The sequence below is a fragment of the Kribbella pratensis genome (genome assembly GCF_004365355.1).
In the GTDB taxonomy this organism is placed as follows: domain Bacteria; phylum Actinomycetota; class Actinomycetes; order Propionibacteriales; family Kribbellaceae; genus Kribbella.
Map to the genome: position 1 here is coordinate 114765 of NZ_SODP01000005.1, position 56794 is coordinate 171558.

At 68.4% G+C, this 56794-nt stretch carries 59 protein-coding genes (2 of these 59 only partly in view); 37 read left to right on the plus strand and 22 right to left on the minus strand.

Annotated features, from left to right (window positions below; genetic code table 11):
• Positions 1–326 carry the 3' end of a peptide chain release factor 1 gene (prfA, locus tag EV653_RS38665; RefSeq protein WP_134111281.1) on the plus strand. 751 nt of this gene lie to the left of the window's left edge, so 326 of the gene's 1077 nt are visible here — the last part of the coding sequence; the start codon falls outside the window, past its left edge; it ends in the stop codon at positions 324–326.
• A 377-nt stretch (positions 327–703) separates the two neighbouring features.
• Positions 704–1525, plus strand: coding sequence for a peptide chain release factor N(5)-glutamine methyltransferase (gene prmC / locus EV653_RS38670; RefSeq protein WP_134111697.1), 822 nt, complete (start codon positions 704–706; stop codon positions 1523–1525).
• A gap of 102 nt (positions 1526–1627) precedes the next feature.
• Here the strand turns inward: prmC and EV653_RS38675 are convergent, their stop codons facing one another.
• The 3 genes from EV653_RS38675 to EV653_RS38685 all read right to left on the minus strand — a co-directional run bounded on the left by EV653_RS38675 (position 1628) and on the right by EV653_RS38685 (position 4543).
• Entirely contained in the window at positions 1628–2509 is an 882-nt protein-coding gene (locus EV653_RS38675; RefSeq protein WP_134111283.1) for an endonuclease/exonuclease/phosphatase family protein, read from the minus strand.
• On the minus strand, positions 2506–3438 hold the full coding sequence (locus EV653_RS38680) for a hypothetical protein (RefSeq protein WP_134111285.1): 933 nt from the start codon (positions 3436–3438) through the stop codon (positions 2506–2508). The genes EV653_RS38675 and EV653_RS38680 overlap by 4 nt, the downstream gene beginning before the upstream one ends.
• Before the next feature lie 79 nt (positions 3439–3517).
• On the minus strand, positions 3518–4543 hold the full coding sequence (locus tag EV653_RS38685; RefSeq protein WP_134111287.1) for an adenosine deaminase: 1026 nt from the start codon (positions 4541–4543) through the stop codon (positions 3518–3520).
• Between the two features lie 109 nt (positions 4544–4652).
• Between EV653_RS38685 and EV653_RS38690 the strand changes: the two genes are divergently transcribed.
• The 23 genes from EV653_RS38690 (at position 4653) to EV653_RS38800 (ending at position 27977) form a co-directional block, all read left to right on the plus strand.
• On the plus strand, positions 4653–5438 hold the full coding sequence (locus EV653_RS38690) for an L-threonylcarbamoyladenylate synthase (RefSeq protein WP_238160740.1): 786 nt from the start codon (positions 4653–4655) through the stop codon (positions 5436–5438).
• Complete coding sequence (locus EV653_RS38695; protein ID WP_134111291.1) at positions 5438–6556, plus strand: glycosyltransferase family 4 protein; 1119 nt, start codon at positions 5438–5440, stop codon at positions 6554–6556. Before EV653_RS38690 ends, EV653_RS38695 begins: the two co-directional genes overlap by 1 nt.
• 204 nt (positions 6557–6760) lie before the next feature.
• The gene (locus EV653_RS38700) at positions 6761–7225 is read left to right on the plus strand and encodes a hypothetical protein (protein WP_134111293.1); all 465 of its coding nucleotides are present in this window, start codon (positions 6761–6763) and stop codon (positions 7223–7225) included.
• Positions 7226–7315: 90 nt separating this feature from the next.
• Positions 7316–7528, plus strand: a complete 213-nt coding sequence (locus EV653_RS38705) for an AtpZ/AtpI family protein (protein WP_134111295.1) — start codon at positions 7316–7318, stop codon at positions 7526–7528.
• Between the two features lie 118 nt (positions 7529–7646).
• On the plus strand, positions 7647–8429 hold the full coding sequence (atpB, locus tag EV653_RS38710) for a F0F1 ATP synthase subunit A (protein ID WP_134111297.1): 783 nt from the start codon (positions 7647–7649) through the stop codon (positions 8427–8429).
• Positions 8430–8507: 78 nt separating this feature from the next.
• The gene (gene atpE, locus EV653_RS38715; RefSeq protein WP_130448646.1) at positions 8508–8732 is read left to right on the plus strand and encodes an ATP synthase F0 subunit C; all 225 of its coding nucleotides are present in this window, start codon (positions 8508–8510) and stop codon (positions 8730–8732) included.
• 34 nt (positions 8733–8766) lie between these two features.
• Positions 8767–9339: a F0F1 ATP synthase subunit B gene (locus EV653_RS38720; RefSeq protein WP_134111299.1), complete on the plus strand. Its 573-nt coding sequence runs from the start codon at positions 8767–8769 to the stop codon at positions 9337–9339.
• Entirely contained in the window at positions 9339–10136 is a 798-nt protein-coding gene (locus EV653_RS38725) for a F0F1 ATP synthase subunit delta (RefSeq protein WP_134111301.1), read from the plus strand. Before EV653_RS38720 ends, EV653_RS38725 begins: the two co-directional genes overlap by 1 nt.
• Positions 10137–10184: 48 nt before the next feature.
• Complete coding sequence (atpA, locus tag EV653_RS38730) at positions 10185–11822, plus strand: F0F1 ATP synthase subunit alpha (RefSeq protein WP_134111303.1); 1638 nt, start codon at positions 10185–10187, stop codon at positions 11820–11822.
• 3 nt (positions 11823–11825) lie between these two features.
• Complete coding sequence (locus EV653_RS38735) at positions 11826–12737, plus strand: F0F1 ATP synthase subunit gamma (RefSeq protein WP_134111305.1); 912 nt, start codon at positions 11826–11828, stop codon at positions 12735–12737.
• Between the two features lie 5 nt (positions 12738–12742).
• Positions 12743–14197 (plus strand): F0F1 ATP synthase subunit beta, encoded by a 1455-nt coding sequence (gene atpD, locus EV653_RS38740; protein WP_134111307.1) that lies wholly within the window; start codon positions 12743–12745, stop codon positions 14195–14197.
• 1 nt (position 14198) lies between these two features.
• Entirely contained in the window at positions 14199–14588 is a 390-nt protein-coding gene (locus EV653_RS38745) for a F0F1 ATP synthase subunit epsilon (protein WP_134111309.1), read from the plus strand.
• Positions 14589–14686: 98 nt separating this feature from the next.
• Entirely contained in the window at positions 14687–15118 is a 432-nt protein-coding gene (locus tag EV653_RS38750) for a DUF2550 domain-containing protein (RefSeq protein ID WP_134111311.1), read from the plus strand.
• A gap of 62 nt (positions 15119–15180) precedes the next feature.
• Positions 15181–16026: a helix-turn-helix transcriptional regulator gene (locus EV653_RS38755; RefSeq protein WP_134111313.1), complete on the plus strand. Its 846-nt coding sequence runs from the start codon at positions 15181–15183 to the stop codon at positions 16024–16026.
• 77 nt (positions 16027–16103) lie between these two features.
• Positions 16104–17015 (plus strand): SDR family NAD(P)-dependent oxidoreductase, encoded by a 912-nt coding sequence (locus EV653_RS38760; RefSeq protein ID WP_134111315.1) that lies wholly within the window; start codon positions 16104–16106, stop codon positions 17013–17015.
• Positions 17016–17429: 414 nt separating this feature from the next.
• A complete protein-coding gene (locus tag EV653_RS38765) occupies positions 17430–18299 on the plus strand; it encodes a TRM11 family SAM-dependent methyltransferase (protein ID WP_166679696.1) in 870 nt (289 codons plus the stop codon).
• Positions 18300–18414: 115 nt separating this feature from the next.
• Positions 18415–19440 (plus strand): LacI family DNA-binding transcriptional regulator, encoded by a 1026-nt coding sequence (locus EV653_RS38770; RefSeq protein ID WP_134111319.1) that lies wholly within the window; start codon positions 18415–18417, stop codon positions 19438–19440.
• Between the two features lie 3 nt (positions 19441–19443).
• A complete protein-coding gene (locus tag EV653_RS38775) occupies positions 19444–21003 on the plus strand; it encodes an FAD-dependent oxidoreductase (RefSeq protein WP_134111321.1) in 1560 nt (519 codons plus the stop codon).
• 174 nt (positions 21004–21177) lie between these two features.
• Entirely contained in the window at positions 21178–22257 is a 1080-nt protein-coding gene (locus tag EV653_RS38780) for an ABC transporter permease (RefSeq protein ID WP_238160741.1), read from the plus strand.
• On the plus strand, positions 22254–23150 hold the full coding sequence (locus EV653_RS38785; RefSeq protein ID WP_134111323.1) for a carbohydrate ABC transporter permease: 897 nt from the start codon (positions 22254–22256) through the stop codon (positions 23148–23150). The genes EV653_RS38780 and EV653_RS38785 overlap by 4 nt, the downstream gene beginning before the upstream one ends.
• Entirely contained in the window at positions 23147–24757 is a 1611-nt protein-coding gene (locus tag EV653_RS38790; protein ID WP_134111326.1) for an extracellular solute-binding protein, read from the plus strand. Before EV653_RS38785 ends, EV653_RS38790 begins: the two co-directional genes overlap by 4 nt.
• 72 nt (positions 24758–24829) lie before the next feature.
• Positions 24830–27331, plus strand: coding sequence for a DEAD/DEAH box helicase (locus EV653_RS38795; protein ID WP_134111328.1), 2502 nt, complete (start codon positions 24830–24832; stop codon positions 27329–27331).
• Between the two features lie 13 nt (positions 27332–27344).
• Positions 27345–27977, plus strand: coding sequence for an NADAR family protein (locus tag EV653_RS38800; RefSeq protein WP_134111330.1), 633 nt, complete (start codon positions 27345–27347; stop codon positions 27975–27977).
• Here EV653_RS38800 and fabV read toward each other — a convergent pair.
• Together fabV and murA are read right to left on the minus strand one after the other, a co-directional pair.
• A complete protein-coding gene (gene fabV / locus EV653_RS38805; RefSeq protein ID WP_134111331.1) occupies positions 27935–29101 on the minus strand; it encodes an enoyl-[acyl-carrier-protein] reductase FabV in 1167 nt (388 codons plus the stop codon). The genes EV653_RS38800 and fabV overlap by 43 nt on opposite strands.
• A 99-nt stretch (positions 29102–29200) precedes the next feature.
• Positions 29201–30487, minus strand: coding sequence for a UDP-N-acetylglucosamine 1-carboxyvinyltransferase (gene murA / locus EV653_RS38810; protein ID WP_134111332.1), 1287 nt, complete (start codon positions 30485–30487; stop codon positions 29201–29203).
• Positions 30488–30536: 49 nt separating this feature from the next.
• On the opposite strand from murA, the gene EV653_RS38815 reads away from it, so the two are divergent.
• Entirely contained in the window at positions 30537–31115 is a 579-nt protein-coding gene (locus EV653_RS38815) for a cob(I)yrinic acid a,c-diamide adenosyltransferase (RefSeq protein WP_134111333.1), read from the plus strand.
• Here the strand turns inward: EV653_RS38815 and sppA are convergent, their stop codons facing one another.
• From sppA to EV653_RS38835, 4 genes are all read right to left on the minus strand, one after another.
• Complete coding sequence (gene sppA / locus EV653_RS38820) at positions 31116–32768, minus strand: signal peptide peptidase SppA (RefSeq protein ID WP_134111334.1); 1653 nt, start codon at positions 32766–32768, stop codon at positions 31116–31118. It abuts the gene before it with no gap.
• A 30-nt stretch (positions 32769–32798) separates the two neighbouring features.
• On the minus strand, positions 32799–33923 hold the full coding sequence (locus tag EV653_RS38825; RefSeq protein WP_134111335.1) for a CU044_5270 family protein: 1125 nt from the start codon (positions 33921–33923) through the stop codon (positions 32799–32801).
• Positions 33920–34519: an RNA polymerase sigma factor gene (locus tag EV653_RS38830; RefSeq protein ID WP_202872034.1), complete on the minus strand. Its 600-nt coding sequence runs from the start codon at positions 34517–34519 to the stop codon at positions 33920–33922. Before EV653_RS38830 ends, EV653_RS38825 begins: the two co-directional genes overlap by 4 nt.
• Positions 34520–34580: 61 nt before the next feature.
• Positions 34581–34913, minus strand: coding sequence for a hypothetical protein (locus EV653_RS38835; protein WP_134111700.1), 333 nt, complete (start codon positions 34911–34913; stop codon positions 34581–34583).
• 155 nt (positions 34914–35068) lie between these two features.
• Between EV653_RS38835 and EV653_RS38840 the strand changes: the two genes are divergently transcribed.
• The 5 genes from EV653_RS38840 (at position 35069) to EV653_RS38860 (ending at position 40093) form a co-directional block, all read left to right on the plus strand.
• Positions 35069–35401, plus strand: coding sequence for an STAS domain-containing protein (locus EV653_RS38840; protein WP_134111336.1), 333 nt, complete (start codon positions 35069–35071; stop codon positions 35399–35401).
• Between the two features lie 75 nt (positions 35402–35476).
• A complete protein-coding gene (locus EV653_RS38845) occupies positions 35477–37453 on the plus strand; it encodes a protein meaA (protein WP_134111337.1) in 1977 nt (658 codons plus the stop codon).
• A 68-nt stretch (positions 37454–37521) separates the two neighbouring features.
• Positions 37522–38295, plus strand: a complete 774-nt coding sequence (locus EV653_RS38850; RefSeq protein WP_238160742.1) for an aldo/keto reductase — start codon at positions 37522–37524, stop codon at positions 38293–38295.
• On the plus strand, positions 38283–39296 hold the full coding sequence (locus EV653_RS38855) for a Dyp-type peroxidase (RefSeq protein WP_202872035.1): 1014 nt from the start codon (positions 38283–38285) through the stop codon (positions 39294–39296). Before EV653_RS38850 ends, EV653_RS38855 begins: the two co-directional genes overlap by 13 nt.
• Positions 39293–40093 carry a family 1 encapsulin nanocompartment shell protein gene (locus EV653_RS38860; protein WP_134111339.1) on the plus strand — a complete coding sequence of 267 codons (801 nt, stop codon included), beginning with the start codon at positions 39293–39295 and terminating at the stop codon, positions 40091–40093. The genes EV653_RS38855 and EV653_RS38860 overlap by 4 nt, the downstream gene beginning before the upstream one ends.
• A gap of 8 nt (positions 40094–40101) precedes the next feature.
• On the opposite strand, the gene EV653_RS38865 is transcribed toward EV653_RS38860, so the two are convergent.
• The 4 genes from EV653_RS38865 to EV653_RS38880 are packed head-to-tail and all read right to left on the minus strand — an operon-like array spanning position 40102 to position 43487.
• Positions 40102–40452 (minus strand): DUF488 domain-containing protein, encoded by a 351-nt coding sequence (locus EV653_RS38865; RefSeq protein ID WP_134111340.1) that lies wholly within the window; start codon positions 40450–40452, stop codon positions 40102–40104.
• 21 nt (positions 40453–40473) lie between these two features.
• Positions 40474–41760: an MFS transporter gene (locus EV653_RS38870; protein ID WP_134111341.1), complete on the minus strand. Its 1287-nt coding sequence runs from the start codon at positions 41758–41760 to the stop codon at positions 40474–40476.
• Complete coding sequence (locus EV653_RS38875) at positions 41757–42950, minus strand: amidohydrolase (RefSeq protein ID WP_238160743.1); 1194 nt, start codon at positions 42948–42950, stop codon at positions 41757–41759. Before EV653_RS38875 ends, EV653_RS38870 begins: the two co-directional genes overlap by 4 nt.
• A 48-nt stretch (positions 42951–42998) precedes the next feature.
• Positions 42999–43487 carry a pyridoxamine 5'-phosphate oxidase family protein gene (locus EV653_RS38880; protein WP_134111342.1) on the minus strand — a complete coding sequence of 163 codons (489 nt, stop codon included), beginning with the start codon at positions 43485–43487 and terminating at the stop codon, positions 42999–43001.
• A gap of 80 nt (positions 43488–43567) precedes the next feature.
• Between EV653_RS38880 and EV653_RS38885 the strand changes: the two genes are divergently transcribed.
• Positions 43568–45439: a hypothetical protein gene (locus tag EV653_RS38885; protein ID WP_238160744.1), complete on the plus strand. Its 1872-nt coding sequence runs from the start codon at positions 43568–43570 to the stop codon at positions 45437–45439.
• A gap of 4 nt (positions 45440–45443) precedes the next feature.
• On the opposite strand, the gene EV653_RS38890 is transcribed toward EV653_RS38885, so the two are convergent.
• From EV653_RS38890 to EV653_RS38900, 4 genes are all read right to left on the minus strand, one after another.
• The gene (locus tag EV653_RS38890; protein WP_134111343.1) at positions 45444–46157 is read right to left on the minus strand and encodes an isocitrate lyase/PEP mutase family protein; all 714 of its coding nucleotides are present in this window, start codon (positions 46155–46157) and stop codon (positions 45444–45446) included.
• Between the two features lie 13 nt (positions 46158–46170).
• The gene (locus EV653_RS38895) at positions 46171–46632 is read right to left on the minus strand and encodes a carboxymuconolactone decarboxylase family protein (RefSeq protein WP_134111344.1); all 462 of its coding nucleotides are present in this window, start codon (positions 46630–46632) and stop codon (positions 46171–46173) included.
• Positions 46633–46725: 93 nt separating this feature from the next.
• On the minus strand, positions 46726–46887 hold the full coding sequence (locus EV653_RS41455; RefSeq protein ID WP_166679697.1) for a hypothetical protein: 162 nt from the start codon (positions 46885–46887) through the stop codon (positions 46726–46728).
• A gap of 99 nt (positions 46888–46986) precedes the next feature.
• Positions 46987–47667, minus strand: coding sequence for a TetR/AcrR family transcriptional regulator (locus EV653_RS38900; protein ID WP_238160745.1), 681 nt, complete (start codon positions 47665–47667; stop codon positions 46987–46989).
• A gap of 107 nt (positions 47668–47774) precedes the next feature.
• Here EV653_RS38900 and EV653_RS38905 point away from each other — a divergent pair, with 107 nt between their 5' ends.
• The 5 genes from EV653_RS38905 to EV653_RS38925 are packed head-to-tail and all read left to right on the plus strand — an operon-like array spanning position 47775 to position 52284.
• Positions 47775–48785, plus strand: a complete 1011-nt coding sequence (locus tag EV653_RS38905; RefSeq protein WP_238160746.1) for an NAD(P)-dependent alcohol dehydrogenase — start codon at positions 47775–47777, stop codon at positions 48783–48785.
• Complete coding sequence (locus EV653_RS38910; protein ID WP_134111346.1) at positions 48782–49681, plus strand: ABC transporter ATP-binding protein; 900 nt, start codon at positions 48782–48784, stop codon at positions 49679–49681. The genes EV653_RS38905 and EV653_RS38910 overlap by 4 nt, the downstream gene beginning before the upstream one ends.
• Positions 49678–50481 carry an ABC transporter permease gene (locus EV653_RS38915; RefSeq protein ID WP_134111347.1) on the plus strand — a complete coding sequence of 268 codons (804 nt, stop codon included), beginning with the start codon at positions 49678–49680 and terminating at the stop codon, positions 50479–50481. Before EV653_RS38910 ends, EV653_RS38915 begins: the two co-directional genes overlap by 4 nt.
• A 28-nt stretch (positions 50482–50509) precedes the next feature.
• Positions 50510–51883, plus strand: a complete 1374-nt coding sequence (gene pdxR / locus EV653_RS38920; RefSeq protein ID WP_134111348.1) for a MocR-like pyridoxine biosynthesis transcription factor PdxR — start codon at positions 50510–50512, stop codon at positions 51881–51883.
• 2 nt (positions 51884–51885) lie between these two features.
• Positions 51886–52284 carry a VOC family protein gene (locus EV653_RS38925; protein WP_134111349.1) on the plus strand — a complete coding sequence of 133 codons (399 nt, stop codon included), beginning with the start codon at positions 51886–51888 and terminating at the stop codon, positions 52282–52284.
• On the opposite strand, the gene mmuM is transcribed toward EV653_RS38925, so the two are convergent.
• From mmuM to kdgD, 5 genes are all read right to left on the minus strand, one after another.
• Entirely contained in the window at positions 52281–53174 is an 894-nt protein-coding gene (gene mmuM, locus EV653_RS38930) for a homocysteine S-methyltransferase (protein ID WP_134111350.1), read from the minus strand. The two genes, EV653_RS38925 and mmuM, sit on opposite strands and share 4 nt — an antisense overlap.
• Positions 53143–54069 carry an FAD-dependent oxidoreductase gene (locus EV653_RS38935; protein WP_134111351.1) on the minus strand — a complete coding sequence of 309 codons (927 nt, stop codon included), beginning with the start codon at positions 54067–54069 and terminating at the stop codon, positions 53143–53145. The genes mmuM and EV653_RS38935 overlap by 32 nt, the downstream gene beginning before the upstream one ends.
• Before the next feature lie 184 nt (positions 54070–54253).
• Positions 54254–55078 (minus strand): M55 family metallopeptidase, encoded by an 825-nt coding sequence (locus tag EV653_RS38940; RefSeq protein ID WP_134111352.1) that lies wholly within the window; start codon positions 55076–55078, stop codon positions 54254–54256.
• Positions 55079–56398, minus strand: a complete 1320-nt coding sequence (locus EV653_RS38945; protein ID WP_134111353.1) for an enolase C-terminal domain-like protein — start codon at positions 56396–56398, stop codon at positions 55079–55081.
• A protein-coding gene (kdgD, locus tag EV653_RS38950; protein ID WP_134111354.1) for a 5-dehydro-4-deoxyglucarate dehydratase crosses the window boundary here: on the minus strand, positions 56395–56794 show its end. The gene runs 527 nt beyond the window's last position; only the last 400 of its 927 coding nucleotides appear in the window; its start codon lies off the right edge, out of view; it ends in the stop codon at positions 56395–56397. The genes EV653_RS38945 and kdgD overlap by 4 nt, the downstream gene beginning before the upstream one ends.

Genomic DNA, 56794 nt, shown 5'->3' on the forward strand with positions numbered 1-56794 from the left:
GCATCGTCGTGTCGATGCAGAACGAGAAGTCCCAGCTGCAGAACCGCGAGCAGGCGATGCGCGTACTGCGTGCGCGCTTGCTGGCTGCTGCGCAGGAGGCCGCCGACCAGGAGGCCTCCGACGCGCGCCGCTCGCAGATCCGCACCGTCGACCGCTCGGAGCGCGTCCGCACCTACAACTTCCCCGAGAACCGCTTCTCCGACCACCGGGTCGGCTACAAGGCCCACAACCTGGACCAGGTCCTCGGCGGCGAACTCGAGCCAGTCATCACAGCACTGACCGAAGCCGACCTCAACGCCCGGCTAGAGGCCGTCGAATCCCAGTGAACGAAAAAGAAACCCACCCCCTCGCTCCGCTCGGGGGCGGGGGAGTAGATGAGAGCCCGCCTCGGTCTGAGGGTGCGGGCAAGGGCTTCGCTCGGCCGGAGGCTGGGGGAGAGGCCTTGGCTCGGTCTGGGCGTGCGGGCGAGGGCTTGGCTCGGTCGGAGGCTGGGGGAGAGGGCTTGGCTCGGTCGGAGGCGGGGGGCGAGGGGTCGGCTCGGTCTGGGCGTGCGGGCGAGGGCTTGGCTCGGTCGGAGGCTGGGGGAGAGGGCTTGGCTCGGTCTGGGCGTGCGGGCGAGGGTTTGGCTCGGTCGGAGGCTGGGGGAGAGGGCTTGGCTCGGTCTGGGGGTGGGGACGCTCTGGACCGGCGGGATGCCGGGGGAGTGCGGGGGTTGGTTGCTGGGGCGGCTGGGAGGTTGGCTGCTGCGGGGGTTGTTTCGGCTGAGTATGACGCGGCTGAGTTGCTTGCGTTTGTTACCGGGTCCAGTCGGATGCAGCTGGCTGAGCCGAGTGAGGAGCAGCGGCGGGTTTATCGCGAGTTGATTGACCGGCGGGCGGCTCGCGAGCCCTTGCAGCATCTGACTGGTACGGCGGGGTTTCGGTATCGGGAGCTGGTTGTCGGGCCGGGGGTGTTCGTGCCGCGGCCGGAGACCGAGGTGATGGTCGGCTGGATTCTCGAGCGGATCGCCGGCGTGAAGAACCCGTTGGTGGTCGACCTCTGCTCCGGATCGGGTGCGATCGCCGGTGCGGTGGCGACCGAGCGCCCGGACAGCGTCGTACACGCTGTCGAGCTGTCCCCCGAGGCGTGCGTCTGGGCCCGGCGGAACCTGGACGGCACCGGCGCGATCCTGCACGAGGGCGACATCGACGGTTGCCTGCCGGAGCTCGACGGTCAGGTGGATGCGGTGATCTCCAACCCGCCGTACATCCCGTTGACTGCTTGGGAGTCCGTGACAGCCGAAGTACGCGACCACGACCCGGCGCTCGCCCTGTGGTCCGGCGACGACGGCCTCGATGAGATCAAGGTGGTCGCCGCCACCGCTGCCCGCCTGCTCAAACCCGGCGGCTGGTTCGCCTGCGAGCACGCCGACGTCCAGGGCGAGTCGGCCCCTGCCGTCTTCACCGCCACCGGCTCGTTCACCGAGGTCCGCGACCAACTGGACCTCTCCGGCCGCCACCGCTTCACCACCGGCCGCCGCATCTGACAATCTCACTGGTTAACCGCTGAGGCCGCCTCTTCGCCCGCCGCATGCGGGTCAGGAACGGACCATTTCCGTGATTAACCACAGCCGGGCGTGGCGGCGGGCTTAGCTGCGGGTGATGCCAGGGCGCCGAGGGGTTGGACGAGCGGGTGGGCGGGCTAGGTCCTGGGCGCGGATGCGGCTGGGTGCGGGTGCTTCGGGACGGCGGCGGTCGACGCGGCAGACGACCGGGAAGTGGTCCGTGCCGGGCAACCGGAGTACCTCGACCTCGCGGGCGACGAGGTCCGGGGTGGTGAAGAGGCGGTCGATGGAGCGGCCGTCCGGGGTCGTGACGGGTGGTGGGTTGCCGAAGGCATCTACCAGGCCGAGGGACTTGCCGAAGAAGTCCTCAGGGTTCGGCATGTTGAGATCGCCGGCGACGATCGCGCGCTGGATGCCGCGGGCCGCGAACTCCTCCCGCAAGTACGCCGCCAGTTGCTCGCCGGCCTCCCGCCCCGGCCCCTCGCGATAGGTGTACTCGACCCCCTCTGCGCTCCGGAACATGTGGATCGGGCACACCTGTCCGCCCACGATGTCGATCTCGCCGAGCGCCCCGAAGTCGCCCCGCACCACCAAGAATCCCTTGCCGTGGGCAACAAGCGGCTCGCCGGTTCGCCAATGCAGGAAGTCGATCGAGGGGTTCGGCAGGTCGATCCGATCCAGCTCGACCAGCGGGTACGACGACGCGATGCCGACGCCCAACCGACGTACACCCGGGATATGAGAGTCCGAGAACGCGTGCCGTACCAACTGCGCACCGGGCATCGCGGCCGCGGTCAGCCGTTCGAGCTGATCGCCGGAAGGGTCGAGCTCGGTCACGATCAGCACCTCCGGCCGCAACCTTGCCAGCGCCCGGCCGAAGTCCGCCGTACGGTCCTCGTCCACGTAGTTCCCAGACGAGTCGACGAAGCGACCGCCGGCGACATTCGCGAAAGCGATCGAGATCACTCGTAGATCACCAGCTCGGGTCGCGGCTTGAGCGCGAGCACCTGCGCCGGCGTCATCAACGGACCGTGCCGCGTGTCCTCGGTGTAGAAGAGTTTGAACCCGGCATGCACGGCCGGCGACAGCCCCGTCGTCAGCTTCGCCCACGTCTTGAGCTTGTCCTCGCGGGCGCCGATCCCGTCGACCGACTTGATCGTCACCACGCCCGGATGCGGCTTCAGCGCCCTCTCGTTGCTGACGATCCGCGCCGACAGCTGATGGAACACGAACACCTTCTCCGGCAGGTCGTTCGCCGTCACCAGCCCCGAGAGGTACGCCGCGATGCTGTCGAGCTCCGCGCCCGTCGTATGCCCGAAGACCCGTCCCGGCACCTGCCCCGGCCCGACCGCCCATTCCGGATCGAAAGCCAGCCCGACGTCCGGCTCCTTCAGCCATCGCTCGAGCCGCTTCACCTCGGGCAGGATCTTCGCCCGCCCCGGCTGGATGTCGAGCAGCAACAGCATCTTGTGCTTCCGCGCGACGGTCAGGTACCGCTCGATCGCCGCGTCGTCCAGCCGCCCGCGATACAGGCCGTCCTTGCCGCGCGACCCACGAGCGACGACGGCGATCAGCTCCATCACCGGCTGCGGAGTCCGACCGCCCGCGTACGCCTGTGCCAGCTTCTCGAGCTTGGCTGCCTTCGCGTCGAGGTCCTTGTCCAGCGGCCCGAGTGCAGGCGAGCCCGGTAGACCGACGTACCCGACGAGTTGGTACTTCGGGAAGATCACCCGCCCGCCCCGCGGCAGATCACCGTTCGCCGGCGGGGGAGGGGGAGTCGGCGTCGCGCGCACAGGCGTCGGCGCCGGCGAGCCGGCCGGTGCGGGTGACGGTGTATCGCTGCAGGCCGCAAGGCACAACAGGCCGACGGCCAGCGCCCCACAGACTCTCCGCACCGCACCAGCCAATCACACTCGATCCGCCGGGCCTGATCCGATCCAGCCCGCGCTTCCGACGCCGGCTGGAGCGACGTAGCTACTCCTTGTTCTGCTCGACGTAGGCGTCGATCTCGGTCAGCAGGGAGTCCTTCACCGTGTCGTCCGCGAACGACACCCGGACGGCGGTCTTCGCCAGCTCGGCGGCGCCGGTCGCGTCCAGGTCGAGCAGCCGCCCCGCGACGACGTACTCGTTGGTGAGGTCGGTGCCGAACATCGGCGGGTCGTCGGAGTTGATCGTGACCACCAAGCCGGCGTCGACCATCGCGCGCAGCGGGTGGACGTCGTACGACGCGACCGCGCGGGTGGCGATGTTCGACGTCGGGCTGACCTCGAGCGGGATCCGGTGCTCACGCAGGTACTCGACCAGCTCCGGGTCCTGCATCGTCGACGTACCGTGGCCGATCCGCTCGGCCTTCAGCACCCGGACCGCGTCCCAGATCGTCTCCGGTCCGGTCGTCTCGCCCGCATGCGGCACGCTGTGCAGACCCGCCGCGATCGCCGCGTCGAAGTGCGGCTGGAACTGCGGCCGCGGTACGCCGATCTCCGGACCGCCGAGCCCGAACCCGACCAGCCCCTCCGGCCGGATCTTGGTCGCGATCCGCAAGGTCTCGTCGGCGGCCGGGATCCCTGCCTCACCGGAGATGTCGAAGATCCAGCGCAGCACGAGTCCGAACTCCTTCTCGGCCGCGACCCGCGCGTCCTCGATCGCCTCGCAGAACGCCTCCGCCTGGATCCCGCGCACCACCGAGGTGTACGGCGTGACCGTGAGCTCGGCGTAGCGCAGGTTCTGCTGCTCGGCCATCTCGCGGGCGATCTCGTACGTCAGTAGCCGCACGTCCTCCGGCGTCTTGATCAGCTCGACGACGGACAGGTAGATGTCGATGAAATGCGCGAAGTCGCTGAACTTGAAGTACTCCGTCAGCGCGCCCGGATCGGCCGGCACCGGCGATCCCGGGTGCCGCGCGGCGAGCTCGGCGACGATCCGCGGCGACGCGGACCCGACGTGGTGGACATGCAACTCGGCCTTCGGCAACCCGGCGAGGAACTCACGCGACACAGTCATGACCGGGATCTTAAGGAGCTCGCGGACCGGTCTGCCCGGAAATTGACAATCGATTGTCAGCATCGACCCGGTTAGGGGCGGGGCCCGCCTGAGTGGCACGATTCACCCCGTGAGTGAGCGCTTCGACTTCACCGGGGACGAACTGGCACCGGCGTACCGCGCGGCTGTGGACGCCATCGAGGCCGGCGACCTGGTCGTCCTGCCGACCGACACCGTGTACGGCATCGCCGCGGACGCCTTCAAGGCCGACGCCGTCCAGCGGCTGCTGGACGCCAAGGGCCGCGGCCGGGACATGCCGCCGCCGGTGCTGATCTCGGTGGCCGAGTCGCTGGACGCGCTCGCCACCGACGTACCGGACAGCGGGCGCAAGCTCGCGCAGGAGTTCTGGCCCGGGCCGCTGACGCTGATCTGCCACGCGCAGACCTCGCTGATGTGGGACCTGGGGGAGACACAGGGCACGGTCGCGCTCCGGGTGCCTGACCACGAGAACACCCGCGAACTGCTGTCCCGGACCGGGCCGCTCGCGGTCAGCTCGGCGAACAAGTCCGGTCAGCCGGCGGCGCTGGACGTGTACGACGCCGAGGAGCAGCTGGCCGAATCGGTCGCGGTGTACCTCGACGGCGGCCAGGTCAGCGGCGGCGAACCGTCCACGATCGTCGACATCACCGGCGAGACACCCCGCGTGGTCCGCGTCGGCGCTCTCTCGCTCGAGCAGCTGCGCGCCGTCGTCCCCGAGGTCAGCACCGAGGGCGACGAAACCAAGCCGGACGAACCGACGGACGAGCCGAAGACGGACGAGCCGAAGACGGACGAGCCGAAGCCAACTGACGAGCCGGTCGCGGCGTCCAACGAGGGCGACGAGAAGTCCGATCCAGATGCGAGGCCTGCCGACTAGTGCGCGAGTACCTGCTGGTCCTGTTCGTGGCGATGGCCACGACCTTCTTGCTGACCGGCGTCGCCCGGCAGATCGCGCTGCGGTACGGCGCGGTCGCCAAGGTCCGGGCCCGGGACGTGCACAAGGTACCGATCCCGTACTTCGGCGGCCTGTCGATCCTCGGCGGCCTGATCGCCGCGTACATCGTCGCCTCCAACCTGCCGTTCCTCGGCAACAGCCTGCAGGTGGCCCACGATGCCCGCGCCATCCTGGTCGGCGGCGTGGTGATCTGCGCGGTCGGCGTGGTCGACGACCTGTACGAGCTGGACGCGATCACCAAGCTGGCCGGCGAGGTCCTCGCGGTCGGCGTACTAGTTGTCCAAGGCATCCAGTTGTACTGGCTGCCGCTGCCCGGCGGCGTGATCTCGCCGTCGCCCGCGCAGCTGGCGGTGCTGACCGCCGGCATCCTGCTGGTCTCCTGCAACGCGGTGAACTTCGTCGACGGCCTGGACGGCCTCGCGGCCGGCGTGACCGCGATCGGCGCGACGGCGTTCTTCGCGTACTCGTACCTGCTGAACTTCCACGAGAACCTCGACCGGGCGACCACTTCGACCCTGATCACGGTCGCGCTGGCCGGCGCCTGCCTCGGTTTCCTGCCGCACAACTTCTTCCCCGCCAGGGTCTTCATGGGCGACTCCGGCGCCCTGCTGATCGGCCTGATGCTGGCCGCGTCGACGATCAGCCTGACCGGCCAGATGGACCCGAACGCCGTCCCGTACGAGGTCGGCGGCTCGAGCCTGCTGCCCGCGTTGCTTCCGTTGGTCCTCCCCATCGCCATCCTCGCGATCCCCGCACTGGACCTGACGCTCGCCTACATCCGCCGTACCAAGGCCGGCCGCTCGCCGTTCGCGGCCGACAAGCAGCACCTCCACCACCGCCTGATGCAACGCGGCCACTCGCACCGCCGCGCCGTCCTGCTGATGTACCTCTGGACCGCCCTGATCGCGTACGGCGTCGTGGTTCTCGGCCTTGTCCTGTACTGGTGGACGGCCCTGATCGTGCTGGCCGTCGCGGTCACCGCGGTCCTGCTCACGACCGGTCTCCCGAGGCGTTCCCGGAAACCGCTCGCCAAAGTTTGATCCTCGCCGGTCGGGACCAGACCACTCGCCTTCCTGGCATACCGATAAGGTGTGGCTGTACAGCGGGAAGGACGCTCGTTTTGCTGACGGTGCAGACTTTGTGCTAGTTTTCACAAGCACCAGCAAAGAACAGCGACACCCCTGACCCCGCCCACCCGACGAATTGGCCGCGAGCCAGTTTCGCCAGCAGGACGGAACCACCAGATGGCTCCTACGGACCACAGCCCGAAACCCGCCGGACAAGCGACAAAGCACCCGGCGCTGGCAATGCTGCGTGGCGCTCTGATCGCCGCACTGGTCGTCGGAGTCAATGCGACCGCTGTGTCCACGGTCGCGGCCGGTGTCGCCGGTCTCTGGGGCGCACTGCTCGGCCTGCTGATGGTGATCGTCTTCTCCGGCGCCGGTCTGATCGCGCTGCACCTGTCCCGCAAGACTTCTCCGACCATGCAGCTGGCCGTTGCGATGGCGTCGTACACCGGACGGATCGCGGTCTTCGGCGGTCTGCTCGCGGTCGCGCTGAGCTCGGACAGCCTGGCCAGGCACGTGAATCTGACCGTGCTCGGCCTGGTCGCCCTGGTCGTCGTGATGGGCTGGATGGCCGGCGAGATCTGGGCCTGGTCCCGGCTCCGCGTGCCGATCTACGACCTCGACAAAGAGGTGACCGCATGAGCACGCTTGGTAGTGATTCCCGTGCTGTGGTGGAGATTACTGGGGCCGATGTGACCGCATCTGTCGCCAACTGGTACGTTTCGGGTGCCAATGAGCGAGCATCAGGATCCGAAGCCATCACCCCCGAATTCGGGCGACGGCTGGCGGGTCCTGTCCTACTTGATCGGCGGTGTCCTGCTCTACGGGGGCATCGGCTTCGGGCTGGATCGCCTCTTCGGCACCGAATTCTTGCTTCCGGTGGGCATCGTCCTCGGTGCCGGGCTCACCATCCTGCTGCTGCACTTCCGGTACGGAAAGTCTTAAACCCTTCGGGGCAAGGACGGATCCGCACCGGGTCTGACGTTGTTGACCGCCATGCCCTGAGCCGCCCTGCCCTTACGTACAAGGCGTCCGACTTGAGCACGACGCGAGAGGAGACCCGGTGACCGCCGGCGTTCCGACCGAGTTCATCGCACCCGGTCCACAGAGCTTCGACACCCCGCCGATCATCAACGGCGTGGACTGGTTCACCAAGCCCGTTCTGGTCAGCATGCTGACCGTCGTGGTCATCGTGTGGTTCTACTGGGCTGCGTCCCGCAAGTCCGCGATCGTTCCGAGCAGACTGCAGTTCGCCGGCGAGCTCGGGTACAACTTCGTGCGCAACTCGATCGCCCGGGACGCGATCGGCAGCCAGGAGTACATGAAGTACGTGCCGTACCTGTGCGGCCTGTTCTACTTCATCCTGCTGAACAACGTTGCGGCGACCATCCCGCTGATCCAGTTCCCGACCTTCAGCCACATCGGCTGGGCGTACTCGGCGGCGATCCTGAGCTGGATCATCTACAACGCGGTCGGCATCCGCAAGCACGGCCTCTGGGGCTACTTCAAGCACCAGACGATGCCCGCCGGTGTGCCGTGGTGGCTGATGCCGCTGATGATCCCGATCGAGTTCATCTCGAACATCGTGGTCCGGCCGATCTCGCTGAGCCTGCGGCTGTTCGCGAACATGTTCGCCGGGCACATCCTGCTGCTCGTGTTCGTGCTCGGCGCCGACTACCTGGTGTTCGAGTCCGGCAAGGTGCTGCTCGCCGGCGTAGGTGTCGTCACCTTCCTGATGGGCCTCGCGATCGCCGGGCTGGAGCTGTTCGTCCAGTGCATCCAGGCCTACATCTTCGTGGTGCTGACCGCGCAGTACATCGGCAGCGCCATCGCCGAGGACCACTGATCCGCAGTACCCCCTACATAGACCCGTAGTAACGGAAACCCGGATAGTCCCTATCCGTACCGAAAGGAAACACCTGAAATGGCTCTCGAGATTGCCGGCAACATCGCAGTCCTCGGCTACGGCCTCGCCGCGATCGGCCCGGGCGTCGGCGTCGGTCTGATCTTCGCTGCCGTCATCAACGGCACCGCGCGTCAGCCGGAGGCCCAGAGCAAGCTGCAGTCGATCGCGTGGATCGGCTTCGGCGTCACCGAGGTTCTGGCGATCATCGGTATCGCGCTCGCCTTCGTCTTCAAGGCCAGCTGACCCAACTTTCCAGACTGACTGACAGGACTCAGACATGATGACGATGGTGCTACCTCTGGCCGCGGCCGCGGGCGAGGACGTCAACCCGCTGCTTCCGCACACCGCCGAGATCATCTTCGCCTTCGTCTTCCTGATCCTGCTGGCCATCGCCTTCGCCAAGGTGGTCGTCCCGAAGTTCGAGAAGGCTTACGCCGACCGGACCCAGGCGATCGAAGGCGGGATGGAAGACGCCAAGCAGGCCCAGGCCGAAGCGAAGGCGGCTTTGGAGAAGTACAACGCGCAGCTGGCGAATGCCCGCCAGGAGGCTGCGAAGATCCGCGAGGACGCCCGCGAGCAGGGCGCCCAGATCATCGCGGAGATGCGCGAGCAGGCGAACGCGGAGGCCGAGCGGATCGTCACGCACGCGCGCACCCAGATCGACGCCGAGCGGGCCCAGGCGGTCGCCTCGCTGCGCCGCGAGGTCGGCACGATGGCGACCACCCTGGCCTCCCGGATCGTCGGTGAGTCGCTCGAGGACGAGGCGCGCCAGCGCCGGACCGTCGAGCGCTTCCTGGCGGAGCTGGAGGAGTCGGAGTCGGCTCGTCAGGCCGTCGGAACGGACCGCTGATGCGCGGCGCGTCGCACGAGTCACTCGCCCGGGCCGAAGAGGCCCTGGCGGGTGTGAGCCCGGCCGAGTCGCTGGGCGGCGAGCTGTTCTCGATCGCCAAGCTGCTCGACGGCAACGGCGCGCTCCGGCGCGCGCTGACCGACCCGGCCCGTCCGAAGGACACCAAGGTCGGCCTGGCGCAGCAGCTGTTCGGCGGCAAGATCTCCCCCCAGGCGTTGGAGATCCTGTCCGTCGCGGTGTCCGGCCGCTGGGTCAGCGGTCGTGACCTGGCCGACGCCCTCGACCAGCTGAGTGTCGAGGCCGAGGTGGCGTACGCCGACAGCCGCGGGAAGCTCGACGAGGTCGAGGACGAGCTGTTCCGGCTGGACCGCGTGGTCGCGGTCGAGCGGGCCCTGGCCGACAAGCTGGGGGACCGGGTGATCCCGGTCGAGCACCGCCAGCAGCTGATCCGCGGGTTGCTGGAGGGCAAGGCCGACGTCAGTACGGTGCGGCTGGCCGAGCGGGCCGTGGACGGGCGGGGCCGGAGCTTCGCGGCGTCGATGCGGAGCTACCAGGTCGCCGCGGCGGCCCGGCGCAACGCCAGCATCGCGACCGTGCGGGTGGCCACCGACCTGTCGGAGGCGGAGCGCACCCGGCTGGCCGACGCGCTCAGCCGGCAGTACGGCCGCCAGGTCCAGCTGAACGTGATCGTCGACCCGCAGGTGGTCGGCGGCGTCCGGGTGGACATCGGCGACGAAGTGATCGACGGAACCATCGCGGCCCGGCTCGACGAAGCGCAGCGGCGCATCGCGGGCTGACGGCTCACAGACAACAGGCCAGCAAGGTCAAGGAAGCAGGATATAGAGATGGCTGAGCTCACGATCAGGCCGGAGGAGATCCGGGACGCCCTGGATCAGTTCGTTCACGAGTACCAACCCGCCGAGACGTCCGCGGAAGAGGTCGGCACCGTCGTCGACGCCGGCGACGGTATCGCGCACGTCGAGGGTCTGCCCTCGGCGATGACCAACGAACTGCTCGAGTTCGAGGACGGCACCCGGGGCATCGCGCTGAACCTGGACGTCCGCGACATCGGTGTCGTCGTTCTCGGTGAGTTCGACGGGATCGAGGAGGGCCAGCAGGTCCGCCGGACCGGTCAGGTGCTGTCGGTTCCGGTCGGCGAGGGCTACCTCGGCCGGGTCGTCGACCCGCTGGGCAAGCCCATCGACGGCCTGGGCGAGATCCAGGGCCTCGAGGGCGACCGCGCGCTGGAGCTGCAGGCGGCCGGCGTGATGGACCGCCAGGAGGTCCGCCAGCCGCTGCAGACCGGTATCAAGGCGATCGACGGGATGATCCCGATCGGACGTGGCCAGCGTGAGCTGATCATCGGCGACCGCAAGACCGGCAAGACCGCGATCGCGATCGACACGATCATCAACCAGAAGGCGAACTGGGAGTCCGGCGACCCGGACAAGCAGGTCCGCTGCATCTACGTCGCCATCGGCCAGAAGGGCTCGACGATCGCCGCCGTCCGCGGCGCGCTCGAAGAGGCCGGCGCGATGGAGTACACCACGATCGTCGCCTCCCCGGCGTCCGACCCGGCCGGCTTCAAGTACGTCGCGCCGTACACCGGCTCGGCCATCGGCCAGCACTGGATGTACCAGGGCAAGCACGTGCTGATCGTCTTCGACGACCTGACCAAGCAGGCCGAGGCGTACCGCGCGATGTCGCTGCTGCTGCGCCGCCCGCCGGGCCGCGAGGCGTACCCGGGTGACGTCTTCTACCTGCACAGCCGTCTGCTCGAGCGTTGCGCGAAGCTGTCCGACGAGCTCGGCGCGGGCTCGATGACCGGTCTGCCGATCATCGAGACCAAGGCCAACGACGTCTCGGCGTTCATCCCGACCAACGTCATCTCGATCACCGACGGCCAGATCTTCCTGCAGTCGGACCTGTTCAACGCCAACATCCGGCCGGCCATCGACGTCGGTATCTCGGTCTCCCGGGTCGGCGGCGCCGCGCAGGTCAAGGGCATGAAGAACGTGTCCGGCTCGCTGAAGATCGACCTGGCCCAGTTCCGGGCGATGGAGGCGTTCGCGATGTTCGCGTCCGACCTCGACGCCACCTCCCGCCGGCAGCTCGACCGCGGTCAGCGGCTGGTCCAGCTGCTGCGTCAGCCGCAGTACTCGCCGTACCCGGTGGAGGACCAGATCGTCTCCATCTGGGCCGGTACCCGCGGCCACTTCGACGACGTGCCGGTCGACGACGTACTCCGCTTCGAGCGGGACTTCCTGGACTACCTGCGGCGCGAGAGCAAGGTGCTCGACGCGATCCGTGAGTCCGGGCTGTTCGGCGACGACGAGGCGCAGGCCGTCACCGACGCCCTGAAGGCGTTCAAGCCGACGTTCCAGACCTCCGAGGGCACCCTGCTGGGGACCGAGGCCGAGGCCGAGGCGATGGACGAAGAGGACGTCGAGCAGGAGCAGATCGTCAAGCAGAAGCGGAGCTGACCGATGCCGGCCAACCTGCGGGAGCTTCGTGATCGGAAGGCCTCGGTCTCCACGATCAAGAAGCTCACCCGTGCGATGGAGCTCATCGCGGCGTCCCGGATCGTCAAGGCGCAGCAGCGCGCCCAGGCGGCCGGTCCGTACGCGCGTGAGCTCACCCGCGCCGTGTCGGCGGTGGCGACGTTCTCGAACGTCGACCACCCGCTGACCACCGAGAAGCCGAACCCCAAGCGGGCCGCCGTTCTGCTGATCACCTCCGACCGCGGCCAGGCCGGTGCGTACTCGGCGAACGTGATCCGTGAGGGCGAGCGGCTGCACCAGATGCTGCGGGAGGACGACAAGCAGATCGTCTCCTACCTCAGCGGCCGCAAGGGACTGGCGTACTACACGTTCCGGCAGCGCGAGATCGCGCAGTCGTGGACCGGCGACTCCGACGCGCCGTCGTTCGCCCGGGCCCGGGAGATCGCGGATGCGCTGATCGAGGCGTTCCTGACCCCGACCGAGGAGGGCGGCGTGGACGAGATCCATATCGTCTTCACCCGGTTCGTGTCGATGCTGACCCAGCGCCCGGACGTGATCCGGCTGCTGCCGCTGGAGGTCATCGAGGGCGAGGAGGCGCCGGCCGCGGACGACGTCCTGCCGCTGTACGAGTTCGAGCCGTCCGCCGAAGAGGTGCTCGACGGGCTGCTGCCGAAGTACGTCGCCAGCCGGATCCACTACTGCATGCTGCAGGCGGCTGCGTCCGAGCTGGCCAACCGGCAGCGGGCGATGAAGTCTGCGACCGACAACGCGCAGGACCTGATCGAGAGCCTGACCCGGGATCTGAACCAGGCCCGGCAGGCACAAATTACCCAGGAAATCAGCGAGATCGTCGGTGGCGCCAGCGCGCTGGCCGACGCGAACGCCGGGAGCGAGTGAGAGAGATGACTGCCACGGTTACCGAGAAGAACAACGAGGCGGGTGCCACCGGCATCGGTCGCGTCGCCCGGGTGATCGGCCCGGTCGTCGACGTCGAGTTCCCAGTGGACGCGATGCCGGACATGTACAACGCGCTCGAGGTGGACATCACCCTGGGCGACCTGACCCAGACGATCACCCTCGAGGTTGCGCTGCACGTCGGTGACAACATCGTCCGCGCGATCTCGATGAAGCCGACCGACGGCCTGGTCCGTGGCGCCGAGGTGCGCGACACCGGCGCTGCGATCTCGGTGCCGGTCGGCGACGTCACCAAGGGCCGGGTCTGGTCGGTCACCGGCAAGTGCCTGAGCCAGGACGAGTCCGAGTTCGAGATCACCGAGCGCTGGCCGATCCACCGCAAGGCGCCGGCCTTCGACCAGCTCGAGTCCAAGACCGAGATGCTGGAGACCGGCATCAAGGTGCTCGACCTGCTCACGCCGTACGTGCAGGGCGGGAAGATCGGCCTGTTCGGCGGTGCGGGTGTCGGCAAGACCGTTCTGATCCAGGAGATGATCTACCGGATCGCCCACAACTTCGGTGGTACGTCGGTGTTCGCCGGCGTGGGCGAGCGGACCCGTGAGGGCAACGACCTCATCAACGAGATGGAAGAGGCCGGCGTCTTCAAGGACACCGCACTGGTGTTCGGCCAGATGGACGAGCCGCCGGGCACGCGCCTGCGGGTCGCGCTGTCGGCGCTGACGATGGCGGAGTACTTCCGCGACGTCGCGCAGCAGGACGTGCTGCTGTTCATCGACAACATCTTCCGGTTCACCCAGGCCGGTTCCGAGGTCTCCACGCTGCTCGGCCGGATGCCGAGCGCCGTCGGTTACCAGCCGAACCTCGCCGACGAGATGGGCGTGCTGCAGGAGCGGATCACGTCGACCCGCGGTCACTCGATCACCTCGATGCAGGCGATCTACGTGCCCGCCGACGACTACACCGACCCGGCGCCGGCCACCACGTTCGCGCACCTGGACGCGACCACCGAGCTCTCGCGTGACATCGCCGCCCGGGGTCTGTACCCGGCCGTCGACCCGCTGACCTCGACGTCGCGGATCCTCGACCCGCAGTACATCGGCCAGGAGCACTACGACGTGGCCGTCCGGGTGAAGCAGATCCTGCAGAAGAACAAGGAACTGCAGGACATCATCGCGATCCTCGGTGTCGACGAGCTCTCCGAAGAGGACAAGATCACCGTCGCCCGCGCGCGCCGGATCGAGCAGTTCCTCTCGCAGAACACCTACATGGCGGAGAAGTTCACCAACATCCCGGGTTCGACCGTGCCGCTGAAGGACACGATCGAGTCGTTCAAGAAGATCACCGAGGGCGAGTACGACCACGTCGCCGAGCAGGCCTTCTTCAACGTCGGTTCGCTCGAGGACGTCGACCGCAAGTGGGCCGAGCTGCAGAAGGAAAACTGAGATGGCTGACCACTTGGAGGTGGCGCTCGTCGCCGCCGAGCGGACGGTCTGGCAGGGCGAGGCGAAGATCGTGATCGCCCGCACCACGGACGGCGACGTCGGCATCCTGCCCGGCCACGCGCCACTGCTGGGGCTGCTGCAGGGCGGCACCGTCCAGGTGCGGACCGTCGACGACGAGTACTTCGTCGCGGCCGCGCCGGACGGGTTCATCTCGGTGGCCAACGACCGGGTCTCGATCCTGGCCGAGAACGCCGAGATGGGTCACGACATCGACCTGGAGGAGGCTCGGCGCGAGCTCGAGCAGGCGCTGGCGGCCGGTCTGGCCGACGCCGACGCCGACGAGTTGCGCCTCGCCGAGGCCAGGGTCCGGGCCGCCGAACAGACCTCGTAACCCCACCTGCCATAATCAAATATCGTCACTGACAGTACGGTTCTCCTCCGGTGCCCGGGGTGTACCGGACATTGGGCACCGGAAAGGGTCGGCAAGGTATGAGGACAGTCCTCGATGTCGTCGGGGTCTGTCTGCTTGCCGCCGTACTGTTCATCGTGCTTGTCGCGTTCCGCCGTCGCTGGTTGTCCAGGGACGGCGGAACTTTTGATTGCAGCCTGCAGCTCGCCGAGAAGGACCACGGCCGCGGCTGGGCCCTCGGCCTGGCCCGCTACGTCGGCGACGAGCTGCAGTGGTTCCGCGTTTTCAGCCTGGCGTGGTGGCCGAAGCTCGTCGTCAACCGCCGCCAGCTCGAGGGCATCAGCACCCGCCGCCCGATGGGCAACGAGCCCCTGGTGACGTACGCCGGTCATGTCATAGTCGACGCCGACCTCAAAGGACGCACCGTCCACTTCGCCATGACCGAAGAAGCCCTCACCGGCGTCCTGGCCTGGATGGAATCCGCACCTCCCAGCACCCAGACCTACCTGTAGTCCGCTCGTCGTAGGAGTGTCAGGGCCACGATAAGTACGTCGTGGACGAGCACACTGGACCGGTGGAAGCATGGGAGTTCGGCCGGGCGGTCCGTCGATGGCGCGATCGGGTGTCGCCCGGCGCGGTGGGTCTGCCACCGGGCAGCCGTCGCCGTGCGACCGGGCTGCGGCGGGAGGAGCTCGCCGCCCTGGCGGGTATCTCGGCCGACTACCTGACCCGGCTGGAACAAGGCCGGGCGACATCGCCGTCGCCGCAGGTGGTCGAGGCGCTGGCTCGCGCGCTGCGAGTGTCCGATTCCGAGCGTGACCTGCTCTTCGAGCTGGCCGGGCTCTCGGCGCCGGGCCCGGACGTGGTGCCGTCGCGGATCAGTGCGAGCGTGCAACGGCTGCTTGATCGGGTGGCAGACACACCGGTGGCTGTGTACGACGCGACGTGGACGCTGCTCGACGCCAACACGCCGTACGACGCGCTGATGGGCGAGACGACCGCGTGGCAAGGGCTCGAGCGGAATGCGCTCTGGCGCAACTTCGTCGGGCCCGGTTCCCGCGTGATTCATTCGCCCGAGGAGAAAACGGAGCTGCTGGCCGGGCAGGTGGCCGACCTGCGCCGGACTGCGGCGCGCTATCCGGCGGACCGTCAGTTGCGCGCGCTGGTCCGCGAGCTCGCGGAGCACAGTCCGCAGTTCGCTGACCTGTGGGCGCGGGACGACCCGGAGCTGTACTCCGAGCCGTCGAAGCGCAAGGTGGTCGATCATCCGACCGTCGGGCCGATCGCTCTCGACTGCGACGTTCTGTTCGTCGCCGCCGACGACGTACGGCTGATGATCTACACTGCCGAGCCGGGTACCGAGGACGCGGACCGGCTGGCCCTTGCGGTCGTCCTCGGGACGCAGCAGCTGGTGGAGTGAGCGCCGGTCCTGGCCCTCTCGGTCCTACGAAAACCAGACGGCTGTTCGGGCGCCGACGACCGACCGAGACTCGTCGTATGAACTCGCAGAATGCATGGATCATCACCGGGCCGACGTCCGGCATCGGCCGTCGTACCGCCCTCGAACTCGCCGCGTACGGCACGGTCGTACTGGTCGGGCGCGATCCGGCCAAGCTCGCCGTGGTCGAGCAGCAGATCGAGGCGCGAGGCGGACAGGCGGTTCCGGTCGTCGCCGACTTCTCCGATGTCGGGAGCGTACGGCGAGCCGCCGGCGAGATCGTCGCCCTCGGCCTGCAGATCGCCGGGGTGCTGAACAACGCCGGCATCTTCCCGCTGGAGAGCCGCACGACGCGGCAGGGTTGGGATCTCACGTACGCGACCAACCACCTCGGTCCGTTCGCCTTCACGGAGGCTCTTGTGCCGCACCTGCCGGACGGTGCCAATGTGGTGTTCGTCTGCTCCGCCGTCGAGGATCCCGAACGCAGGCCTGCCGTCATGGCCGGGTTTCGCGGCGCACGTTTCGTCTCGGTCGAGGCGAGTGTCCGTGGTGAGTGGAAGCCAGGCGGGTCCACGCGACCCGGCCTCGACGCCTACGCGACCTCGAAGCAGGGCAATCTCGCGACGGTACTGGCGTTCGCGCGCGAGACGCCCCGCCTGCGCTTCAACGCGGTCGAGCCGGGATTCAGCCCCGGTAGCGGCCTCAGCCGTGACGCCGGACCGCTGCTGGTGTTCTTGTCGAAGTACGTCCTGTCGCCGTTGGCGCCGATGATCAAGTACTGGAGCACGCCGAAGCGCGCCGCTCGGGTGATCGCCGAGGTCCTGACCGCCGACTCCGACGCGTCGGGCGTCTACTACGACGAGCGCGGCAAGCCGATGCTCGGCTCGGCGCAGGTGCGTGATCCCGGGTTCAGCGAGCGGGTTGTCGCGGAGACGCGGGCGTTCCTCGCGACCGTTCCGGCCGCGCCGTAATTCGATAGTTTGCGGCATGCGGTGCGTGCCATCATCTCCGGCATGGAGACATACTTCTTCCGCGTCGGCGAAGGTCCTGCCTGGTAATCCACCGCCTACTGCGGGGCACTCGGCACGGCGCCTCGCCGCACGGGTGCAAAGGGAACGATGCTCCGCATCGCCCCCTTCGCCCCCGCACGCCGATGCACCGCACCGAGCACCTCCTCGCTACGGCGCTGGATCACCAGCCAGGACCTGGCTTCCCGCTGGCCTGTTCGAGGTTTCCCGCGGTCAGCGATGCGGGAGTGACCGGTTGGTTGTTCCCGGGTGCTATCCGGGAGATTCTCCATGCACTTGGTGCTGGTGCGGACTGTTGCGGGGTTGGAAAAGCTGGCGGCTGAAGAAGTCGTCGCTGCGGGGCATCGGGTGGTTGAGATGTCCAAGCGGCAGGTGGTTGTCGAGTGGGCGCCGGGCGAGTCCGCTCGGCCGCGGCTGGCGGACGATGTCTTCGTCGTCCATGGTGTTGTGGTGGATCCTGGGCGGACCCGGGACGCGCTGGCGGCGGCGGTTCGGTCGCTGGAGTTGCCGGCGGGGCAGGGTGCGTTCGCGGTTAGTGCGTCGTTCGTCGGACCGCGGAACTTCAACCGGTTCGATATCGAGGACCTGGTGGGTGCGCGGCTCGGCGGGCGGTACTACTCGCGGCGCGATGGTGCGGTGCCGCCGGCCGAGCGGTCCGAGTGGCGGGTCGTGCTGGATGGGAAGACGTTGTGGGTCGGACTGCGCCCGTACGCCGTACCGCTGCATCGGCGGGGCTGGCGGACGCGCACCGTGCGGGGGAGTCTGCATCCGCCCGTTGCCGCTGCGATGGCGCGGCTGGCGGGGATCGCGCCAGACCACCGGGTCGTCGACCCGTTCTGCGGCGCCGGGACACTCCTGCTCGAAGCACACGCAGTCGAGCCACGAGCAAGCTACACAGGTATCGATCGGGATCCGACCGCGATCGCCGCCGCCCACGAAAACGCCGCAGGCGCGGGTATCAGGTGGCGGTGTGGTGATGCGGCTCGGCTGGAGGGGACCGTCGATCGGATCGTGACCAATCCGCCGTGGAACGTGCAGTTGAGCATCGGCGACCTCACGCCGTACCTCCGTCGATGGCACCGAGCTCTCGACGGTCGCCTGGTTGCGATCCTCAACCCGCAGCAGGCTGCCGGATTCGGCCGCGGTTGGCGCGTCGACGCCGTCTACGACCTGTCCGTCGCCGGGCAGCATCCGCGGATTGTCGTTGCCGAGCCGTCTCGGTCTTGACATGCGCATGTACCGTTCGTAGGTTCCTGCGCATACGTAAGAGCAATCCGGAAGTAGCTCATACCAGAGTGCTCATACGTATGAACGTGCAGCCGCTCTAGTTGCAGGAGAATGCGTGAAAGCGCCGAGACAATCCGATGTCGCCCGGCTCGCGGGCGTGTCGCAGTCCGCTGTGTCCCGGGTGGTCAGCGGGGACATCGACCGGATCCCGGCGGAGACCCAGGAGCGGATCCGGGCCGCGGTGAAGGAGCTCGGATACGTCCCGAACGCGGCCGCCCGGAACCTCCGCAACAAACGCAACCGGCTCCTCGGCGTACACACCTTCGAGGCCGTGTTCCCGCACGCACGTGAGGACTTCTACTTCGAGTTCCTGCTCGGGATCGAGGAGCGCGCCGAGGAGATCGGGTACGACCTGGTCCTGTTCACCTCGACCGGGACCAGCGACGGCCGGCGCCGGATCTACCGCAACGGGACGAACCGGCTGAACCTCGCCGACGGCACCGTGCTGCTCGGTGCCGCGACCGACCGCGAGGAGCTGGCGCGGCTGTGGCACGACGGGTACCTGTTCGTGCACATCGGTCGTCGCGAGGTCGCCGACGCAGAGATCCCGTGCATCATCCCGGACTATGTCTCGGCTGCGGACCGGCTCGTCACGTCCCTGGCCGAGCGCGGTCACCAGCACTTCGCCTACCTGCACTCGGGGATCGACCAGGAGGCGTACGCCGATCGCCGGGCCGGCTACCGCGCCGCGATCGAGCGGCTCGGGCTGCACGACCGCTCGCCCGGATTCCGCGGCGAACCGGAGCTTACCGAGGAGTGGCTGGACGAACTGGCGTCCGGACCCGAGACCGCGGTGGTCGCCGAGACCGTCGGCCTGGCCGAGCAACTGCGGACCGGGTTGGCAGTGCGTGGGTTGAGCATCCCGGCGGACCTGTCGGTCGCGGTGCTGGAGGGGCCGGGCAACGAAGCCGGTCACCGCTGGGACTGCCTGGTCGTCCCGCGCAAGGAGATCGGCCGGATCGCGATCGACGCCCTGGTGGCCCGGGTCGAGAACCCGGACGAGGAACCGGTCAGCCGACTGGTGGCCTGTGAGCTGGTGGCCGGCGAAACCGTTGCCGCGCCACCCCAATCGAAGGAGTGACGGGTGGAACTCGCGACGGATGTGCTGGTCGTCGGCGGCGGTCTCGGCGGGGTCGCTGCGGCGCTGACCGCAGTACGGCTCGGTCGCCGCGTCGTACTGACCGAGCCGACCGACTGGCTGGGCGGGCAGCTGACCAGCCAGCTCGTGCCACCCGACGAGCACCCGTGGATCGAGCAGTACGCCGCGAGCGGGTACGCCGAACTGCGCCGCCGGATCCGCGACTACTACCGCCGCAACTATCCGCTGACGCCCGAGGCGGCCGCCGATCCACTGCTCGATCCCGGCCTCGGTGTCGTCAGCCGGTTCTGCCATGAGCCGCGGGTGGCCGCCGCCGTACTTGAGGAGATGCTCGCTCCTTGGCGAGCGTCCGGCCGGCTCCGGGTGTTCCTCGAGCATCAGTCGGTCGCGGCACACGTTGTCGGCGACGAGATCGAGGCGGTGACGCTTCGGGATGTGCGCAGCGGCGATGAGCTGACGGTGTCCGCGACGTACGTCGTCGACGCGACCGAGCTCGGCGATCTGCTCGAGCTTGGAGGAGTCGAGCACGTGATCGGTGCGGAAGGTCACGAGCAGACCGGCGAGCTGCACGCGCCGGAGGTTGCGAATCCCCTTGATCAGCAGGCGTTCTCGTGGTGCTTCGCGCTCGAGCACCGGGCAGGGGAGGATCACACCATCGACCGCCCGGCCACCTACGACCACTGGCGGGACACGGTCGCGCCGTTCTGGCCGGGACCGCAGCTGTCCTGGACGGACGTCGTACCGGTCACGCTGGAGCAGCGCGAGTGGAAGTTGCTCGAAGCGAACCCGGCTCGCCGGGCGCCGTTCTCGCTCTGGCGGTATCGACAAATCCTTGCCAGAAGCAACTTTATCGACAAGGCGATCCCGGACGTCACGGTGGTGAACTGGCCGCAGCTCGACTACTGGGAACAGCCGCTGGTCGGTGGGCCCGACCCGGCGAAGGCGCTTGCCGCGAGCCGCGATCTCTCGTTGTCCTTCCTCTACTGGATGCAGACCGAGGGCGGTTATCCCGGTCTGACGCTGCGTCCCGATGTCACCGGTACTTCGGACGGCCTGGCCAAGGCGCCGTACATCCGCGAGTCGCGCCGCATCCAGGCCGAGTTCACCGTGCTCGAGCAGCACGTCGGCGTCGAGGCGCGGCCGGACGGCGCGGGCAGTGAGGTGTTCGAGGACACCGTCGGGCTCGGTCGCTACCGGATCGATCTGCACCCGAGCACGGCTGGGCGGACGTACGTCGACATCGAGGCGTACCCGTTCCAGATCCCGCTCGGTGCGCTGATCCCGGTCCGCGTCGACAACCTGCTGCCCGCGAACAAGAACATCGGCACGACGCACATCACCAACGGCTGCTACCGCCTGCACCCGGTCGAATGGAGCATCGGCGAGGCGGTCGGCGCACTGGTCGGCTTCTGCCTGACCGAGGGCCTGTCACCACGCAAGGTCCGCAACGATCCGACCCACCTGGCCGACTATCAGCGCCTGCTCACGGACACGCTGAAGATCCCGCTGGCCTGGCCGGACGAGATCCGCACCCATCGCGAGTGAAGGGACGGTAACCGTCCGTGCGGTTGATCACGTCCGGTGGTCAACTGGTCACGAATCCTGGATGACGCTCCGACCGAAGCTGCGCGATTCCCCAAGGCACGACAGCATCGAACAAAGGGGAACGGAAAACGCTCTCCGTTGCGGGAGCGACGACAACCACCCAGGGAGTCTCGCGTGGCTCGAACAGACGCACTCAACAGCCTCCAGACGGACCGGACGACCCCGAGCGACAGGGCCGGAGCGACCGGGTCCGGACCACCGGGCACGGCTACCGACAGAAGATTCGGCAGAAGATCCGGCAGTCGGTCCGGCAGTAGGTCCGGCAGCCGGTCGGGCGGCAAGCCGCTGTCCTGGTGGGCGCGGGCCCGCCGGGACAAGGTCCTGTTGCTGATGGCCCTTCCGGGGCTGGTCCTGCTGCTGGTGTTCCATTACCTGCCGCTGCTCGGGAACCTGATCGCGTTCCAGGAGTACCTGCCGTTCGTCCCGTTCGGACGCAGCGCGTGGGTCGGACTGGACAACTTCGCCGTGATCTTCAACGGCGACCAGGAGTTCCTCAACGCGCTCAAGAACACGCTGCTGATCACCCTGGTGCAGGTCATCTTCGTGTTCCCGGCGCCGATCGCGCTGGCGCTGCTGCTGAACAGCCTGCTGTCGGAGCGGATCAAGCGGGTCGTGCAGTCGGTGCTGTACCTGCCGCACTTCCTGTCCTGGGTGATCGTGATCGCGATCTTCCAGCAGATCCTCGGCGGCAGCGGGCTGATCAACAACTTCCTGCGCTCGCACGGGATGGGCACGATCGACTTCCTCGGCAATCCGGACAGCTTCATCGCGCTGCTGACCAGCCAGGTGATCTGGAAGGACACCGGCTGGGGAACGATCCTGTTCCTGGCCGCGCTGACCCAGATCGATCCCGGGCTGTACGAGGCCGCCCGGGTCGACGGCGCCTCCAGATGGCGGCAACTGTGGCACGTGACGGTGCCCGGCATCCGTGGCCTGATCATCCTGCTGCTGATCCTGCGCCTCGGCGACTCACTGACCGTGGGCTTCGAGCAGATCATCCTGCAGCAGAACCTGGTCGGCAGACCGGCCTCCGAAGTACTCGACACGTACGTCTACAACAACGGCGTACTCGCAGGTCAATGGGGTGTGTCGGCCGCGGTCGGCCTGGTGAAGGGTCTTGTTGCCGTCGTCCTGGTGCTCGGCGCCAACAAGATTGCGCACATCTTCGGTGAGGCGGGGGTGTACCAGAAATGAGCACAATCCAGAAAGGCATCGAGGACGGACCCGCGATGTCGTCGCGGGTTCTCAAGACCGTCGTCCTGGTGGTCTGTTGCGCGGTCGTCGTCATCCCGTTCCTCGGCGTCATCTCGACCAGCATCGCCAGCCAGCAACACGTCACGAACTCTGGTGGGTTCGTGCTGTGGCCGGACGCGTTGCACCTGGATGCGTACAAGGCGATCTTCAACGGAGGAGTGGTGCAGCGGGCGCTGCTGGTCAGCGTCGTGATCGCGGTCGGCGGCACGCTGATCAGTCTCGCCGGGTCGACGATGCTGGCCTACTCGCTCAGCCGGCCGGGGTCGTTCGGGCAGCGGCCGATCCTGATGATCGTGCTGTTCAGCATCCTGTTCAGCCCGGGCCTGATCCCGAACTACCTGGTGGTGAAGCAGTTCGGGCTGCTCGACTCGCTGTTCGCGCTGATCCTGCCGACGGCGATCAGCGGCTTCAACGTGATCGTGCTCCGCTCGTTCTTCATGGGCATCCCGGATTCGGTGCTGGACTCGGCCCGGATCGACGGCGCCGGCGACTTCCGGATCTTCTGGTCGATCGTGCTGCCGCTGTCCCGGGCGGTGCTCGCGGTCGTCGGGTTGTTCTACGCGGTCGGGTACTGGAACGCGTTCTTCAACGCGATGCTCTACATCAGCGACACCGCGAAGTGGCCGTTGCAGCTGGTACTGCGGACGTACGTCATCAACAACACCGAGCTCAGCAGCGGTGATCTCGGTGGAGCTGCGGCCGATCAGCTGCCGCCGCAGGAGTCGATCCAGATGGCGATCCTGGTGGTATCGCTCGTCCCGATCCTGATCGTGTACCCGTTCCTGCAGCGGCACTTCGCCAAGGGCATGCTGACCGGGGCGGTGAAGGGATGACCGTCAGCAGAAGGACCCTCCTCGGCGGGTCGCTTGCGGCGGCCGCGGTCAGCCTCACCGGGTGCTCCACCGTGACCCGCTCCGACGACATCGCGGCGCTGAACAAGCCGGTCGCGCTGCCGACGTACAAGCGGTTCGACGGGCCGAAGCCGGACCTGCCGCGGAGTCATCCGTTGATGCCGGACTGCTTCTACCGGTTCCCGGCGAAGCCGGCGAAGGTGACCGACGGCGCTCCGGGGGACGGAAGCAAGATCACCGGTACGACGTTGACGTCGAACCCGATCCCGCCGACCGCGGACCGCAACCCCTACTGGCAGGAGCTGAACCGGCGGCTCGGGACGCCACTCGAGCTGAACATCACCGCGGCGACGGACTATCCGAACAAGTTCGCCACCTCGGTCGCCGGTGACACGTTGGGCGACCTGTTCAACATCGACGGCGGATTCGCCTACCTGCCGCAGTTCCTGGAGGCGCGGGCGCAGGATCTGACCGAGTACCTGTCCGGCGACGCGATCCTCGAGTATCCGTTCCTGGCGAACGCGCCGCAGGCGTCGTGGCGCGGGTGCGTGTTCTCCGGCGGTATCCGCGCCGTTCCGATCCAGCGCGGGGTCATGTCCACCAACACCTTGCTGGTCCGGCAGGACCTGCTGGACAAGCTAGGGGTCGAGCTCGGCTCGCCGAACGTCGACGAGCTGCAGAAGGTCGCGAAGGCGGTCACCGACGGGAAGAAGAACCGGTGGGGCTTCGCGGTGCCGCCGACCGCGGCCGTGAGCGCGATGCTCGGCCTGCCCAACGGCTGGGAGGTGCGCGACGGCAAGCTGGTGCACAGCCGGGAACTGCCGGAACACAAGGAGATGCTGGCGATCACCCGGCAGATGGTGAAGGACGGCGTGATCCATCCGGACGGCGTCGCGAAGAACAACCAGAAGGTCTGGTTCACCCAGGGATCGGCGGTGATGACGCAGGACACGTACTCGTCGATCCAGAGCTTCTACCGGCGGGCCACGGACGACAGCTTCAGCATCTCGATCCCGGTTCCGCGGGCCGCGGACGGCAAGGTCGGTCGGGTGCTGCTCGGCTCGCCGAACAACTCGATCGCCGCGATCCGGCCGAGTTCGCCGGAGCGCACGAAGATGCTGCTGCGGGTGCTGAACTGGATGGCGGCGCCGTTCGGGACGGAGGAGTACCTGTTCCGCAAGTTCGGTCTTCCCGGGCGGCACTACACGCTGAACGGCACCGACCCGGTGCTGACCAAGGACGGCGGCAGCGAGGTCTGCCTCGGCGAGTTCCCGATCCAGTACCTCGCCGACGGGCCGTACCCGGCGTACTTCCCGGGCCATCCGGAGGCCGTCGACACCGCGTACAACCACTTCAAGGCGGTACTGCCGACGGCGATCCTGCCGCCGACGTACGGTCTGTACTCACCGACCCAGTCGACCAAGGGCAAGATCCTCGACACCCGGATGGACGCCATCACCAAGGACATCCAGCTCGGCCGTGCCGACGTCAACTCCTGGGACGACGCCGTGGCCGACTACCGGAAGTCCGGTGCCGACGCCATCCGCAACGAGTACGAACAAGCCCTGGCGATCCAGGGCCGCAAGTAATCGCCGCTGCCGTCGCATCTTCGCGGAGGTGCGACGGCAGCTGTTTTCGGGTGTCGGGGACAATGGGTCGCGATGACGCTGACTGAGCAACTGCCGGGGACGACCGAGCCTGACGACCTGTACGACGTGTTCGCGCGTTGGGTGGGGGAGCAGGGGATCTCGCTGTACCCGGCTCAGGAAGAGGCGTTGATCGAGGTGATGACCGGGTCGAACGTGATCCTGTCGACGCCGACCGGCTCCGGGAAGAGCCTGGTGGCCACCGGCGCGCACTTCGCGGCGCTCGCGCACGGGCAGCGGACGTTCTACACGGCCCCGATCAAGGCGCTGGTGTCGGAGAAGTTCTTCGCGCTGTGCGACGTGTTCGGCGCGGACAAGGTCGGCATGCTCACCGGTGACGCGTCCGTCAACGCCGGCGCCCCGATCATCTGCTGTACGGCGGAAGTCCTGGCCAACATCGCCCTGCGCGAAGGGTCGGACGCGGACGTCGGCCAGGTCGTGATGGACGAGTTCCACTTCTACTCCGAGCCGGATCGCGGCTGGGCCTGGCAGGTCCCGCTGCTCGAGCTGCCGAAGGCGCAGTTCATCCTGATGTCCGCGACCCTCGGCGACGTCGAGCGGTTCAAGATCGACCTGTCGCGCCGTACCGGCCGCCCGACCGCGATCGTCGCGTCCGGCGAACGCCCGGTGCCGCTGATCTACAAGTACGTCACCACTGCGCTGCACGAAACGCTCGAGGAGCTGCTCACCACCCATCAGGCCCCGGTGTACGTCGTCCACTTCACCCAGGCCGCCGCGCTCGAACGCGCGCAGGCGCTGATGAGCATCAACGTCTCCTCGAAGGAGGAGAAGGACAAGATCAACGAGCTGATCGGCAACTTCCGGTTCAGCAAGGGGTTCGGCCGGACGTTGCAGCGGCTCGTGAAGCACGGCATCGGCGTGCATCACGCCGGCATGCTCCCGAAGTACCGCCGGCTGGTTGAGCAGTTGGCGCAGGCCGGGCTGCTCAAGGTGATCTGCGGTACGGACACGCTCGGGGTCGGTATCAACGTGCCGATCCGGACCGTCGTACTCACGGCTCTGAGCAAGTACGACGGACGTCGGCAGCGGATCCTGAAGGCGCGCGAGTTCCACCAGATCGCAGGACGGGCCGGCCGGGCCGGGTACGACACCTCCGGCACTGTCGTCGTCCAGGCGCCGGATCACGTCGTCGAGAACGTGAAGGCCCTGGCGAAGGCCGGCGACGACCCGAAGAAGCAGCGCAAGGTGCAGCGGAAGAAGCCGCCGGAGGGTTTCGTCACCTGGGGCGAGGACACGTTCGACCGTCTCGTCGCTGCTGAGCCCGAGGCGCTGCAGTCGCGGATGCGGGTCAGTCACGCGATGCTGCTGAACGTCATCGCACGCGACGGTAACGCGTTCGCGAGCATGCGGCACCTGCTCCGCGACAACCACGAGGACTCCCGCGCCCAGGTCCGGTTGATCCGGCGGGCGATCCAGATCTACCGCACCCTGCTCACCGCCGGCGTGGTCGAGCGGCTCGACGAGCCCGACGAGAACGGCCGGTCGTTGCGGCTGACCGTGGATCTGCAGAAGGACTTCAGCCTCAACCAGCCGCTGTCGACGTTCGCCCTGGCCGCGCTGGATCTGCTCGACCCGGAGGATCCGTCGTACGCGCTCGATGTGGTGTCGGTCGTGGAGGCGACGCTCGAGGATCCGCGCGCGGTGCTGTGGGCGCAGGAGCACCACGCCCGCGGCGAGGCCGTGAACGCGATGAAGGCCGAGGGCATCGAGTACGACGAGCGGATGGAGCTGCTCGAGGAGGTGACCTGGCCGAAGCCGCTCAATGAGTTGCTTGAGGCAACGTTCGAGATGTACCGGCAGACGCATCCGTGGATCGCGGACACCGGGTTGTCGCCGAAGGCGGTCGTCCGCGACATGTTCGAGCGGGCGATGACGTTCGGGGAGTTCATCGGCTTCTACGGACTGGCGCGGTCCGAGGGCGTCGTCCTGCGGTATCTGAGCGACGCGTACAAGGCGCTCAAGCAGACCGTGCCGCCGGACAAGGTGAACGAGGACCTGACCGACCTGATCGAATGGCTCGGCGAGGTCGTCCGTCAGACCGACTCCAGCCTGCTGGACGAGTGGGAGGAGCTGACCAACCCCACCGACGAGCCGGAGGCGGAGGTCACGCCGACCGGCCCGCGCCGGATCACCTTGAACACAAGGGCTTTCCGCGTCCTCGTCCGCAACGCGATGTTCCGCCGCGTCGAACTCCTGGCCCTGCACCGCTGGGCCGAGCTAGGCCAACTCGACGCCGACGCCGGCTGGGACGCCGCCCGCTGGGCCGAGGCCGGCACGGCGTACTACGCCGAACACGACGTGGTCAACACCGGCCCCGCCGCCCGCGGCCCAGCCCTGTTCCTGATCGAGGAACACCCCGGCTACTGGGAGGTCCAGCAAATCATCGACGACCCCGAAGGCAACCACGACTGGCGAATCACCGCCTCGGTCGACCTCAACGCCTCCGACGAGGCCGGCGAACTGGTCCTCGAAATGGTGTCGTTCAAACCACTCTGAAGGCAGGCAGGACATGACCGAGTCCCCGGTCTCCCACAGCGACGGCATAGGCGGCTTGGACGCGCCGCGGTCCGTCGCTGATCTGGTCGACGGGATCGAGCAGGGCCACCGCTATCGCTATGTCTTCTTCTGGGGTCACACACCTCGGCGCCCGGGTGAAGTCGACGCGAGTTGTTTCAGCCAGTGGTACCCGGCGCCGTTCAGCGTCGACGGCGTCACCTATCTCACCGCCGAACATTGGATGATGGCCGGCAAGGCGCGGTTGTTCGGCGACGCGTCCGCCCTCGCCGCCGTACTCGCGGCGACGCACCCGGGTGAGGCCAAGGCGGCCGGCCGCACCGTGCGGGACTTCGACGACCTGCGCTGGAACGAGCAACGAATGAACCTGGTGGTCGATGGCTCGATCCACAAGTTCACCGCACACCCGGAGCTCCGCGCGTACCTCGTCGGTACCGGCACTCGGGTCCTCGTCGAAGCCAGCCCCGTGGACAGCATCTGGGGCACCGGCCGCACCGCAACCGACCCCCGCTCAGAAGACCCTACCCAGTGGCCCGGCAGCAACCTGCTCGGCTTCGCTCTGATGGCTGCCCGCGAACACCTGGGTCAGGTGGGCCACTCCACGTCGACCTCGGTTTCGGCTTCGTAGTTCACGCCTGGGACGTCGAAGCCGTAGAGGCGGCGTACCTCGGCTAGGAACCACTCGGTGTCGGCGACCTCGGCGATGGTGGTTGCGGTCGCGGATTCCCACTGGGTGCGGATTGCGGACTGGACGTCGTCGGCGAGTTCCCAGCGGTCGAGGCGGATGCGGCCTTCGTCGTCGAGGTCGAGCGGGGCTTCGCCGGTGAGCTGGTCCCAGAGGGCGATCGACTGCTGCACGGGAGTCTGCAGGCCGTGGACCTTGTGCAGGATGCTGACGTACAGACCGATGCCGGGGATCGCGGACGAGGCCTGGGTGACGGCGGCGCCGTTGACCGAGGTCATCGCGGTCACACCGTCGGCGGCGAGCTTCAGCGCGGTCTGCTCGAGGTCGGCCTTCGCGGCGCCGATCGAGCCCTGGCGGTAGATCGGACCGGTCAGCTCAGAGCCGATATAGGTCAGCGCGACGGTGTTGAATCCGGGCTTCAGCAGGTCACGCTCCTGGAGCGCGGTGATCCAGCGGGCCCAGTCCTCGCCGCCCATCACCTTCACCGTCTGGGCCAGCTCGTCGTCGGTGGCGACGTCGATCCCGACCTCCTGCAACACCGGCTGGCCGTCCTCGTATGCGAGGCTCTTGGTCGAGTACGGCGTACCGATCGTCTTCAATGCCGACTGGTACGTCTCGCCGTTGCGCGGATCGACCCGCCGCGGCGCGGCCACGCTGTAGATCAGGTGGTCGATGCCGCCGAGCCGCTCGGCGACGAGATCGAGCACCTCGTCCTTGGTGGTGTCCGCAAAGGCATCCGCGTTCACGAAGCTCCACGAGCGACCGAGCTCGGCCGCCAGCGCCGCGGTCTCGGCGGTGCGGTACCAGCCCGCGGTCGCCGTACGACGAGCCGTCGGCGCCTTCTCGAACGACACCCCGATCCCGTCGACGCCGTACCGCGCCAACCCCGCGATCGTCGTCGCCAGACCGTAGCCGGAGCTCGACCCGATCACGAGCGCCGTACGACGCGCCGGGTTGCGCGGCTCCACCTCCGCCGCCATCTCCCGGACCACCCGCGCACAACCCGCCGGATGCGAGTCGAGAAAGAGGAAACCGCGGCCGAGGGGCTTGATCACGCGCTCTGTCATGCCTCAGACCCTAACCCGCGGGCCCGCTGGCGGGTTGTGTGACGGATGACGCGCTACAACGCGCCAGCAGGCAAATAACCCGCCAGCGGGCCGCGGGTGTCAGTTCCAGTACATCTCCGCGTCGTCGGGCTCGACCACGACGTCCGCGCCGAGGCGGCGGAGGTTGCCGGCGAAGTCGGTGTAGCCGCGGTGCACGTGGTGTGCGGCCGACACCAGCGTCTCGCCCTCGGCCGCAAGACCGGCGAGCACCAATGCAGCGCCGGCGCGGATGTCGGAAGCGACCACCGGCGCACCAGACAGCCGCGGTACGCCGCGGACCACTGCGTGATGCCCGTCGGTCTGGATCTGCGCCCCGAGCCGGGTCAGCTCCTGCGCGAACGTGAACCGGCCCTCGAACAGGTTCTCGGTGACCATCGCCGCGCCGTCGCTCAGCGCGTTCAGCGCGATCACGAACGCCTGCAGGTCCGTGGCGAACCCGGGGTACGGCAGCGTCACCACATCCACCGGCTTCGGCCGGTCGTCCATCCGGACCCGGAAGCCCGGGTCCAGCACGGTGATCTCGGCGCCGGCCCGGTGCAGCTTGTCGAGCGGCAGCTCCAGGTGCTCCGCGTGCCCGTTCGCGATCGTGATGTCACCCTTGGTGATGGCGGCCGCGAACGCCCAGCTCCCGGACACGATCCGGTCCGGTACGACGGTGTGGTCGACCGGGTTCAGCAGCCCGTCCACGCCGGTGATCTCGATCCGCGGCGAGCCGGCGCCGTCGATCTGGGCGCCCATCTCGACGAGCATCTGGGCGATGTCCTGGATCTCCGGCTCGCGGGCGGCGTTCTCGATGATCGTCGTACCCTTCGCGAGCACCGCCGCCATCATGAGCGTCTCGGTCGCCCCGACGCTCGGAAAGTCCAGCCACACCTCGGCGCCGTGCAGCCCCTGCGGCGCCTCCGCGATGACGAAACCGTGCTCGATATGCACCTTCGCGCCCATCGACTCCAGGCCGGCGACGTGCATGTTCAGCCCGCGGGAGCCGATGTTGTCGCCGCCCGGCAGCGCAACCTCCGCCTGACCGCAGCGGGCCAGCAGCGGGCCGAGGACCGAGATCGAGGCGCGCAGCTTGCGCACCAGGTCGTAGTCGCACTGGTACTTGACCGTGGCAGGCACCGCGATCGTCGCCAGCCGGCCGTCCGGGTCGACCTTCACGGAGCAGCCGAGCGTGTCCAGCAGTTGGGCCATGAACGTGACGTCCAGGATCCCTGGCACCTGCCGCAGCGTCGTCGTACCCTCCGCCAGCAGCGCAGCCGCCATCAGCTTGAGCACACTGTTCTTCGCCCCGGCCACCTCGACAGTGCCGTCGAGCCGTGCCTCACCTGCGATCCGAAACCGTTCCACCGGTCGACTGTAGCGTTTGACCGAGTCGGGCTTTGCGTAGAGTCCTGGCATGGCTGTGAACTTGACGCGGATCTACACGCGCACCGGTGACGCCGGCGAGACCCGCCTGGGCGACAATTCCACGACCTCGAAGACGGATCCGCGCCTGGCGGCGTACGGCGAGGTGGACGAGGCGAACTCCGCGATCGGTGTGGCCATCGCGGCCGGCCACCTGAACAGCACGATCGTGGTGCTGCTCACCCGGATCCAGAACGACCTGTTCGACGTCGGGGCCGATCTGTGCAACCCGATCACGCCCGACCCGGAGTACCCGCCGCTGCGGATCACCCAGGACTACATCGACCGCCTCGAAGGCTGGTGCGACGACTACAACGGTCGTTTGACCAAGCTCCGCTCGTTCATCCTGCCTGGTGGGACCGAGGGCGCCGCCTACCTGAACGTCACGCGTGCCGTCGTACGCCGTGCCGAGCGGGCCGGCTGGGCCGCCGTCGAGGCGCACGGCCCGTCGGTCAACCTGCTGGCGATCACGTACCTGAACCGCCTGTCCGACCTGCTCTTCATCCTCGGCCGCGTCGCCAACCTGTCCTCCGGCGGCGACGTCCTCTGGGTCCCGGGCGGCGAGCGCTAGCTAGCTGATCTCCCAGTTGAAGGGCATCCGGAGTACTCCGGCCGGCGGGAGTCCCAACGCGCTGTAGAGACCGGTGGCCAGGCCGTCGAGTGTCAGCGGCGCCGCGCTGACGGCCAGATCATCAGTCGTGGCCGGCGCGCGCAGCTGGCTGAGCAGATTCCGATGCGGTACGGCGGTCACGCCGATCTCGTCGCGGTCCAGTCCGGCGCGGTTGCAGGCGAGCATCAGTGCGTGCTGGAACCCGCCGAGCTCGTCCACGAGCTTGTGGCCGTGCGCGTCGGCGCCGGTCCAGACACGTCCGCGCGCAAGGGCCTCAAGCCGCTCTTCGGGCAGTCCGCGGTCCTGAGCGGCCTTGGCGACGAAGTCCTTGTAGATGCGGTCGAGTGTCTCCTCCAGCCGTGCCCACTGCTCGTCGGTGAACTCCTCCTGCGCGGAGTACATCTGCGCGTTCGCACCCTCGGACACGGCGTCCCGTGAGATCCCGATCCGGCCCAGTGCATCGCGTACGACGCCCTTGCCGGTCAGCACGCCGATCGACCCGGTGATCGTGCCGGGCTCCGCAACGATCACGTCGGCCGGCATCGCCACGAAGTACCCGCCTGATGCGGCCACGCTGCCCATGGACGCGATCACAGGTCGTCCGGTCGAGCGGAGCCGCAGCACCTCGTTGCGGATCGCGTCGGAGGCGACGTACGAGCCGCCGGGGCTGTCCACTCGCAGTACGACGGCCTTGACGTGCTCGTTCTCGGCCACGGCGCGCAGCGCGGCGCCGACGGTGTCGGAGCCGGACCCTGGGCCGCCCATCGGGCTGTTGGAGTTGCGGCCGACCGAGATGCCGCCGGTCACGCGGACTACCGCTACCAGTGGCTTCTGCGGCCAGGGGAGCGTTTTGCGCAGGTCCTCGAGACTGCGCGGACCACGCCGGATGTATCGCTCGGCCAACAGCCGGTCGTCGTACTGGAGCTGCTTCTCGAGCTCGTCGTACACATCGGACCGGTAGCCGAGTCGATCGACCAGTCCGGCGTCCAGACCGTCCTGTGCGGGCAGTGGTGCCGTGTCGACGAGCTCTCGGACCCGCGCGGTGTCCAGACGCCGCCGTACGGCGATGCCCTCGACGATCTGCTCGTACGCCGACTCCGCGAGCCGCGATGCCATCTCGCGACCGGGCTCGGTCATCTCCTTCTCGGTGAACGTGTCCGCCGCAGTCTTGTACTCACGTCGCTTGCCGAACTGCGGGATCACACCCGCCTTGTCCAGCGCACCGCGGATGAACACGGCCTGCACGGTCACACCGGTGATCGCCAGGTCACCGGACGGCTGCAGCCAGATCTCGTCGAACGCGGTCGCCAGGTAGTAGGGCACCGTGCCCTGACCGGCCTCACCGAACGACTCGGTCCACGCGACGGCGGGCTTCCCCGACGTACGGAAGTCGGCCACCGCCTCGCGCAGCTCCTGCACCTGCGCCAGCGAGAGCCGATGGCCGCCCAGGTGGGCGACCACGCCGACGACAGAGTCGTCCCGCGCGCCCTTCCGCAAGGCAGACACCAGCTCGCGCAGCGTCGGCAGATGACGGGCCCGGAAGGCCGCCACCGGAGAGGCAGGCGGCGTCTCGAGAACACCACGGGTCAGATCCAGCTCAAGCAGAGTCCCCATACACCGACCCTAGACGCTGGACCCAACCGGTCAACGGATGGCCGTAGACGGAGGAGTCGGCCTGTCGTCGGTCCAGCCGGACTCCAGCACGACGGTCGAGCCGGGCTTCGGGCCGCCGATCGTGGAGCTCAGGAGCCGACCGGTGGTCGGGTCGATGATGTACGTCGCTCCGCTCCAGAACAGGCTGGTCCGGTTGCTGCTGGGCTTGTTCAGGGCGGCGGTGATGCTCACCTCGGTGCCGACGCGGCCGAGCGGATCCTTGACGCTCGTGCGGACACGTGTGCCGGGCAGTGTGGCCAGCACCCGGAGTGCGGCGCCGCGGAGCTTCGGGGGAGCGGGCATCTCGAACAGGAGCCGGCCGGCCGCGGCGAAGACGGCGTACTCGCGGTCGGCTGCCGACCCGGTCGTGCCGGCGGTGTTGGCGAGGTACTGGTAGAGCTGGACGGGGCTGGTGGGGAGGGCCGCGATCTGTTCGGCGCTGAGCGGTTTGTCGCCGGTCAGGTAATACCCGAGCGGGACGTCGCGGAACGACATCTTGTTCACCACAGGTACTCCGTCGGACATGGTGATCGGGGTGCGCTCGTACGGCAGCTGCCAGGACGTCGGTGATCCCTGCGCGCGCCACTTCGCGACATCGGCCGGGCTCGCGAGCTGATAGCCGAGGTTCACCCAGCCGAACCAGGACTCCACCCCTGGCTTCATCGGCATCCAGCTCTCGATGATCGACCGCCGCTCCAGCGTGTACTTCGGGTTGCCGACCCGCGTCGTCGGGTTCAGCTGCAGACTGCGCACCCGGTAGTACTTCCCGGACACCTTCTCGTCCTTCTCCTGGCGCACCGCTGCCGCGATCAGCACCTCTGCTGCCGCCGTCAGCCGAGGCGCAGTAGTAGTCGTCGGGCCACTCGGCAGTGACGACCCACCACCGTTGCCTCGCCCCACCACCAGCGCGCCACCTAGCCCGACTACCGCCACCAGAGCAGTAGCCGCGGTAACAGCAGTCCCGAGCCACCCTGCTCGCACAAAGCTCGTGAACGACCTGGCCGGCTTGGCCTGGTGGATCAGCTCCTCCACCTGGTGCCGGGCCGCGTCGGTCGCCTCCGGTGTGGGCCCGTCTGTCTCAGGGAACGCCTTCCGCAGTACGTCGAACTCGTTCATGCCGGGTCCTCCGCGGGGTTGGTCACGGCCGCCCGTACTACCCGACGTGCACGGGACAACCGCGAGCACACCGTCCCGTACGCGATCCCCAGAGCCGCTGCCACCTCGTCGTACGTCAACTGTCCGAGCGCCACGAGCAGTAGGACCTCCCGGTCCTTCGCGTTCAGCTTTGCCAACGCCGCCGCCAGTTCAGGCGAGGCCCCTTCCGCGGTCACTTGTGCGGCGACCCGGTCCTCATGTGTCGCGGCCGGGACCGGCAGCGGGAGCTTCGCCGCTGCACGCCACGCCCGTACCTCGTCGCGGCGGTGCCGGCGGATCAGATTGGTCGCTATGCCGTACAGCCACGCCCGCACCACGCCGTTGCGCCGGTCGAACCGCGCACGCTGCCGGAACGCGATCAAGAACGTCTCGGCGGCCAGATCGTCGGCGACATCGCTCCCGAGCCGGCGGGCGACGTACGAGTGCACCTGGCCGAAGTACCGGTCGAAGATCGCCGCGAACCGCTCCGGCTCCGCGACCGACGCCTCGAGCTCCCACCCGTCGTCGTGCGCGGGTACGGCATCACGGTCCACCTGCGCAGGAATTGTCAGAGCCACGGTGGAAGGACGCACGAGAGCGCTCTCCGGATGACAACCGGAGAGGATCAGGCGAGCTGGATCAGGAGTGGTCGAGCAGTCCGCGTGCCGCGGCCTCGTCGCGCGGCCAGACGTAGATCGTCCAGCCGTCCTTGGTGTGGGCCGCGGTCGCCTTGATGCCGAAGTCCTTGAGCCGCGACACGAGCACACGGGCCTCGTTGTAGTTCGCCACCGTCCGGATGTCGGTGAGCAGGCCGAACGCGTCCCGCTCGGCCGGGCGGTCGTCGACGCGCCGGACCAGCGAGCCGCCCTTGGCCTTGGAGAACGCCCAGCGGCACAGCAGCACCATCACGCCGGCCAGGGCGAGCGCCACCACCGGGAACAGGAAGTAATGCTCGGCGAACACGGACACCATTGTCTCGCGAAACAAAAGATCCTGAGGTCTTGGCAACCTTCCGTGTCTCCGGGGAGTCTGTACCATCAACACCCGGCACGACCCAGCATCACTCAGTACGACGCTGCCACGCGGCCGATCACTCGGGGGCCGCCGGAAGAGCGGAGGGCACGGACATGCTCGCACCGACCCACAGAACATCAGCAGAGCCCGACAACGTCATACACCTGACCGGCATCCTCGACGTGCGGTCCGTCGGCGACGTCCGCCAAACTCTCAACCACCTCATCGACACCTCCGACGGCGACGTGATCGTCGACCTGGAAGAGGTCGACGCGGTCGACGCAACCGGCCTCGGCCTCCTGGTAGCCACCCACCGCCGCACCCAGTCCCTCGGCCGCCAACTGGTCCTCTGGCACCCCCTGCCATCGGTCATCCGCATCCTCGCGGTAACCCGCCTCCACCGAGTCCTGAAGGTCGAGCGAACACCCCTACCGCTCAGCGCCTGAGTGTGATCCATGCCCCTGGTGACGCCAGTCACGAGAGGCAGACTCACAAGGGCACACAGTCCTACTCTCGGGTACATGGCGACCTCGGATCGACCCTGGGTGATGCGCACGTACGCGGGCCACTCGTCGGCGGCGGAGTCCAACGCGTTGTTCCGCCGGAACCTGGCGAAGGGGCAGACCGGGCTGTCGGTCGCGTTCGACCTGCCGACGCAGACGGGGTACGACGCGGACCATCCGCTGGCGAAGGGTGAGGTCGGCAAGGTCGGCGTACCGGTTGCGCATCTCGGCGACGTCCGGGCGCTGTTCGACCAGATCCCGCTCGCGCAGATGAACACGTCGATGACGATCAACGCGACCGCGATGTGGTTGCTCGCGCTGTACCAGGTCGCGGCCCAGGAGCAGGGCGCGCTGCCGGACGAGCTGACCGGTACGACGCAGAACGACATCGTGAAGGAGTACCTGTCGCGCGGGACGTACGCGTTCCCGCCGGATGCGTCGCTGCGGCTGACGACCGACGTGATCGCGTACACGGTTGCACAGATGCCGAAGTGGAACCCGATCAACATCTGCAGCTACCACCTGCAGGAGGCGGGTGCGACGCCGGTGCAGGAGCTGGCGTTCGCGCTGTCGACGGCGATCGCTGTACTCGACCGGGTCCGCGACGGCGGGCAGGTGCCGGCCGACCGGTTCGGGGACGTCGTCCAGCGGATCTCGTTCTTCGTGAACGCCGGCGTGCGGTTCATCGAAGAGACGTGCAAGATGCGCGCGTTCGTGCAGCTGTGGGATCAGCTGACGCTGGAGCGGTACGGCGTGACGGATCCGAAGGCGCGGCGGCTGCGGTACGGCGTACAGGTGAATTCGCTCGGCCTGACCGAGGCGCAGCCGGAGAACAACGTGCAGCGGATCGTGCTCGAGATGCTCGGCGTCACGCTGTCGAAGAACGCGCGGGCCCGTGCAGTTCAGCTGCCGGCGTGGAACGAGGCGCTCGGCCTGCCGCGGCCATGGGACCAGCAGTGGTCGCTGCGGATGCAGCAGGTGCTGGCCTATGAGAGCGACCTGCTCGAGTACGACGACATCTTCGACGGATCGCACGTGATCGAGGCGAAGGTTGCGTCGCTGGTCGAAGGCGCGCGCGAGGAGATCGACCGGGTGCAGGCGATGGGCGGCGCGGTCGCCGCCGTCGAGAGCGGGTACTTGAAGCAAGCGCTCGTCGCGTCGCACGCCGAACGTCGCCAGCGGATCGAGTCCGGCGAGCAGGTCGTGGTCGGCGTGAACAAGTTCGAGAACACCGAGCCGTCACCGCTGACCGCCGACCTCGACACCGCGATCCAGACGGTCGACCCTGCGGCCGAGTCCGCTGCGCTGTCGTCGTTGCAGAGCTGGCGTGCCTCGCGTGACGCGTCTGCTGTCGAGGTCGCGTTGGGCAACCTGCGTGCGGCCGCGAAGACCACCGACAACCTGATGCCCGTCACGCTCGAATGCGCTCGCGCCGGAGTGACGACGGGGGAGTGGGCCGGGGTGCTCCGGGAGATGTACGGCGAGTATCGCGCGCCGACCGGCGTCTCCGGCTCGGTCGGCGTCTCCGGGGGCGGTGCCGAGATCGCCGCCGTCCGCGCGAAGGTCGCCGCCACCTCGGAGGAGCTCGGCGGCCGCCTCCGCCTGCTCGTCGGAAAGCCGGGTCTGGACGGCCACTCGAACGGCGCCGAACAGGTCGCGGTCCGCGCGCGCGACGTCGGCTTCGAGGTCATCTACCAAGGCATCCGTCTGACCCCCGAACAGATCGTCGCTGCCGCCGTCGCCGAGGACGTCCATTGCGTGGGCCTGTCCATCCTGTCCGGCTCCCACATGGAGCTCGTCCCGCAGGTGGTCGCCGGTCTCCGCGAGGCGGGCCTGGAGGACGTCCCTGTGGTAGTCGGCGGCATCGTCCCCGACACTGACGCCAAGTCTCTCCGCGCTGCCGGCGTAGCCGCCATCTACACCCCGAAGGACTACGACCTCACCGGCATGATGGCCGACGTGGTCCAAGTAATCCGCCACGCCAACAAGCTGTAGGCCGGGCGTGGTAGAAGGAGTACATGACCGTATCGACTCGTAAGCTCTCGAATGGAACTGAGATCCCGATGTTGGGATTGGGGGTCTGGCAGGTTGACGACGGTGTGCAGACCGAGCGCGCCGTCACCTGGGCGCTCGAGGCCGGCTACCGGCTGATCGACACCGCCCAGGCGTACGGGAACGAGGTCAGTGTCGGGAAGGCGATCCGCGAGAGCGGCGTGCCGCGGGAAGAGATCTTCCTGACGACCAAGTTCTACCCGGGCGGCAAGGATGCGCGGGTCGAGGCGGAGAAGAGCCTCGAGAGACTCGGCATGGAGTACGTCGACCTGTACCTGATCCACTGGCCGCAGGGCGGGCCGACGTGGGCCTGGCCGGGTATGGAGGCCGCGGTGGAGGCCGGGCTGACCAAGGGCATCGGCATCTCGAACTTCGGCGCCGACGAGATCCAGGAGCTCTCGAAGGTCGCCAACATCCAGCCCGCCGTGAACCAGATCCAGTTCAGCCCGTTCGAGTACCGCGCCGCGCTGGTCGCCGCCGGTGAGCAGGCCGGTATCGTCTCGCAGGCGTACAGCCCGCTCGGCACCGGCCGGCACCTCGACGACCCGGCCGTCGCCCGGATCGCGGAGGCCACCGGCCACACCCCGGCGCAGGTCCTGATCCGCTGGGCGATCCAGAAGGGGCTCTCGGTCATCCCGAAGTCCGTCCACCAGGACCGGATCCTGGAGAACTTCAACGTCTTCGACTTCGAGCTCGACGACGCCGCGATGGCCGACCTCGACGCCCTCGACACCACGAACCGCACCGCGGACGCCCTGTCCAGCAGCGGGAAGTGGTGGTCCTGATCCAGGAGGTACTGCGTGAGCCCGCGAAGGCGGCGGTCTTCCTGGTGCTCGCCGTGCGTCCCGGATCCGAGGACGCCGCGCGGGCCCTGCTGGAGGACGTCGCCGGGCTCACGCGTGCCGTCGGGTTCCGTGCGCCGAACGACCAGCTGAGCTGCGTCGTCGGCATCGGCGCGTCCGCGTGGAGCCGGCTGTACCGTGCGCCGGCTCCGCGCGAGCTACACCCTTTTCGTGCAGTGGCCGGCGCGAAGCACACCGCGCCGGCGACGCACGGCGACCTGTTGTTCCACTTCCGCGCCCGCCGCCTCGACCTGTGTTTCGAGCTCGCCCGCCAGGTGATGGCGCGGCTGGCCGGTCACGTGAAGGTGCTCGACGAGGTACAGGGCTTCAAGTACTTCGACGAGCGCGATCTTCTCGGTTTCGTCGACGGCACCGAGAACCCGACCGGGCCCAAGGCGGTCGCCGCGATCACGGTCGGCGACGAGGACCCGGCGTACGCCGGCGGCAGCTATGTCGTCGTACAGAAGTATCTGCACGACCTCGATGCGTGGCAGGCGCTGCCGGTCGCGGAGCAGGAGCGCGTGATCGGCCGGGAGAAGATCAGCGACATCGAACTGTCCGACGCGGACAAGCCGGCCAACTCGCACGTCGCCGCCACCACGATCGTGGACCCGGACGGCACCGAGCGGCAGATCGTCCGGGAGAACATGGCCTTCGGCTCACCCGGCGCGGCCGAGTTCGGCACGTATTTCATCGGGTACGCCGCCACGCCGGACGTGATCGAACGGATGCTGCACCGGATGTTCGTCGGTGAGCCGCCCGGGAATCACGACCGGATCCTTGACTTCTCGACCGCGGTCACCGGCAGTCTGTTCTTCGTGCCGACCGCGGAGTTCCTCGAAGACCCGTCGCCGGCGCCCGCCGCGACCACGCCCGTCAGGAAAGCCGGGAACCCTGCGGACGGGTCGCTCGGAATCGGCAGCCTCAGAAGGAGTCGCACATGACGAACAACCTGCACCGCGAGCTGGCCCCGGTCTCGGACGCCGCCTGGGGCGAGATCGAGGAGGAGGCTCGCCGCACCTTCACCCGCGACATCGCCGGCCGCCGGGTGGTCGACCTGGTCGGTCCGTCCGGACCGGAGCTGTCCTCGGTCGGCACCGGCCACCTCGAGACGGTCGCGGCGCCGGGCGACGGCGTGATCGCGCACCGCCGGCTGTCCCAGCCGATCATCGAGCTGCGCGTCCCGTTCACCGTCACCCGGCAGGCCGTCGACGACGTGGAGCGCGGCGCCAAGGACTCCGACTGGCAGCCGGTCAAGGACGCCGCGAAGCAGATCGCGTACGCCGAGGACCACCTGGTCTTCCACGGCTCCGGAGCCGCCGGGATCGAGGGTCTCGCGCCGAGCAGCTCGAACGACGTCCTCGCGTTGCCGTCCGAGGCGAAGGATCTGCCCGACTCCGTCGCCCAGGCGCTGCGCGTACTGCGACTCGCCGGGGTGGACGGGCCGTACAGCCTGTTGCTGTCCGCCGACCTGTACACCGCGGTCGCCGAGACCACCGACCACGGCTACCCGATCCGCGATCACCTGGCGCGGCTCGTGGGCGACGGCGAGATCATCTGGGCGCCGGCTCTCGAAGGCGCCCTGCTGGTGTCGACGCGCGGTGGTGACTACGAGCTGCACCTCGGCCAGGACCTGTCGATCGGCTACCTGTCCCACGACGCCGACACCGTCGAGCTCTACCTGCAGGAGTCGCTGACCTTCCTCGCGCTGACGTCGGAGTCCAGCGTCGTGTTGCGCTGATCTCCTTCTCAGGAGCCGAGGAGCTCGGCGAGGACGGCTGCCTGACTGATCGAGAAGTCCTTCGTTGCGGTCAGCAGCGTCAGCGTGCCGTTCCCGGCGAGCTCGCGCAGCTGGCTGAGGGCGGCAGCACGGACCGGATCGTCGAGCTCGGTGCGGTACCGGCGCGCGAACTCGTCGTACCGGCTCGGGTCGTGGCCGTACCACTCGCGTAGTTCGGTGGACGGGGCAACGTCCTTGCACCAGTCGTCGATCCGCGCCTTCGATCGGCTGAGCCCGCGCGGCCACAGTCGATCGACGAGCACCCGCTGCCCGCCGTCGTCCTCCACCGGGTCGTACACCCGCCGAACCCTTACCGCCATCAGCCCTCCTCCAGAGGAAGCTCAAGGAGCCACGGTAGTTCGTTGGGTGCTGTCGTCGGCGGTGTGGTCGCCGGCGTGGTCGCCGCCGTAGCGGAGGAGTCGTGGCGTCCAGAGGCCGAGGACGGCGACCATCAGGACCAGCAGGACGGCGCTGACGAACGTCGTGATGTCGACACCGTAGCGCTCGGCGAAGGCGCCGAGGACCAGGGACGCCGCGGGCATGATGCCGATGGCAAGCTCCTGGACGCCCAGCGCGCGGCCGTGAAGGGACTCGGGCGTCGTCATCAGGAGCAGCGTGGTCTGCAGTACGCCGAACGCCGCGCTCATCACCCCGATCGCGGTCATCAGGACGAACGACGCAACGACGCTGTGGGACAGACCGAACAGCCCCCAGAGCGTGCCCCACACCGCTGTGCCGACGACGAACATGCCGCCCTTGAAACGGAAGTCGCCCAGCCAGGCGATCACCAGCGAACCAGCCAGACCTCCGACACCGGCGCAAGTCAGCAGCCAGCCGAGGCCGGCAGCATCGAGGCCGAGGGACTCCTGCGCGAAGACCGGCATGAAGGACTGCGCTACCGGCCACAGCAGAGTGTTCGCGGCTAGGGTGATGAGAAGAACGGTGGAGGCGAGCCGGTTCCGGGCGATCTCGCGCAGGCCGCTCGTGACCATCCGGACCGCCGATTCGGTGTGCCCGCCGATCACTTGCCCGTACTGCCGCAACGGCAGCAGGGTGACGAGAGAAATGGCATACCAGAATGTCGAGACCCACAGCGCGGTCGGCGCACCGAGTCCGGTGATCATCAGCCCGCCGATCGCCGGCCCGATCACCTGGGTCATGTTCAGCGCCATCGAGTTGAGCGCGTTGGCGTTGCTGAGGTTCTGACGGCCGACCAGGTCGAGCACGAGCGAGGCACGCGCCGGCTGCGACGGTGACTGCGCGAGCCCGATCGCGAACCCACCGAGCACCAGCACCCAGTACGTCGCACGTCCGAGCGACGCAAGCGTGGCCACAACACCGACCGCGACGAGCGCCCACGAGGCCGCGATGATCAGCAGCCGGACCCGGTTGTGCCGATCCGCGAACGCACCCGCGAACGGCCCGAGCAGCAAGGGAGCCAACCGCACCGCCCCGAACACCGCGACGAGAAAGTCGGAGTGCGTGGTCTCGTACGCGAGCCAGCCCAGCACCAGCGTCTGCGTCCAGACGCCGCCGAAGAAGAACAGATTCGACAACCAGAACAGCCGGAACGCCCGGTTGCCGCGCAGCGAGCCGAGCGTCCGCTCGACGACAGAGTTGGTACTCACACCTGGAGTTCGCCGTCGCGTACGACGACCCGCCCGCCGGCGACGACCAGCTCACGACGCGGCGCACGCACGAGCACATCCGGCACGTTCTCGGCGTCCAGCAGGACGACGTCTGCGCGTGCTCCCGGCGTGAGGCCGTAGTTCTCGCGATGCACGAACGACGCGCCGTGCGTCGTCGCCAGCTCGATCGCGTACGTGAGGTCCTCGTCGGCGCGCAGCCCGTGCAGCCGTGCGAACTGGCGAGCAACCTGGAACAGATCGCCATCGCCGTACGGCGACCACAGGTCGCGGATGCCGTCGGTGCCCAGGCCGATCGCGACGTCCGCCGTACGCATCTCGCGCCAGGGCAGCGGCGCCGAGTTGATCGGCGCGACCGTCGTCCACGAGATCCCGGCCTCGCCGAGTTGGTTGACCATTTCGGCCCGTCGTGCCGGGGCCAGCTCGCCGAGGGCGAAGCCGTGGGAGACGTTGACCTTGCCGCCGAGGCCGGCCTGCCGGGTGCGCTCGATGATCAGCTCGTACTGGAACGCACCGAGGTCGCCGCGGTCGTGCAGATGGATGTCGATCCCGACCTCCCGCCGCACCGCGATCTCGAACAACGCGTCGAGCTGGCCGACCGGATCACGGTCGATCGACGCCGGGTCCAGACCGCCGATGTTGGTTGCGCCCTCGGCAGCAGCCTTGTCGAGCAGGTCGAGGACGCCGGGACGCCGCAGTACGCCGTCCTGGGGGAAAGCGACGATCTCCACCTCGACCGCGCCGCCGAGCGCTTCGACGGCCTCGCGCACGTTCGCGATTCCTTGCAGCCCGACGCCGAGATCGACGTCGACATGCGTCCGGGTGGCGGTCGTGCCGTGCCGCAAGAACTCACGCAGTACTGCGGTCGCGCCCGCGACGCTCGGGATCCCGTACTTGTCGCGCTCGGCACGCTCGTGGGCGATCCGGCCCTGGGTTGTCGGCTCGCCGCCGTACGAGACCCACGGCTGGCCCCACCAGCTCTTGTCGACGTGTGCGTGCGCGTTGACGAAGCCCGGAAGCGCCAGCATGCCGCGCCCGTCGATCTGCTGCGGATCCGCCGACGCCCGCTCTCCCGTCGGGGCGATGTCAGTGATCACACCATCGGCGATCACGACATCGACCGGCTCACCGCCCCACGGACGCACGTCAGCCAGCAGAAAGGAGGTCACCACCACCTCAGCATGCCGTACCGCACCGACAGGGTGCCGCACGGGCCGTGATCAGCCGGCGCTCTTCTCCTTGATCAGGTCCTCGACGGCCTTCGGGATCGTGGTCTCGAAGTCGAGTAGCTTGGCCCAGGTCGGCGTGATCGTGATGACGGCCATCTCGTCGTACAGGCTCTGGACGCCGGCGGCCCAGTCCGGGTACTGCTCGTCGGTCATCACCTTGTGGCCGGCGGTCAGGTAGCCCTCGGGGACGCCCTGCACCAGCTCCACCGAGGCGGTGCCGCGGATCAGCAGGACCTTGGGCGGGAACGCGCCGGTGTCGATGGTCAGCGCGACCTTCGGGTTCTTGCGGAGCGCGGCGACCTTGGCGGACTTCGGCACGGTGGCGACCAGGATCTGCTCGCCCTCGACCCAGAAGCCGATCGGGATGACGCGCGGGTCGCCGTCCAGGCCGTCGTACGCGAAGCGCGCCGGCTCGGGGCCGTTGAGGAGCTGCTGGGCGTACGGCTTGGCGAGGATCTCGGCGATCTGCTGCTGGTTCATCTCGGTCTCCGATCTGAGTGGGTTCTCATCAGGGGGACGGAGCCGCCCCGGGCTTCTCGACATCGATAGGTTGGCGAATCGTGGAGAGTTTTGACTTCGGTCCCGGACGTGTCCAGCTGTTCGACGACGGTGCAGTGGCGCAGATCGTGCACCCGGACGGCCGTGCGGTGCTGCTGGACGAGGGAGTGGTGCACGACAGCCTGCATGCCTGGGGCAAGGGATTCGTGATCACCGACCGCGCGGCATACCGTTTCGACAGCCCCGCGTTCACCCGGTGGCGGAGCAGCGGCATCGACCTGATGTACCGGTTCGGTGAGCTGGAGCTCCGGGTCGGCCGCCGGTTCGGCGAGCACTGGACCGAGACGTACGAGCTCCGGAACACGAGCACCGAGTCCATCGAGATCGGCTCCGTCGCGATCAGTACGCCGTACCGCGACGTCTACACGTCCAGCCGCGAGAGCCTCACCGGCGCTGTGCACGCGCATGTCTGGACCGGCGGCGCGGACGCGTGGGCCTGGGCGGTGCCGATGGACGGCAGCGGACCTGGGCTCGGTCTGCAGCTGAAGGAAGGCGAGCTCTGGGCGTACTCCGTCGAGTCCCGCGAGCCGGGCACCAGCAGCAACATCCGCGGGCACATCTACCTCCACGTCACCGACCGCGCCCGCGCACCCCACGCGATGGGAGGCCAGCCGGCCATCACGCTCGAGCCCGGCGCCTCGTACCGGTGGACCTGGCAGCTCGGTTGGTATACCGATCTGCCCGCCTTCCACGCGGATCGTCAACCACTCATCGGAGCCGACCGCCTGGCAACCGAGGTCACCGAGTCGATCCGGCTCCACGACGGCCGCGAGATCACCGCTACCGAGCCCGGCCTGACGTACGTCGAATCAACCGACGGCAGGTCCCGGATCGCCGTCCTCTTCCACGAACCGCTCCAGCAGATCGCTGAACGCCGCGTCCGCTTCATCCTCGACCACCAGCGCCGCCCGGAACTGGAAGGCAATCGCAAGTACGCCTTCGTGCCGTACGACAACGACAGCGGCCTGACCGTCCTGTCGAGCGCCTGGCGAGACTGGTCGGACGCGCGCGAACGAGTCGGGATGGCCCTTCTCCTGCAGGAGGTCCGCGACCGCGGTTGGGGCGATCGCGCCGAGTTGGACGAGGCGCTCAACGGCTACGAGCAGTTCGTCCGCGAGTATCTGCTCGATGACGCCGGCACGATCCAGGACGACAGCGTCCACCAGAGCGCCGTACGCCTGTACAACTTCCCGTGGTTCGCGCGCTTCCTCCTCGGCCAGGGCGATCGCGCCGGCGCGACCCGCATCCTCAACCGGTACTACGAACTCGGCGGCGACCATTTCCTGGCGTTCGACCTCGGCCCGTTGCTCAGCGAGCTCGGTCTCCGCGAGCACCTGATCCGGCATGCCAAAACCTTCATCGGGTACGGCGACGAGCTGCCGCCGCATGAGGTCAACTACGAGCAATCGATGGTTGCCCCGCTCCTCGAACTCCTCGTTTCGGCATACCACATCGCGCCGGACGAGATCGACGGCGCCGAGCTGACCCGCCGCCTGCCCTGGCTGACCGCGTTCGCCGCCGACCAGCCCGACGTACGGCTGCGGCATGTTCCGATCCGGCACTGGGACGGCTACTGGTTCGGCCGGCTGCGGTTGTGGGGCGACGTATTCCCGCACTACTGGTCGGCGCTGAGCGCAGTCGTGTACGCCGCCTGGCCGCGCGAACTCGTGACGCCTGAGCAGGCCGCGTGGCTCGACGCCGCCGAAGGCGCGATCCTTCGCGCGAACCTGGTCAGCTTCAGCGCGGACGGATCGGCGACCTGCGCGTTCGTCTACCCGAGCTGTGTCAACGGCCAGCCCGCGCACATCGCCGACCCCCTCGCCAACGACCAGGACTGGGCCCTCGTCTACGCCCTGCGCCTGCTCAGCCGCTGAGCGCTTAGCCCAACGTCGGCAGGAGTTCCTGCAACTTGGTCATCAGGTACGCGTGCAAGCTCGTGCCGTATGAGATCCGGGTCGCACCGACCGCCGCAAGCTCCGCCGGCGTCGGTCCACCCGGCGAAGCGTGCGCGTTGATCGGTCCGCCCACGCCCTCGACCACCTCGGCCAGCTGGTCCACCGGCGCGAGGATCGGGTAGACGCAGTCGACTCCGGCGCGGCGGTACTCGCGCCCCCGGCGTACTGCCTCGGCGACCGGATCGTCGACGGGCCGGACGAACGTGTCCACCCGCGCGTTGATCACCAGCTCGGCTCCCGCGGCGGCGCGTACTTCGGCCAAGTAGTCGGCCTGCTTCGCCACATCGACAAGCCCGCCGTCGAGCGAGTCCTCCAGGTTGCAACCGACCGCCCCTGTCTCGAGCAGCCGCTCCGCGAACTCCTTCGCCGGCAGGCCGTACCCGGCCTCCATGTCCGCCGTGACCGGTACGTCGACCGCACGGACGATCTTGGCGACCGCGTCGAACATGGTCGCCGGCGGCGTCAGCTGCCCGTCGTCGTACCCGAGGACGCGGGCGACCGCCCCGCTGCTGGTGGCAACAGCGGGGAAGCCGGCCTCGGCGATCAGTCGGGCGATCACCGGATCCCACGCGTTCGGAAGGATGAGGGGAGTGCCGCCGTGGTGCAGTGCTCTGAACAACTCTGCAGTCTGCGTCATCAGGGGTGCGACCTCACGGCTTGTAGTGGCCGGGCTCCATCTTCCCGGTCACGCCGACCCGGGTCCACATGTTGATCGTGATGATCAGCGCGATCAGCCGGGCCAGGTCCTTCTCGTCGAAGGCCGCGGCCGCGATCTCGTACACGTCGTCCGGCACGTGGTCGACACTGATCAGCGTGATCGCCTCGGTCAGCTGGAGCGCCGCCTTCTCCTGCTCGGTGTAGAACTTCTGCGCCTCGCGCCAGACCGGGAGCAGCGCGATCCGCTGCTGCTGGTCGGGGCCGAACTCCATCAGGTCCAGCGAGTGCATGTCGGTGCAGTAGGCGCAGCCGTTGATCTGCGAGGCCCGGATCCGGACCAGGTGCGCCAGCTTCGGGTCCAGCCCGGTGGCGGACACCTTGTCCACCTCGATCAGGGCCTGGTAGAAGTCGGGCGCAAGATTGGCGAGCTTCACTCGCCGCGTCGTTGAACTCATGCCTCCACGTTATGACGGGATCGGCCCAGGTACGTGGTCCACTTCCGCGGACAATCCCTGGGCCAATCCAGTCGACGGCCAGAACGGCGTGGTTCAGGCCTTGTCGCGCCGGACGAGATTGCGCAGCTGCGTCCAGGTGCTGCGGAACGGCGTACGCGGCGCCCGTTTCGTCAGCGGCTTCATCAACTCGTCGACAGGCGACGGCGGCGGCGTGACGGGGGCAGGGTTCTCGGGCGTGCTCTGAGGATCGGACATGACGTTCCCTCACGGGAGGGCCGGTTTGGCTTCACCACGAGGTGGGATGTCGTCGTTCCGGAGCTACCGCCAGAGTACGCCGGTTCGCACCGGAAAGCGCTAGCTGTCGTTACCTGGGTGAAGCGAGTTGCTCAGGCCGTTGAGGATCAGGTTGAGGCCGAAGTCGAATTCGTCGGCGAAGTCGTAGCTGGTCTTGAAGTAGTAGCCGGTGGCCATCTCGACGAGATGCGGATAGTCACCCGCGGCGAACTGCTCCATGATCGAGTCCGCGACCGGCGCCACGGTGTCGGGCCCTTCGAAGGGGAGCCCGGCTTCCTGGAGTGCGAATCCGTAGGTGTAACTGTCGATCAGGGCATAGGCATGGGCCGTCATCTCCAGCGAGAAGCCGGCCGCCCGGAGCGTCGCGATCACCGCGTCGTGATGGCGCAGCGTCGCCGGGCCCGGGGTGGTCCGCGATTCCATCAGCCCGATCGCCCAGCGATGCCGCCGCAGCACCTGCCGGGCCGACGCGGCGCGCCGGCGCAGCTCCGAGCGCCAGTCGCCGCCGGGCGACGGCAGTTCGATCTCGCTGAAGACCACATCGACGATGCCGTCGAGGATCGCGTCCTTGTTGGCGACGTGGTAGTAGACCGACATCGGTTTCGCCCCGAGCTCCTGGGCCAGCGAGCGGATCGTGAGAGCTCCGATCCCGCCCGCGTCGGCCACCCCGACGGCGGCCGTCAGCACCCGCTCCCGGGTCAGCCGCCGGCGACCCTGCGAGCTACCAGCAGACTTCTCCACCCCCGGACCATAGCAGTTTCGTACAAAGTACGATACTGTCATCGTACTTAGTACGAAAGGCCATCGGCGCTGGGGGCTCCGACATCCAGCACACCAGGGGGAACACCATGGCCCGGACGACCACGACCACCACCACGACCACCATGCGAGCGATCGTGCAGGACAGGTACGGCGATGCCGACGTCCTGCAGCTCAGGCAGATCGCCCGCCCCGAACCGGTAGCGACCGAGGTACTCGTCCGCGTGCACGCCGCCGGCCTCGACCGCGGGACCTGGCACCTGATGACGGGTACGCCGTACCTGCTCAGGCTCGCCTTCGGATTCCGCGGCCCGCGCAACCCCGTAGCCGGACGAGATGTCGCCGGCACGGTCGAGGCCGTCGGGTCCGGGGTCACCAGGTTCGCCGTCGGCGACGAGGTGTACGGCGAGGCGCCCGGTTCGTTCGCCGAGTACGCCGTCGCCCAGGAGGACAAGCTCGCCCACAAGCCGGCCAACCTCGCCTTCGAGGAGGCCGCGGTGGTCCCGACCTCGGCGTCGACCGCCCTGGACGCGTTGACCACCGGGCGGATCGAGGCCGGGCAGCACGTCCTCGTCATCGGCGCCTCGGGTGGCGTCGGCAGCTTCGCCGTACAGTTGGCCAAGGCCTTCGGAGCAGAAGTCACCGGCGTGGCCGGCACCTCCAAGCTCGACCTCGTCCGTGCGCTGGGCGCCGACCATGTCCTCGACTACACCCGCGACGACTTCGCCGCGACCGGCGACCGCTACGACCTGATCATCGACATCGCCGGCAACCCCACGCTCTCGAGGCTGCGGCGCGCGCTGACGCCAACCGGCACGGTCGTCATCACCGGTGGCGAGGACGGCCGCGGTCCGAGCGGCGGGATGAACCGGCAGTTCCGCGCGCTGGCTCTGTCGCTGTTCGTACGGCAACGGCTGACCTTCTTCGTCGGCAAGGTGCGCGGCAGCGAACTCGTACGCCTCACCGCCCTCATCGAGGCCGGCAAGATCACCCCGAGCCTCGACCGCACCTATCGCCTCGACCAGGTCCCGGACGCCATGCACCACCTGACCACCGGCAAGGTCCGCGGCAAGCTCGCGATCACCGGCATGTCCGCATGATCACCGTCGACGGACTCTCGAAGCGGTACGGCGGCACACTCGCGGTCGACGACGTCAGCTTCACCGCCGCCGCGGGCCGGGTGACCGGATTCCTCGGCCCGAACGGCGCCGGCAAATCGACCACGATGCGGATCATGGTCGGCCTCACCCGGGCCACGTCCGGAACGGCGACGATCGCCGGGCGGAAGTTCGCGGACCTGCCGAACCCGGGCCGCGAAGTCGGCGTACTGCTCGACGCGTCCGCACAGCACGCCGGTCGCACCGGCCGCGAGATCCTGACCCTGGCGCAGCGCCTGATGGGCCTGCCGCGCACACGCGTCGAGGAGATGCTGACCGCGGTCAGCCTGACCCCGGACGAAGCTACCCGGCGGGTGGGGGAGTACTCGCTCGGCATGCGCCAACGGCTCGGCATCGCGACCGCCCTGATCGGCGACCCGGACGTGCTGATCCTCGACGAGCCGGCGAACGGGCTCGATCCGGCCGGCATCCGTTGGATGCGTGACCTGCTCCGCGGGTACGCCGACCGCGGCGGAACCGTGTTGCTGTCCTCGCACCTGCTTCACGAGATCGAGGTCATCGCCGACGACATCGTCATGATCGGCCACGGCCGGATCGTCTCGCACGGCGCCAAGACCGAACTGCTGCACGCGGCCGGCACCATCGTTCGCGCCGTCGACCTGGCCCGCCTCGAGCAGGCTTTGACGGACTGGGGACTCACTGCGAACGCGACCGGTGACGGCGCGCTGCGGACCGACGCGGACGCCGCACTCGTCGGGACAGTGGCGCTCGAGTCGGGTGTCGCGTTGACCGAGCTGCGGGCCGCCGAGGGCGCCGGCCTGGAGGAAATGTTCCTCGAGCTCACCTCCACGACCCAGCGCGAAGGAGCCCGGGCATGACCGCCGTCGCAGCAGAAGGAGTCCGGCCGCACCGGGCCGTCGTCCGTCCCGTTCCACTGAGCCGGATCATCGCGGTCGAGCTCCGCAAGATGTTCGACACCCGGTCCGGCTTCTGGTTGATCGCCAGCATCGCGATCACCGCCGTACTGGCTGCCGCCGGCGTCATCCTGTTCGCCGCGGACGACCAGCTCACGTACTCGACCTTCGCGACCGCGATCCGCTTCCCGGTGGTGATCATCCTGCCGCTGGTCGCGATCCTGGCCGTCACCAGCGAATGGAGCCAGCGCACCGGTCTGACCACGTTCACGCTGATCCCGCACCGGGGCCGGATCATCACCGCCAAGGCGATCTCGTCGGTCGTCATCGCGATCGCGGCGATGGCGCTGACCTTCGCGGTCGGTGCCCTCGGCAACTTGGTGGGCGCTGCCGTCACCGGCGCCCCGCTGGTCTGGGACGTCACGATCACCCAGTGCCTGTACTACGTCCTCGGCATGGTGCTGAGCCTGCTGGTCGGCTTCATGCTCGGCGTCCTGATCCGGGCGTCGATCGGGGCGGTGGTGACGTACTTCGTCCTCACCTTCCTGCTGCCGACGATCTTCAGCCTGCTGGCCACCGGCTCCCACTGGTTCCGCGGCCTGCAACCGTGGGTGGACATCCAGTTCGCGCAGAGCGGTCTGTTCGTCTTCGACAAGTCCCTGACCGGCGAGCAATGGGCCCAGATCGGCGTGACCGGGGTCGTCTGGCTGGTCGTACCGCTACTCGCCGGGCTCCGGATGGTGATGCGAGCCGAGGTCAAGTAACACAGCCGGCGGGATAAAGTCCGGTTCCATGGAGGATTCCGAGGCGGGGGCCGACCTGCACCTGGACCTCGCCGCGGCGCGGGGGCGCAATGAGCTCGTGCGGGCCTTGCACGAGTCGATCCGGACGGGGCGGCTGCCCGCCGGGACTCGGTTGCCGTCGTCGCGGTCGCTGGCGAAGGATCTCGGGATCGCGCGGAACACGGTCGCGGACGCGTACGGGCAGCTGGTGGCCGAAGGGTGGCTGACTGCGCGTCAGGGATCGGGGACGGTGGTTGCCAATCGGGCCGCCGTGCCGTCGATGCCGGCTGTGGCGCTGCCCGAGGAGCGGTCGTACCGGTACGACCTGAGGCCCGGGGCGCCGGATCTTGCGACGTTCCCGCGGACGGAATGGCTGGCGGCGGCGCGGAAGGCCCTGACCCTGGCGCCGAACGAGTCGTTCGGGCTGGGCGATCCGCGCGGCCGGCTCGAGCTGCGGCGGGTGCTCGCGGACTACCTCGCCCGTGCGCGCGGCGTACGGGCGGATCCCGAGCGGATCCTGATCTGCTCGGGGTACGTGCAGGCGGTGAGTCTGCTGGGCGAGGCGATCAAGAACCTCGGCGGTACGACGATCGCGGTCGAGGAATTCGGGTACGGGCTGCATCGGGACGTCATCCGGGCGCGCGGGCTGTCCGCGGTGGCTGTGCCGGTGGACGAGCTCGGTGCGCAGACGTCACAGCTCGCCGGGCAGGGCGTCCTGCTCACCCCGGCGCACCAGATGCCGACGGGCGTGCCGCTCGCCCCGGAGCGTCGTACCGCGGCTGTCGAGTGGGCGCGGGAGACCGGCGCGGTGCTGATCGAGGACGACTACGACGGTGAGTTCCGGTACGACCGGCAGTCGGTGGGGGCGTTGCAGGCGCTCGATCCGGAGCGGGTCGTCTACACCGGGACGGCGAGCAAGAGCCTCGCGCCGGGTCTGCGACTGGCGTGGATGGTGCTGCCGCAGCGCCTGATCGAGCCGGTCGTCGCCGCGAAGCGCACCGCGGACTACCAGACCGGAACGCTCGAGCAGCTGATCCTCGCCGAGTTCATTGCCTCCGGCCACTATGACCGCCACGTACGCCGCTCCCGCCTGCACTACCGCCGCCGCCGCGACCGCCTGGTAGAACTCCTGGCCGTCCGCGCCCCCAACGTCCAGGTAGCCGGCATCTCCGCCGGCCTGCACGTCCTCCTGGACGTCCCCGCCGACGCCGAAGACATCGTCGCCCGAGCCGCCCGCCAGGGCCTAGGCCTGGCCAGCCTCTCCACCTACCACTTCAACCCAACCCCCGCCACCCGCCAAGCAGTCATAGTCGGCTACGGCACCCCACCCGACCACGCCTACCCCGGCGCCCTGGACCTCCTCTGCCAGGTGCTAGGAGTGTGACCATGTCCGCCGATTCCACGTCACCGATCCAGAACCGGATCGGCGCGGTGTTCGTGCACGTCACCGACATGCAGCGCGCGATCACCTGGTACAGCACGCTTCTCGGCGTGCCGCAGTCAGCGACGAGTCACGAAGGACTCATCTACGACGTCCCGATGTCCGGCCCGACCGGGCTGACGCTTGACGGTCACTCGCAGGTGCGGGGGACGTTCCAGCCGGGTGGGCCGCTGCTGATGCTGCAGGCAGGCGACATCCACGCCGCCCACGCGTTCGCGAGTGAGCATGCGAAGGAGGTCGGCCCGGTTGAGGACATCGGCACCGTCAGTGTCTTCCACCTCGCCGATCCGGACGGCAATCGGCTCATCGTGTACGCCGAGAACCGGCCGGGCCACACCGACTAGCCTCGGTCGAGGGCATCGGCCAGGGTGCGGATCTCCGCCGGGCCTACCCGGCAGCAGCCGCCGATGTGGGTCGCGCCGGCTGTTGCCCAGGCGCGGGCGAAGGGTGCCGGGCCGGTGCCGTTGCCGACCCAGCTTCTGGCGGCGGCGTTCCAGGATTCGCCGCGGTTGGGGTAGGCGATCGCGGGTTTGCCGGTGACGGCTACTGCGGTTTCGACGGCGGGCAGTACGTCGACAGGCCGGCAGCAGTTGATGCCTACGGCAACCACCTGGTCGATCGCGGCGAGCGCGAAGGCGTCGGTCAGAGGTTGACCGGCGCGGGTGTGAGGGCCGTCGATCGAGTAGGAGAACCAAGCCGGGAAGTCCAGCTCACCCAGCAGCCCCGCCAGCACCTCGGCCTCGTCGGTGTCCGGGATGGTTTCGATGGCCAGCAGGTCCGGGCCGGCAGCGATCAGCAACTCCAGCCGCGGCCCGTGAAAGTCGCGAAGGACGGTCGCCGGCACGCCGTACCGGCCGCGGTACTCCGAGCCGTCCGCCAGCATCGCGCCGTACGGACCCACCGACGCGGCGACCAGTCCGCCCGGGAACTCGTCACGCACCTCCCGCGCGATCCGCACACTGCTCGCGATCAGCCGCTCCGCCTCGGCGCGCTCGACGCCGGCCCGTTCGAAGCCGATCACGCTCGCCTGGTAACTCGCCGTCGTCGCGACCATCGCCCCGGCTTCGTAGTATGCGCGATGGACCGCCGCGATCTCCGCCGGATCGTCCCTCAGCAGCCGCGCGGACCACAGTGCGTCGGACAGGTCGTGCCCGCGGTCCTCGAGAGCATTCGACAAACCGCCGTCCAGGATGACCAACCGGTCAGAGGCCTTGGACAAGTTCGAAGACCTCATCCGCGCAACCCCACGACAGCGTCACGCCGGATCCGCCGTGTCCGTAGCAGTGGATCACCGGCTCACCGGTCCGCGTACGCACGAGCTCGCACCGGATCGTCGGCCGAGCAGGACGCAGACCGACGCGCTGCCGGATGATCTTCGCCTTGCGGAGCTGAGGAACGAGCTCCGCGGCCCGCTCCAGAATCGCTGCGCTGGTCGAAGGATCCACCGCCAGATTCCAGTCGCCCGGCTGACTGGTCCCACCAACGACCACGTCGTGCTCACGCGGTACGACGTACGTCAGCTCGGTCGGCGACCGATCCGCAAGCAGCCACTCGGTCAGCCCGCACGGCTCGACCGTCATCACCTGACCCCGGACCGGCGTCACCGTCGGATCGCCCGCAGTCAGTCGCGCACCGAGCCCGGTGCAGTTCACGACCAGGTCGGCCCCGGTCGGCAACGCCGACAGCGCCGCCCGCGTCAGCGTCCCGCCCGCCTGCTCGAGTCGCTTCACCAACGCCGGCAGGTACGCCGGCATGTCGAGCACGGGCGCCGTGAACGACCACCCGTCCACGAACCCCTCCGGCGGCGATCCCACCCGGGTCAGATCAGGCAGTACGTCGGCCCACCGCGGATCCGGCGTACGGCCAGTCAGGAACTCGCGCCCGTGCCGCAGCTGCACCGACGGCTCGATCTCCGCCAGCTTCGCGAACTCCTCGTACGACGTCCGGGACCAGCCCGCCACCCGGTCCTCCGGCGCCGACAGGTACGGGTACCAGATCGCGGCCGCCACGGACGACGTCGTCTCCAACGGCAGGTCCCGGGCGAACACCGCCACGTCGTACCCGCCCTCGGCGAGCCGGATGGCACAGCTCAGCCCGATCACGCCCGCCCCGACCACGATCACGCGCATCCTCAGATTGTCACCCGGCCGGCGCGATCATGCCACCGCCCTCGCCCGCAGCCGGACCTCCACCACTGATCAACCCGCGGTGAACGGCCGCTCACACGCGCTGTTGAGCGTGGTGGGATCTGTGGCGCCGCAGTTGGTCAGTGGCACAGGATCGGGACCTGCGCACCAGCGGTTGAACGTCCGGCTACTCACTCACCCCGCGGCTCAGCAGCACGGTGGCGATGAAGGTCTTGTAGAGCTGCAGCGGATCATCGTTGCGCAGAGCAACGACCTTGTCCTCGCGGCGTTCGACGTTGCGCAGTGCGCAGGCCAGCTCGGCGAACGCCCGGCTGTGGAACCGGACGGTCAGCTCGGCCGGCAGCGTGATGCTCGGCGGCCTGATGTCGCTCAGCCGCGCCAGCGCGCGCCGGGCGCCGTCGTGGATCAGCTCGCGGGCCCGCTCCGGATGGACCGACAGTGCCGCGTTGTGCGAGATCGAATCCTTCACGACGACCGACTCGATGTCCGGGCAGAACGGCTGCGCCTCGTCGATCGTCACCCGGTCGCCCGAGATCAGTACGACGGGAACGCCGTGCGCGAGCGCTACCAGCGCGTTGATGCCGGCCTCACCCGTGATCGAGCCGTTGAGGCGTACTTCGGCGATCGCGCGCGGGTTGTACGTGTGGTGCAGGACGGAACCCGTCGACCCGGCCGACCCGTGGTACGAGACGAAGAACGCCGCGTCGTACGAATCGTCAAGTCCCTCCATCATGTACAGCGGCTTGTGCTTCCCCGACAGGTAGCTCGCGCGGCCGTGCAGCTCGTCGGGACGCAGGTTCTGCATGGTCGAGTGCGAGTCGTTGACCAGGAACTCCGTGCCGCCCGCGGCCATCGCGCCGTCGATCGCGGCGTTGACCTCCGCCTGGAGTTGACCCCGGTAGTACTCGTACTCCTGACCCGGCCCCCGACACTGACTCCAGTCGACGACGCCCGCCGTACCCTCCATGTCCGTTGACAAGAAGACCCTCATCTAGCGCACCATACAGGGCCGTTTCGGGTCGAAGGTCCAGTCCTTCATCAGGTACTGCATCGCGATCGCGTCGTTGCGTGCGCCGAGTCCGTGCTGCAGGTACAGCTCGTGCGCGGCATCCAATGCGTCGCGGTCGAGCTCCACGCCGAGACCGGGGCGCGTGGGTACGGCGATCTCGCCGCCGACGATCCGCAACGGTTCCTTGGTCAGGGCCTGACCGTCCTGCCAGATCCAGTGCGTGTCGAGTGCGGTGATGTCGCCGGGCGCGGCCGCGCCGACCTGCGTGAACATCGCCAGCGAGATGTCGAAGTGGTTGTTCGAGTGCGAACCCCAGGTCAGCCCGAAGTCGTTGCAGAGCTGCGCGACCCGTACCGATCCGGCCATCGTCCAGAAGTGGGGGTCGGCCAGGGGGATGTCGACCGCGTCCATCCGGATCGCGTGTGCCAGTTCGCGCCAGTCGGTCGCGATCATGTTGGTCGCCGTACGCAGTCCGGTATGCCGCTTGAACTCGGCCATCGTCTCCCGCCCGGAGAACCCAGGCTCGGCACCACATGGGTCCTCGACGTACGCGAGTACATCGTCCAGCCCCGAGCAGACTGCGATGGCTTCGCGGACCGACCATGCGCCGTTCGGGTCAACCGTGATCCGCGCCTCCGGGAACCGTTCGTGCAACGCGCGGACCGCGTCGATCTCGACCTGCGCGTCGAAGACGCCGCCCTTCAACTTGAAGTCCGCGAACCCGTAGCGCTCCTGAGCAGCCTCCGCCAAGGCAACGACGTCCTCTTGGGTGAGTGCCGGGCGCCGCCTCAGCTGCGCCCAAGCGTCGTCGCCGCCATCAGTCACGTACGGCAGAGCAGTCCGCGCTGCATCCCCGACGTAGAACAAGTAGCCCAGCACTGGGACCGCACTGCGTTGCTGGCCGTCCCCAAGCAGTTCGGCGATTGGTATACCAAGGTGCTGGCCGAGGAGGTCGAGCAGCGCCGACTCGAGCCCCGTCACCGCATGAACCGTCGTGCGCAGGTCGAAGGTCTGCGATCCGCGGCCCTCGCTGTCCCGGCCCGCGAAGGTGGTGGAGACGTTGCGGAGCAGGTGCCGATGCGTGGCCAACGAGTGGCCGACGAGCAGCGGTGCAGCGTCGCGGATGGTGGATGCGATCTTCTCGCCGCCAGGCACCTCGCCCAGCCCCGTGTTGCCCGAGCTGTCGGTCACGATCACCACGTTGCGCGTGAAGAACGGCCCGTGCGCGCCGCTCAGGTTGAGCAGCATGCTGTCGTGGCCGGCCACCGGCACGACCTCGACAGACGTGACAGTCGGCGTCATTTGACCTTCCCGATCAACTCGGTCAGCAGCGCGAGCTCGTCTTCGGTCAGATCCTGCAACGGCGGCCGCACCGGCCCGGCGGACCGCCCGATCGCGTTCACGCCGGCCTTCACGATCGAAACGGCATACCCCTTCGTCCGGTCGCGGATGTCCAGGTACGGCAGGACGAACTCGTTGAGCTTTTGGTAGACCGAAGTACGGTCCTGGGCGACCACGTCTGCATAGAAGCCGAGCGCGAACTCGGGCACGAAGTTGAAGATCGCCGACGAGTACGTGCTGTACCCGAGCTGCAGCAGCGGCAGCGCGAACGTCTCGGCCGTCGGCAGCCCGCCGATGTACGTGAGCCGCTCGCCCACCCGCGCGTACGTCCGGGTCATCATCTCGATGTTGCCGACG

Coding starts and splice junctions, on each gene's coding strand:
- EV653_RS38700 (WP_134111293.1), top strand. CDS start 6,761: ATGGCTCCTACGGACCACAGCCCGAAACCCGCCGGACAAGCGACAAAG.
- EV653_RS38905 (WP_238160746.1), top strand. CDS start 47,775: ATGGCCCGGACGACCACGACCACCACCACGACCACCATGCGAGCGATC.
- fabV (WP_134111331.1), bottom strand. CDS start 29,101: ATGACAGAGCGCGTGATCAAGCCCCTCGGCCGCGGTTTCCTCTTTCTC.
- EV653_RS38845 (WP_134111337.1), top strand. CDS start 35,477: ATGGCGACCTCGGATCGACCCTGGGTGATGCGCACGTACGCGGGCCAC.
- EV653_RS38880 (WP_134111342.1), bottom strand. CDS start 43,487: ATGAACCAGCAGCAGATCGCCGAGATCCTCGCCAAGCCGTACGCCCAG.
- EV653_RS41455 (WP_166679697.1), bottom strand. CDS start 46,887: ATGTCCGATCCTCAGAGCACGCCCGAGAACCCTGCCCCCGTCACGCCG.
- EV653_RS38795 (WP_134111328.1), top strand. CDS start 24,830: ATGACGCTGACTGAGCAACTGCCGGGGACGACCGAGCCTGACGACCTG.
- EV653_RS38685 (WP_134111287.1), bottom strand. CDS start 4,543: ATGACTGTGTCGCGTGAGTTCCTCGCCGGGTTGCCGAAGGCCGAGTTG.
- atpE (WP_130448646.1), top strand. CDS start 8,508: ATGGCTCTCGAGATTGCCGGCAACATCGCAGTCCTCGGCTACGGCCTC.
- EV653_RS38860 (WP_134111339.1), top strand. CDS start 39,293: ATGACGAACAACCTGCACCGCGAGCTGGCCCCGGTCTCGGACGCCGCC.
- EV653_RS38825 (WP_134111335.1), bottom strand. CDS start 33,923: ATGAACGAGTTCGACGTACTGCGGAAGGCGTTCCCTGAGACAGACGGG.
- EV653_RS38815 (WP_134111333.1), top strand. CDS start 30,537: ATGGCTGTGAACTTGACGCGGATCTACACGCGCACCGGTGACGCCGGC.
- mmuM (WP_134111350.1), bottom strand. CDS start 53,174: ATGAGGTCTTCGAACTTGTCCAAGGCCTCTGACCGGTTGGTCATCCTG.
- EV653_RS38890 (WP_134111343.1), bottom strand. CDS start 46,157: ATGACGCAGACTGCAGAGTTGTTCAGAGCACTGCACCACGGCGGCACT.
- EV653_RS38725 (WP_134111301.1), top strand. CDS start 9,339: ATGCGCGGCGCGTCGCACGAGTCACTCGCCCGGGCCGAAGAGGCCCTG.
- EV653_RS38705 (WP_134111295.1), top strand. CDS start 7,316: ATGAGCGAGCATCAGGATCCGAAGCCATCACCCCCGAATTCGGGCGAC.
- pdxR (WP_134111348.1), top strand. CDS start 50,510: ATGGAGGATTCCGAGGCGGGGGCCGACCTGCACCTGGACCTCGCCGCG.
- EV653_RS38850 (WP_238160742.1), top strand. CDS start 37,522: ATGTTGGGATTGGGGGTCTGGCAGGTTGACGACGGTGTGCAGACCGAG.
- EV653_RS38720 (WP_134111299.1), top strand. CDS start 8,767: ATGATGACGATGGTGCTACCTCTGGCCGCGGCCGCGGGCGAGGACGTC.
- EV653_RS38945 (WP_134111353.1), bottom strand. CDS start 56,398: ATGACGCCGACTGTCACGTCTGTCGAGGTCGTGCCGGTGGCCGGCCAC.
- EV653_RS38745 (WP_134111309.1), top strand. CDS start 14,199: ATGGCTGACCACTTGGAGGTGGCGCTCGTCGCCGCCGAGCGGACGGTC.
- atpD (WP_134111307.1), top strand. CDS start 12,743: ATGACTGCCACGGTTACCGAGAAGAACAACGAGGCGGGTGCCACCGGC.
- EV653_RS38735 (WP_134111305.1), top strand. CDS start 11,826: ATGCCGGCCAACCTGCGGGAGCTTCGTGATCGGAAGGCCTCGGTCTCC.
- EV653_RS38895 (WP_134111344.1), bottom strand. CDS start 46,632: ATGAGTTCAACGACGCGGCGAGTGAAGCTCGCCAATCTTGCGCCCGAC.
- EV653_RS38790 (WP_134111326.1), top strand. CDS start 23,147: ATGACCGTCAGCAGAAGGACCCTCCTCGGCGGGTCGCTTGCGGCGGCC.
- EV653_RS38800 (WP_134111330.1), top strand. CDS start 27,345: ATGACCGAGTCCCCGGTCTCCCACAGCGACGGCATAGGCGGCTTGGAC.
- EV653_RS38865 (WP_134111340.1), bottom strand. CDS start 40,452: ATGGCGGTAAGGGTTCGGCGGGTGTACGACCCGGTGGAGGACGACGGC.
- EV653_RS38835 (WP_134111700.1), bottom strand. CDS start 34,913: ATGGTGTCCGTGTTCGCCGAGCATTACTTCCTGTTCCCGGTGGTGGCG.
- EV653_RS38840 (WP_134111336.1), top strand. CDS start 35,069: ATGCTCGCACCGACCCACAGAACATCAGCAGAGCCCGACAACGTCATA.
- EV653_RS38925 (WP_134111349.1), top strand. CDS start 51,886: ATGTCCGCCGATTCCACGTCACCGATCCAGAACCGGATCGGCGCGGTG.
- sppA (WP_134111334.1), bottom strand. CDS start 32,768: ATGGGGACTCTGCTTGAGCTGGATCTGACCCGTGGTGTTCTCGAGACG.
- EV653_RS38785 (WP_134111323.1), top strand. CDS start 22,254: ATGAGCACAATCCAGAAAGGCATCGAGGACGGACCCGCGATGTCGTCG.
- EV653_RS38915 (WP_134111347.1), top strand. CDS start 49,678: ATGACCGCCGTCGCAGCAGAAGGAGTCCGGCCGCACCGGGCCGTCGTC.
- EV653_RS38940 (WP_134111352.1), bottom strand. CDS start 55,078: ATGAGGGTCTTCTTGTCAACGGACATGGAGGGTACGGCGGGCGTCGTC.
- EV653_RS38765 (WP_166679696.1), top strand. CDS start 17,430: ATGTCCAAGCGGCAGGTGGTTGTCGAGTGGGCGCCGGGCGAGTCCGCT.
- EV653_RS38935 (WP_134111351.1), bottom strand. CDS start 54,069: ATGCGCGTGATCGTGGTCGGGGCGGGCGTGATCGGGCTGAGCTGTGCC.
- EV653_RS38760 (WP_134111315.1), top strand. CDS start 16,104: ATGAACTCGCAGAATGCATGGATCATCACCGGGCCGACGTCCGGCATC.
- EV653_RS38750 (WP_134111311.1), top strand. CDS start 14,687: ATGAGGACAGTCCTCGATGTCGTCGGGGTCTGTCTGCTTGCCGCCGTA.
- atpA (WP_134111303.1), top strand. CDS start 10,185: ATGGCTGAGCTCACGATCAGGCCGGAGGAGATCCGGGACGCCCTGGAT.
- EV653_RS38910 (WP_134111346.1), top strand. CDS start 48,782: ATGATCACCGTCGACGGACTCTCGAAGCGGTACGGCGGCACACTCGCG.